Raw genomic sequence first — 57,671 nt, 5'->3', positions numbered from 1 at the left:
GGGCATGGCGCTGGCCCAGGACGGGTTGCTGGTCCGCAGCACCGAGCGGCTGCGGCAACTGGAACTCGTCGACACCGTGATCCTGCATCCGAGCGCCCTGCACGGCACGTGTCGCACCGTCCTCGACGTCCGTTCCACCGCGGCCTCGTGGGACCACGACCGGCTGTGGCACGCGGCGACCGCGGCGCTGCACGGCTCCGGCGGCGCGACGGCCGGCGTCGACGGGATGGTGGTCAACCTGCGGCCGACGCCCGGCGAGGAGCCGGCGGGCACCGGCTCGATGATCGCGTCCGTGGGCGCGGAGGACGTCGGCGTCGTACGGGTCGGGTGGGAGCTCGACCCGCTCGCCGAGGAGGTGCTGGACGCGGCGCGCCGGGCCGGCCTGAGCGTGGTGATGGTGGACGACCCTTCGCTCGGCGAGTTCGGCGCCCTGGCGGACACCGTCGTCGCCCCCGAACGGCCGCTGGCCGAGGTGGTGCGCGGGTTGCGGGACGACGGAAGGGTGGTGCTGACCGTCGCCAGAATCCGCCACGAGGACGCCGAGGGCCACCGCCTGCTGGCGGGACTGCTGGCCGGTGATCTCGCCCTGTCCGTCACCGACGGGCGCAGTGCCGTGGTCTGGGGCGCGGACGTTCTGGTGCTGAACGGGCTGGAGGGGGTGTGGCGTCTGCTGGCCGCCGCTCCCGCCGCGCGCGCCGTCGGTCGCCGCTCCAAGACCCTCGCCCAGTCGGGGGCGGCGCTGTCCGGGCTGCTGGTGGTCACCGGAGGTGCTCCCGCGCGCCGTGTGCTGCTGCCTGCCGGGATGGCGCTGAGTCCCGTCAACGCCGCTGCCGGCGCGGCCTTGTTCACGGGCTGGCGGGCCGCGTACGGTGCCGCCGGCCGCGAGGCGCCCCGCCCCGGGCCACGCGTGCCCTGGCACACCCTGCACCCCGTGGAGGCGCTGTCGCGGCTGGCCGCGCGGCCCCGGACCGCACCCACGGCGTTGTCCAGGGCCCGTACGCGCGCCGATGCCGTGGCCCGGTTGCCGGTCTTCACTCCGGCGCGCCTGGCGATGTCCCTGTTCACGGCCGTGCGCGCGGAGCTCGACGATCCCCTCACCCCTGTCCTCGCGGTCGGCGCGGCTGCTTCGGCGCTCCTGGGGTCCACCGTCGACGCGCTCCTGGTCACCGGTGCGTTGGGCATGAACGCACTCGTGGGCGGGGTGCAACGGCTGCGCGCCGAGCGGGCGTTGGCGGCGCTCGCGGTGGGCCAGCGGCAGACGGTCCGGCGTGTGACCGACCCCCGGAGCGGGGCGACGGCGACCGTGGACGCCGCCCGGCTGGAGCCGGGTGATCTGATCGAACTGGTCACGGGCGACGTGGTGCCGGCCGATGCCCGACTACTGGAGGCGGCCGAGCTGGAGGTGGACGAGTCCGCCCTGACCGGTGAGTCGCTGCCGACCCGCAAGCAGGTGGCCGCCACTCCGCGCGCAGCCGTGGCGGACCGCAGTTGCATGGTGCACGAGGGCACGACGGTGGTGGCCGGCCGGGGGCGTGCCGTCGTGGTGGGGACCGGCGCCCAGACGCAGGCGGGGCGTGCCGCGTCCCTGGCCTCGCGGGCGCCCTCCGCCGCGGGCGTCCAGGCACGACTCCAGGAACTGACCAAACGGGTGCTGCCGCTCACCCTCGCCGGCGGCGCGGCGGTCACCGCGCTGTCCCTGCTGCGGGGCAGGCCGGTGCGCGAGGCGGTCGGCGGCGGCGTCGCGGTAGCGGTGGCGGCGGTCCCGGAGGGTCTCCCGCTCGTGGCGACGGTCGCGCAACTGGCCGCGGCACGCAGGCTCAGCAGGCGCGGGGTGCTGGTGCGCACCCCGCGCACGCTGGAGGCGTTGGGCCGCATCGACACCATCTGCTTCGACAAGACCGGGACCCTGACCGAGAACAGGCTGCGCGTCGTGCGCCTGGTCACCACCCAAGGCGCCGCCTACACGACCGACGACCCGGAGCCCGCCGCGGTGTTGCTGACCGCTGCCCGGACCTGCGCGGACGCGGATGAGACGGGCGTTCACGCACACGCCACCGACGAGGCCGTACTCACCGCGGCGCCGGTCGACCGGAAGTGGGTCCAGAGCGACGCCCAGCCCTTCGAAGCCAGCCGCGGATATGCGGCCGCCGTCGGCCAATGCGCCGATGACGAACCGCAACTGGTCGTCAAGGGGGCACCCGAGGTCGTCCTGCCGTGCTGCCGGGACCTCCCCCCTGATACGGAGGAGAGAGCGCAGTCCCTGGCCGGTGAGGGCTTGCGGCTGCTCGCCGTCGCCCGGCGTCGGCTGCCTCCCGGCGAGGCGCCCGACGCGCTCGACAAGCCGCTCCAGGGGCTGGAGTTCCTGGGGTTCGTGGCACTGGCCGACACGCCACGGGCCAGTTCCGCTCCCCTGGTGGCCGGCCTGCGCCAGGCGGGACTGCGACCGGTGATGCTCACCGGTGACCATCCGCAGACCGCTCGCGCGGTGGCGGTGTCCCTGGGCTGGCCGGAGGACGTCGCCATGGTCACCGGCGATCAGCTCTCCGCCCTCGACCGGGCCGGCCGGGCCGAACTCCTGCGGGACTGCGGTGTGGTGGCCCGCGTCGCCCCGGAGCAGAAGCTCCAGGTCATCGAGGCGCTGCGGGCGGCGGGGCGGGTGGTGGCCATGGTCGGCGACGGCGCGAACGACGCCGCCGCCATCCGTGCCGCGGACGTCGGTGTCGGCATCGCGGCCCGGGGGTCGGCCGCGGCCCGGAACGCGGCGGACCTGGTCCTGACCGGTGACGAGCTGTCCGTCCTCGTCGACGCCGTCGCCGAGGGCCGGGCCCTGTGGCGCAGCGTGGGCGACGCCATCAGCATCCTGATCGGCGGCAACTTCGGCGAGGTCGGCTTCACCGTGCTCGGCACGCTGCTCGACGGTGTCTCCCCCCTGTCCGCACGGCAGTTGCTACTGGTCAACCTCCTCACCGACATGTTCCCGGCCATGGCGGTGGCCGTCACGCCGCAGAACGGGAAGCCGGGCGAGGAGACCCCCACGGCCAACACCCCGGTGGGCATCGCGGCCCTTGGGGCTCCGCTGACCCACCAGATCCGCCAGCGCGGCCTGGTCACCGGTCTCGGCGCGGCCACGGCGTGGCTGATCGGCCGGCTCACCCCGGGCTCGGCCCGGCGCACCGGCACCATGGCACTGTGCGGAGTGGTCGGCGCCCAGCTCACCCAGACCGTCAGGGACCGGCAGCACAGTCCCCTGGTGATGGCGACCGTCTTCGGCTCGGCCCTCGTCCTGGCCGGTGTCGTCCAGACACCCGTGGTCAGCCACTTCTTCGGATGCACGCCGCTGGGTCCGGTGGCCTGGACGGGGGTCGGCGCCGCGGTCGGCGTCGCCGCGCTGTCCCCGTGGGTACTGCCTCCCGTCGAACACCTCCTCAGCCGCGTGGCGGCCGCGCTGCGCCCGACCGTGCCCGTGCCGCGCTGACGGTCGACCGACCCACGCTTCCCCTGCCGTGCCGGAAGGCGACCGGTGCCGTTGTGGGGCGGCGCGGAGTCGGGCCGGTCGGGTGCGGCGTGGACGACCGTCAGCACGGCGCCGGTGTGCCTGACGCGTTCCGGCACCACTCGGAGTGCTGGTGCTGCACCCCGAAATCGCCTCCGTTCAGGCGCTGTTGAAGACCTCGGCGATCCGGAGTGCGCGGGACGGGCAGAGCGCGGCGGCCTCGCGCGCGGCGGATCGGGCCCCGGCGCCGGGGCGGGGCTCCAGCACCGTGACGATGCCGTCCTCGTCCTGGTCGAAGGTCCCGGGGGCGGTCAGCGCGCACACGCCGGCGCCGACGCAGACGGTCCGGTCGGCGGTTACCCGCGGCGCCGCTCCTTCCGTACCGCTCACCAGGTCACCGGGAGTTCGTTGACGCCCTGAATCGTGGTGCCCGGCCGCAGCGTCAACTGGTCCACCGGTACGGCCAGTCGCAGCGTGGGAACCCGATCGAGCAGCGCGGTCAGGATGACGTCGAGTTCCAGGCGGGCCAGGTTCTGGCCCAGGCACTGGTGGATGCCGAAACCGAACGCGAGGTGATGGCGAGCCGTGCGGTGCACGTCGAAGGTGTCCGGGTCCTCGAACACCGTACCGTCGCGGTTGGCAATGGAGTTGACGACGATCACCCCCTCGCCGGCCCGGATGAGCTGCCCGTCGATCGCGATGTCCGCCTTGGCCACACGGCCGCCTGCGATGTCGGCGATGGCGAGGTAGCGCAGCAGTTCCTCGACCGCGCCGGGGATGAGACCGGGATCGTCGCGCAGAGCGGCGTACTGCTCGGGGTGTTCCAGCAGGGTGATCACGCTGAGCGAGGTCATCGAGGCGGTGGTTTCGTGGCCGGCGACGAGCAGCAGCAGCGCCATGGAGATCAGCTCCGCGCGGTCGATCTCGCCGTTGGCCAACTGGTCGGCCACCAGGCTGCCGATGAGCCCCGGGCCGGGCTCGGCCTGGAACCTGGAGATCAGTCCGTCCAGGTAGCGTTCGAGATCGTCGCGCCCGCCGACCGCCTTCTCGGGATCCGTGGACTGCACCAGGCGCCTGCTCGCGTCCTGGAAGAAGTCGTGGTCGGCGTAGGGCACTCCGAGCACCCGGCAGATCACCATGGACGGCACCGGCAGGGCGAATCGGCTGACCAGATCGGCGGGCGGTCCGGCGGCGAGCATCTCGTCAAGGAAGCCGTGCACGATCTGCTCGATCTCCGGGCGCATGCCCTTGATCCGCTTCACCGTGAACTCGCTGATCGTCATCCGCCGCTTGGGGCCGTGCTCGGGCGCGTCCATCCCGATGAAGCCGGGTTGGCGGCCCCGGACCACCTGGAACCGCGGCGAGGTGGCGGGGAATCCGGCGTGACCGCGGTCGGAGGAGAGCCGGGGATCGGCAAGCAACCTGCGCGCCGTCTCGTGCTTGGTCACCACCCATGCCTGGCGGCCGTCGTAGAGGGTGACCCGCTGCAGCGGGCCGGCCGCATCCCGCAGCCTGGCGTAGCCGTCCGGTAATTGGTAGGGGCAGCTTCGGTCGTTCGGGAAGGCGGGGGTCTCCCCTGTCTGTGGCGTTGTGGCGATCTCCGTCATCGGTTCCCTCGATATCTGTTGATCTCTTGCCATCTCGTGTCGACGTTCCTCAACGGCGCCGTCTGTCCTGTTCAACGCTTGCACCACCGAAGAACACACGTAAAGAACGCATGGTTCTCTAAATTTGAGAATAGACTGACCCCATAGGGAACGCAACGACCTCTACAGGCCATCTTCGGGAGCCACGCTGTCACCTCACACCGAACCCGCCGACGACACCGCCGCCGACCACCGAAAAGGGCCCCGCCGCCGCGGTGAGGAGCTGGAGAACGCCATCCTGGCGGCGACGCTGGAAGAACTCGGCGAGACCGGCTACGCCGCACTGACGATGGAACGGGTGGCCACCCGCGCCCGCACCGGCAAGGCCGCCCTCTACCGGCGCTGGTCCAACCGCGCCGAACTGGTCATCGACGCCTGCAAGTTGTCCGGTGTCTCCGACATCGACCTCCCCGACACCGGCGCGTTGCGTACGGACGTCATCGCCCTGCTGCGGCAGATCGCGGCGAAGATGGCCAGCCCGCTCGGCGGCATCCTGCGGGGCCTGCTCACCGAGATGACGCGCGACCCGGACTTCGCCACCCTGATCCGGGAACGGTTCCACACCACCGGCCCGGCCACCCTCGGCGTCATCCTGCAGCGCGCCGTCGACCGCGGCGAGATCGAACCCTGGATCCTGGACTCCCGGCGGGCGACGGTCGCCACCGACCTGCTGCGCAACCAGTTCCTGCTGTTCGGCGCACCCGTCGACGACGAGGTCGTCACGGACATCGTCGACGACGTCTACCTGCCGCTGATCCTGCACCCGGCCCCACGGCGCGCGGGCGACACCCGCCCCACCGCTTCGCCGCACTCCGCGGGCTCCGCCGGTGCCACGCATTCCACGGGCGGCGAGGACTGAGGCGGCCGCCCGCAGTCGTCCCACCCGGCGCACGCCGCGATGCGCCGAGTTCACTTCGGCGTGCGCCTTCGGTCCCTCCGCGCGACCTGCCCCGTCCCGGACCACCGGACCACGGTAACGGCGACGGTCGCAGTCATCCTCTGACTGCTACGGGAAGGCGTAGCCGAGCACGGACTCCCTGGTGTGACCTTCGCAGTTGGCCGCGCTGGAGGCGAAGTGGTCTCCGTTCGAGGGGATGTGGCAGCGGTAGAGGGGTACGGAACCGCTCACCTGGTCGGTGTGGATGTAGCCGACGGGGCCCATGGGGAACTGGCCTTCGCAGCCGGGGTCGCGGGTGAGCAGCGTGTGTCCGCCCACCTTGCACTCGTAGAGCATGGTGGTGCCGGGGGCCTGGTGGCGCAGCAGCTTCCAGGTCTGCTCCTGGGTGAAGCCGGGAGGCAGCAACCGGGAGGAGACGACGTGTCCCCGGTCGGGGCGGTAGCCGCGACGCAGCAGGGTGTAGGGAAGGTTCTCGAAGCCGCAGGAGAGTTGGGGCGAGGGCAGGTCGTTGCGGTTGGCCAGTGCCCACGTCGACCAGGCGGGCTTGGTAGAGCCGTCCTGCCTCCTGAGGCCGAGCTTGAGTCCGCCCTCGGCGGGGTTGTCCTGCATCCGGTGGTAGATGTAGCTCTCGATGTCCGGCGTGCCGAGCACATTGCGGAAGGTGTCGCACACGGCTGCGGCCTGCTGGGACTCGCTGGACTGGTCCCCGGAGTTGATGCCGCTCTCGGTGAGCTGGATGGTCCAGGCGGAGGGGGTGTGCGGGAACTGCTGGCGTAGCCAGCCCACCACGACGCCGATGTTGCCGTAGGTGACCTTGGGGAAGTCGTCCGCGGAGAAGGCGGGCTTGAACAGGTCCGGGGCGTAGGGATGGTAGGCGACCCGCCACTGGCGTGATCCCGCCCGGGCGGCCAGTCCCTTGAGCACGGTCATGCCGGACAGCGTTGCGTCGTGGTCGGACGGCAGGTCATAGGCCGTACCGAAGTGGTGGTCCAGCGAGGTCAGGACCTTGGCCGTGGGTTGCTGCCCGGTGATGCGGTCGTAGGCGGCGTTGTAGTTGGCCGCGATCTGGTCGAGCCATTGCGTGGTGTCGCAGGGCTTGCCGCGGCCGCAGCCGACGTTGAACCAGGTGCTGGTGTTGACCTCGTTGTCGATCACGAAGTCGGCGATCCGGCCGTGCCCGTGAAGGCCGTCGTAACGCTGGGCCAGCATTCCGGCGAACCGGCCGAAGTCGGCGGGGTTGTCGGGTACGCAGAACAGCTCGTGGCCGGGTGCGGGATCGCAGGGTCGGCCCTGGCGTGCCCAACCGGGCGTGCCGAAGACGATGGCGGTGACCACCAGTCCCCGGTCGGTCCACTCCTTGATGGCCGCATCCACCTCCGGCCGGACGGTGAAGCAGCGCCCGTCGAAAGCCTGCTCACCGGTCGCGCACGGGGCCGCTTTGGCGCTCTGCTCCCAGTCCGCCCAGACGAGGTTCATGGACACGCCGCCGGTGTTGTTGCCGACGATCTCGTCCTTGTGGGACCAGAAGTCCGGCTGGATGCCCTTGATGCGGTAGTCGGACCGCGTCGGGTACGGCAGCGGAGCCGTCTCGGCGCCGGCGGTGGCCTGAAGGGCCTCAGGGAGGACGAGGGCGAATATGAGCAGCACGAGGGCGGCGAGATGCCGAGCTGGTCGGGCCATGACTCTCCTTCATGTACCTGGCTTCGTGGTCAACGTCGTCCCGTTGTCACCAAACTGGCATATCGAAACGGTCAACGCGCCCTCATCATCGTGCACTTGATGCGCGTGCTCCTGAGATTCCCGCCAACACCCGAGCCGAAGGCCACTCGTGGAGCATACGCAGCAGCCGCGGCGTGCGGTGCGGCCGTACGGCTGCCGGGCCCGGGTTAACAAACTACCGTTAGGGAACTCCGGAACTCCCGTAGAAGCCACGTCGGTTGGGCGATTCACGCGAACTTCTCCGGATTCGACCACGACCGACGAGCGGCGACTGTCAGTAACCGCCCACCCCGCCTGACGTTACAGCAAGAATTACGCAAAGGCCCCCAGGGCCAGGCAATTTGATGGCCCAGTAACCGCGCCGGCACTGCATGTGACTCGGTGAATTCCACAACTACTGCCCAGTATTCACAAGTGTTGACACAGCGTCATTGCGTCGACCAGTGAAGGTGTTGTAGTAATTCTCGTGTGCTTCTGAGCATGGCAGGCCAGAGAGGTTCCGCTGGCGTTCGCCTCCTTCTGCCGCGCACGCGGCAGCCGGTATGCGCAGCGGAATTGAGTGGTAACAGGGCACGCATGCGAAACGAGTTGGGACGGGGTTAAACCCGAGTCAGGCCCGAACCGAATTCGCCAAAGCGTGTGTCGGCCGGTCGCGCACGGAATGCGCCGAGTGACGACTCGGCGCGCTCCGGCGTCAACCGCCCTGCGCCTGCCGCAATACATTCCCCCACACTTCGAAAGAGTCCATACATGCGCCTTCCCCGCGCCTCAGCCCTGTGGAGAACGTTGACGGTGATCGCCTTAACAGCGATCACGGCAGGGTTCGTGCTCAGCGGTGGCAACGCCCGGGCCGGCTCCGTCACCGGCACCGTGAACGGCGGTCAGACCCATTACCGCAGCATCAACGAAAGGTCATCGCCCAGCCTTTCCGGCCACATCGTCGGCCATGCCGGAACGGGCAGCACAGTCTCGATGACCTGCCGAGTCCAGGGCGACTCAGTGGAGAACGACCCACGGTGGATCTGGTCGGAATCCGGGTCCTTCTACATAGCCAACGCGTTCATCAAGGGAAACACCGACAACCTGCCGGCCTGCTCGTCCTCGCACCCAAAATCCGGCGGGCGCACGGCCCTCACCATAGACATGCAGAAGCAGGTTCAGGACCAGTGGTGCTGGGACGCCAGCGGACTCACCATCGCCAAGTACTGGGGCTACAACCAGTACAACCAGTACGACTTCTGCCGGCTCGCGGCCCAGAACAGCAATCTCAGCTGCAACGACCAGCCTGCCACACTCGACGACATAGCCAACGGCCTGGGCAACATCGGTCTGAGCAACACCGGAAACGACCTCTCCCGAAGCGCCTCCTTCTCACAGGTCGGCGAGGAGATCGACGGCGGGCGCCCCTTTCCCGTGCGTATCGGATGGAACTCGGGCGGTGGCCACATGAACGTCATCTACGGCTATGACCCGTCATCGCAAATGATCGCGGTCGGTGACCCCTGGCCCTCCACACAGACCTATACGTGGTGGAACTACAACGACTACGTCAACAACTCGTCGTTCCAATGGACCCATTCACGCACCGGGATACACAAGTAAGGCGGGCGGCACATGCGCGGCAAGAAAACTTCTGCACAACGGCCTGCTGCTCGTCTCGCAAGCCTCTCCCTCGGCGCGGCGGCGGCCCTGCTCTCCACCACTTTCTGCGGCCAAGCCCAGGCGGCCGACGGGCCGAGTGCCGTTCCCGACTACCAGGGAGCACGCCAGGTGCTCCAGAGCACACAAGTACACGACACGGTCGCACGATTCCTCGGCGCGACGGCGAACGACGGCGCAGACGGCGGATCAGGCGCGGCGGCGCCGATGGCGACCGAACCGCGCGACGGCAAGCAGGCGTTCACCTTGAACGCCCCGGTCGCGCTCTACGAGCTCGCGCCCCAATTCGTCACCGGGAACGCGAAGCCGACTCCCGGCAACGCCGTACGCCTGTCGCATCTGGCCTCCCTGGCGAACGGCGCCAACGGACACAAGGCCACGGTCCTGCTCTCCTCCGGGGCCACGGGCGGCGGCAAGAGCTGGCATCTGGCAGGCGTGCGCGACGGCGACGGCGACGTCACCTACGCCCGACAGACCACGGGCCCCTCAACGGTCTTCGCCGAGCCTCAGATCCACGCCTGGTACCGGCTGAAGAACGACACCGTCGAACCGCTCAACCGAGAAGCAGCCTCGGGTCTGCGAGGCAAGCAGGCGGTGACGCTCACCGCGTACCAGAAACTGGTGCACGACCGCTATGCGGACAAGCTGCCGGGGTCCGCATACGACCGCAAGGGACTGGCCGGCGGGTACGGCCTGGCGTCTTCTGAGCCCCCGACTCCCCTGCTCCTCGGCGGCTCAGGCGCGGCAGCAGCCATGCTGGCCGGCGGCGCGATCGTAGTACTGCGCGCCAAACGCAGGCGATCACAGATGAGTTGAACAACCCACGCTGACAGGGTGTTTCGACGCCCGGAACCCGACTGAAACCAACCCCTGAGGACTCTGCTCCGGATTCCCATCATCTGGGTCCGGTGCCGGAGTCTCCCCTCCACCCGCGTCCGTTCCTCCCCTCCGGGCGCGGGTGGGCAGCGGGCGTGCGCCCGGGGCGGGTCAACTCGCCCCGGGCGCACGGCGTTCACTGCCCGAGGGCGACCTGGACGATCTTGATGACGACCAGGATCATCGCGATGAGCAGGTAGGTGCGCAGGGCGCCCATGCCGATTTTGCGGGTGGTGGACAGGGTGGGCTTGGTGAGGGTGTCCAGTGGTGGCATCCGCCAGGCGTCGCGGCCGGTGCGGTCGATGGGGTCTTCGTTGGTCGCGGTGCGGCGGCGGGTGAAGGAGTACCCGGCGGCCAGGACGCCCAGGACGCCGCAGGCGGCCATGATGTCGATGATCGTCTGGGAGCTGATGTCGGGGAAGAGGACGGAGGCGGTCAGGATGATGGACAAGGTGACCAGGACGCCGACCACCGCCGTGGTGAAGGCGTTGGTCTTCGGGCCGTTGACCCAGGGGCCCAGGACGGCCTTGTCGTTGCACAGCAGCAGCAGGAAGACGGAGGCGGACGGCAGCAGGACACCGGCCAGGGTCTGCACGCCCTGGGTGAGCAGACCGAGCGGGGAGCCGGGGATCAGCACGATCACGGCGGCCACGGCCACCACTCCGGCGTAGATGGCGTAGAAGCCCTTGGCGCCCTTGACGCCGCGGTGGAGGGAGTGCTTGATGCCGAAGACGTCGCCGATGGCGTAGGCGGTGGAGAGGGAGACGGCGAAGGCGCCGATGATGGAGGCGTCGAGGAGGGCGATGGCGAAGAGGATGCCGGCGAGTTTGCCGGCGTGGGCTTCGAGGCCGGTGGCGACGCCTGCCGCGTCGGTGAAGTTGCCGAAGCCCTTGGTTGCGGTGAAGGCGGTGGCGGTGAAGCCCATGATGGCGGCGGCGCCGATGACGACGATGGCGATGCCGATCCACAGGTCGGCCTTCTCGTAGCGCATGAAGCGGGGGGTGATGCGCTTGTCGATGACGTAGGACTGCTGGAAGAACAGCTGCCAGGGGGCGACGGTGGTGCCGACGATGCCGATGATCAGCAGCATGACGGTGGCCAGCTGACCCGATCCGCCGGGCATGGTGGGTACGACGAAGTCGTGGGCCATCTGCGAGGACTTGGGGTGGATCATGAAGTACAGCGGGATGAGCAGCAGTGACCCCGCGCACAGGAAGATGGCCACCCGCTCGAACCGGCGGAAGGAGCCGGTGAAGGCGGCGGAGACGATGACCACGGCGGCCAGGATCACCGAACCGGCCTTGGGCAGCCCCAGGTAGCCGGCCGCGAGGGTGATCCCGATGAACTCCGTGACCAGGGTGAGGGCGTTGAGCAGGAACAGGTCGATGACGGAGAACGCGCCCCAGAACTTCCCGAAGCGTTCGAGGATGAGGCGGGCGTGGCCGACGCCGGTGACGGCGCCGAGGCGCAGGACCATCTCCTGGTTCACGTACAGCACCGGCACCAACAGCAGAAGCGTCCACAACAGAATCGTGCCGTAGTTCTGGCCGGCCTGCCCGTACGTGGAAAACGCGCCCGCGTCGTTGTCACCGACCATCACGATCAGGCCGGGCCCGACTATCGCGAGCAGGGTCTTGAGCTTGGCGGACAGCCCTTGGCGGGGCGCGGTGTCGTCCAATTTGATGGTGCCCAGCGCGCCACGGATGTCGCCGACATGGGCGTCGTCGAGCACCGCCGTGCGCGATGCCGCAGCAGGGGCCGTGGTGGTCGGTTCGGCGGACGGTTCGGTGGTCAGTTCTGTGGTCATGACGGGCCTCCCGCCTCCCCCGGCAAGGGGAGGCGATCGGGGGCATGCGGCGGCCACTTGCCGCACCGGGGCGCGGCCCACCCGCCCGCAGCGGCACAGGGCCGCATGGGGCTGGGCGAGCGCGTGTGGGTGATGGTGCGTGAGAAGTGTCGCTACGGCATGCCGGAGACGGGCGAGGTCGATCGGATGCGGGGCCGACTGTGGCCCGGACTACTACAACCGCAGTCCATGTCTCTCGCCTCCCCCCGGCCGGGGCGCCACCATGGCGCCATACGACTCGGCAAAGAGCAGACCGGCCTCGTGACCGGTTCACCCCAACTCGTCAGAGCTTTGGCACTGCACGGCGTAATCCCCTTGCCGGGGAAGCCACTTGGGGTCACCCCTTGGGCCGGGGAGACCTGTCCTGACCCTGGGCGTCTCTCGACGTCGTGGGGTCAGTGGCCTGTGTCCGCGCAGACGCCTCACCGAACGAGGTGCCTTCTTCAAACCTCCAGGAGCATAGCCCACCAATTGCGCAACCGAGCAATCGAGCATCCGGTGGAGGACCTCATCGCCGGGTGACCGCCCGCAGAGGCCGTCGCACCCGGACCACGTCGACGCAACGCCTCCCCCCGACCCGGCTCGCACCCCCTCCACCAGCGCCAGACCAAACGCCCTACCAGCAGCAGGGCGGGAATCCCGGCCCCGCGGGCATGGGTAGTCTGCTCCGCGACACCCACACCACGGAATCGAACACGGGGGCACAGCAGTGGGTCATGCGCACAACGCCGCGGGCGGCACCGCCGTCGGGCACCGGTTGCACTGGCGAGGAGTGATCCGGACCAGGCGGGCCGTCATCACCACATCGCTCGCTCTCGGCGGGCTCGTCGTGTCGCTCAACTTCGGCGGACTCCTGGGGAGCCCGGACAGCCACCAGTCACTGGGCTCCCGGGTGATCGCCGGCATCAGCGCCGGAGTCTTCCTCGTAGGCGCGCTGATCGCCGTGCGCGGAGCCACGGACGATCTGGTGAAACTGCTGACCGGGCGGATCAGCGACAACCGCTCCGCCGCGTTGCGGGTGATCTGCCTGCTGTCCGGATACGCGCTGGTGATCCTGGGCGCACTCAGCCTGGTCCGGGTGCCGTGGGGCAAGCTGCTGCTGGGTGGTGCGCTGACCGGCGTGATCCTGGGCATCGCCGCCCAGCCGGTGCTCGGCAACATCTTCGCCGGACTGGTCCTGCTGGTCGCGCACCCGTTCACGATCGGCGAGCGGATCACCATCCAGTCAGGTCCGCTGGGCGGCCGGATCGAGGGCGAGGTAACAGACATGACCCTGCTGTTCGTCGAACTCCACACGGACGACGGCAAGACGCTCCTGCCCAACAACGCCGTCCTCGGGGCAGCCATCGGCCGCCCCGGCCGCGAGGCTCCCACGACTGGGAAGGCACTCCAGGAACGGTCCGCGGTCTAGCAGGTCCGCCGCGCGCCGCAGCCGTTTGTTGTATCCGCGCTGGTCATCACCGTCACGAACAGCGCGGTCGCGAGGGTGTCCGGATCGGCGTGCACCGAGCCTCCGGCTTCGAAGTCGGGCGGGCGCCGAAGCCTGGAGGAGGCGGTGAAGGACCGCGAAGCACTGGGGTACGGAGCCCACGTGCTGGTACGAGTCCAAGCGCTGGCGCGGCGCCCAGCGGCGGGGACGGATCACTCAGCGAGTTCGAACCTGTCGGCGATCCGCTCGATCAGCGGCAGGTGCTCCTCCCACGTCGCGCTTCCCATGCCGAGCACGAAGGCGGCGTTCCCCCGCACCGCGAAGTACTCACGCGTCCGGCGGCTGACCGTTGCGCCGCCGGTGCCGCTGGTGACGCCGGTGACGCCGGTGACGCCGGTGACGCCGGTGACGAAGTCCAGTGCCACTCCCGCTTGTCCGGCGAACCGGACCTCAGTGCGGGTGAAGTCTTCGTAGCCATGGGCTGCGAGCCTTTCCTGAGCCTTGTCGGCGACGCCGGCCGCGGTCAGGCCGTTGGCAGACAGCTTGAAGACGATGAGGTTCCGGCCTGGGCCGCCCGTGGCCCGCAGGATCTCCGGCCCGTTGGCCGGAACGGGAGGCAGCGCCTCCCAATCCTCCGGCACGTACAGAACCGCCCCATAGGGGACGATCTTGATTGCCTTCCAGGGGGCATTGCTGGCGTCGGACATGCGCGGTCCTTCCAGATCGGCGTTGCTCGGTTCGGCGTTGCTCCGTCGTCGGAGTTGATACCGGCAACCGGCGACGGTGCGAACCTCGCGTCCGGCGCCTGTCCCGGTATCCACATACCGGCAGACCGACACCGACCCAGGAGATCGCCGCGGTGAGCAGCCATCACGCCGAACCTGATGCCCTTCAGCGGGATGGCCTCGTCATGGAACACGGCCACCTCGTCGAACGGGAGGCCGCCCGCTACCGCACCTGGCACATCGACCGGGCAGACCTGCGGCAGGCCGGCGTCCTCGGGCTGCTGATCGCCGCGGCCCGTTTCGATCCCGAGCGCGCCGTGCCCTTCGCCGCGTATGCGCGCACCTGGGTACGCAAGGAGATCCAGCGCGCCATCTCCCAACAGGAATTTCCCGCTGTCCTGCCCGCTGACCTCGTCGGCCGTACCGTCGCCCTGCGCCGCGCCCTCGACGAGCACGCCGACAGTCTGAACCTGGCCGCCGCCGCCCTCGGGATCTCACCGGCCACCGTCACCGCACTCCACCGGCAACTCCGCGTCGTGGCCACCGAGGACGACGAAGAACCGCCCGCCCCCGGCTACACCCTCACCGATCCCGAACACGCGGCCGTCACCCAGGACTTCATCGGTGCGGCCCGCTCAGCCCTGGCCCGCATGGACCCGCGCCAGGCCGACGCACTGATCCTGCGATTCGGACTCGACAACCATCCCGCACGCTCGTACCGCCGGATCGGCGGCCACCTCGGAGTTTCCGACCACACCGCCCGCAGCCTCGTCGAACGAGCCCAGGCCGACCTGCGCCGCCTTCTCACCTGAGATCGCACACCCAGCTCCTCGATCGCCGGCGCCTCGACCCCTTGGACTCGTTCGTCCCCACTGCCACCACGTCTGCGGCGCCCCTCCCCCTGAGATCCGGCGGGGCCCGTCCTCACCGCACGGCATGCACCAGGTGGCCCCCGGCCGCGTTGCTGTCTTCAGGCCATCGCCCCATCTCCTGCCCGACCTCGGCGAACGACACCGACTCCACCCGCCAGCCGCGCTCCGTGAACAGGGGCTGTGGCGCGTCCGTGCCGTAGTGCCAGGGCGCGCCCTGCTCGGCGAGTGCGTCCAGTACGGGGCGGGCCGCCGGGTCGCGGAGCAGGGAACCGGCGACGAAGTCGGCCAGCAGGTGACTGCCCGGTGCCGAGCACGCGGTGATGCGGTCGAACAGTCGGAGTACGTCGGGCTCTTGGAGATACTGGGTGAGTCCCTCGACCAGCCAGCAGGCGGGTAGGTCGGGCCGGAAGCCCGCCTCCGCCAACGATCGCGGCCAGTCGCCCGCGAGGTCCACGCCGACGGCGACCCGGCGGCAGGCCGGTTGGGGCGCGTCCGCCAGCAATGTCTCCTTCAGGCGCAAGAGCTCCGGCCGGTCCACCTCGTAAAGGGTGGTGGCGGCGGGGAAGGCCAGCCGGTGGGCCCGGGTGTCCATGCCCGCCGCGAGGAGGACCAGTTGCCGGGGCCCGTCCTCACCACCGGTGACCCTGGTGAGCAGGTCGTCGAAGAACCGGGTGCGAATCGCGATGGCGGGCACATCGCCCAGTTGACCGGCCAGCTCGCGCCCGGTTTCCCCGGCCAGTACCGCGGCAAGCGGATCGGTGAACAGCCGGTCGGGCCGCTCGGATTCCCTGGCTCGCAGGGCGGCGGTCAGCCGGGCGGTGTTGGCTACCGGATCGAGAAAGGACATGGGCGCTCCTGGCACGCAGAACGACGGATACGGCGCCCAGCGTGCCGCCCGTGCTTCAGCGCTGGCCCGTCATCACCGACCCGCCGCCCAAACTCGACACCGAGTTACCGTTCGTTGGCGGAATCCGGCGTACACCACAACACCGGGACCGCACAGTGGCATTCCACCCGTGGCCCGCGTCGTCACCGACGACCGGCCGGCGACGGGCAGCAGCCGGCATGGCAATGCCCCGCCCTCGGGCGGGGCATTGCCCACACGCACATCGTTGGCGCATGTCAGAGACCGCGCGTATCAGAGAGCGTATCCAAGAACTCTCCAATCAACCGGAATGCCATGGTCCGTGAAGAGGCCGCTCAGAGGCATCTGGACGTGAGGTTGAATCGGAGTGTCATCGTCCGAGGCAGCCAAAGCCTGTACCGACATCTGGCCAAGAAACACAGTCGCAAGCGCGAGACCGGCGAGTGCACGACGCGTATTTGTCATGTCATGCCAACGAGCCGAAACCGACGACGTTACTAAACGGTGCCCGCTGTAGGCTGAACCGGCTAGGAGGTCTATCGGACACGGCGTACCCCGCAGGCGAGCCGACTGTCCCCGAATTCGGCAGCCTCCGCGGGCTTCCCCGCCTGGCGGATGCAACGGTCACACTCCGCTCCTCCCGTTCGACAGCCCGACCACGCCGCCCACCTTCGCGTCCGAATCCCGCCAGCGTGCCGGGAACAAGCCCACGATGCTGGGCTCATGACCGCATACATCTCACTTCCCATCCCTCCGACCGCCCTGAAGGAACTCCGCGACGCCGACGACTCCGGGCGGCCCCTGCAGCCCTACTCCGCACGTGAAGACGGCATCCCCCTGGACTGTGTGGGCAGTCCGCTGCGCTGTTGTCTGCGGGCCATCGAGCCCGGTGAGCGGGTCGCGCTCGTCTCGTACGCGCCGCTGCGGCGCTGGGCGGAGATGACCGGGGCGGAGCCCGGGGGGTATGACGAATCAGGGCCGGTGTTCATCCATGCCGAGGACTGTGACGGGCCCCTGGGCACCCAGGGCCATCCCTTCGCGCGGCCGGGGGCGCTGCGCACCATCCGTCGCTACGACGGCGAGGGGCACATCGTCGGGGGGCGTTTCTTCGAGATCCCCGAGGACGCCGAGGCCGGATTCGACCGGGCCTTCGAGGAAGCCTTCGCCGACCCAGAGGTGGCGCTGGTACACGTGCGGGCCTTGGAGTACGGCTGCTTCCTCTTCGAGGTACGGCGACCGTAGGCCCTGTCCGTGTCCCCGTTCCGCTCGATCCGCCGGACAGGCCGTAGCGGGCTGTCCGGCGGGCCCGCTCGCCTTGCCGTCCGGCGTCATCGCGTCAAGCCGGCAGCGGTGCATGGTGGTTGTGATGGCCTGTGCGACGGCTCGGGCGATTCGGTCGGTTCGTACCGGCTTGCCCGCGCGACACGGCGCGATACGGCAGGGCGCCGGTGGCCGGCGCTCGCCTCACGGCATCGTGCCGCACGGCCACGGCCGGCTGGCATCATCACCGCCATCTCATAGGGGAGTTGGACCCCGCCCTCTCATGGGGAGTTGGGCGTGACGCCGCCAGCCCCGGGGGCCTCTGCCTCCCCCCACCCCCCACCACCACGCACCACCACGCACCACCGGGGCGATCTGACAGGAACGACCGTGACGGGTCAGGCGGGCGATATGCGAGCGCAGGGGATGTGGGGCGGACCTCGTAGCCGTACGGGGAGGGGGCCTGTGCGTGTGGGAGGCTGGCCGAACCGGCCGTACGGAGGGAACCCGCCTCGCCTGGGCCGAAAGGGCCCTTGCGGGAATGGGGAGCGCGACCTGTCAGCGGCACCGGCGGGCGTTGAGCCGGGCGGCCTGGCGCGTCAGGTAGTCGCGCTCGGCGAGGTTGGGTGCCTTGTGGGCCGCCTCGGCGTACAGCCGGGCCGCCGTCGCCAGGTCACCGTCGCGCTCGTGGAGGTACGCCGCCACCGCGGCGTGGCGGGGCAGTGAGTCGTCGAGCGTGGCGAGCGCCGCCAGGCCGGCGCGTGGTCCGTCGGCCTCACCCACGGCGACTGCGCGGTTGAGCCGGACGACCGGGCTGTCGGTCAGGCGCGCGAGTTCGTCGTACCACTCGACGATCTGCACCCAGTCGGTCTCCTCGGCGGTGGGCGCGTCGGCGTGGAGTGCCGCGATGGCGGCCTGGGCCTGGAACTCGCCCAGCCGGTCACGGGCGAGGGCCGCCTGGAGGATCTCGACGCCCTCGGCGATCGACTTCGTGTCCCACCGGCCGCGGTCCTGCTCGGCGAGCGGTACCAGGCTGCCGTCGGGTGCGGTCCGGGTGGCGCGCCGGGCGTGGTGGAGCAGCATGAGGGCGAGCAGGCCCGCCACCTCGGGGTGGTCGATCGCGGCCGCGAGCTGTCGGGTGAGTCGGATGGCCTCGGCGGCGAGGTCGACGTCGCCGGAGTAGCCCTCGTTGAAGACCAGGTAGAGGACACGCAGCACGGTGGCGACGTCGCCGGGCTGGTCGAATCGCACGCCGGAGACGGTGCGCTTGGCACGGCTGATGCGCTGCGCCATGGTCGCCTCGGGGACCAGGTATGCCTGGGCGATCTGGCGGGTGGTCAGCCCGCCGACGGCGCGCAGCGTGAGCGCGACCGCGGACGACGGCGTCAGCGACGGGTGGGCGCACAGGAAGTAGAGCCGGAGCGTGTCGTCCACCGCGGGCGCGGGGCCGGGCGCCGGCTCCTCGTCCACGAGGTCCTCACGCCGGCGGCGGGCGGTGTCCGCCCGGGTCGCGTCGAGGAACCGGCGCCAGGCCACGGTGACCAGCCAGCCCTTCGGGTCCCGCGGCAGGTCGGCCGGCCAGACGCGGACCGCCTCGACCAGCGCGTCCTGCACGGCGTCCTCGGCCGCCGCGAAGTCGGCTCCGCGGCGGACGAGGATTCCGAGCACGCTCGGCGTGAGGCTCCGGAGCAGGGCCTCGTCCATCGGACCGGTCACTCCGTGATGGTGGGCGGCGCGGCCAGGAACGGGCGCAGCTCCAGCCACTCGTGAAGCGGCTTCCCGCCCGCCCCGGGAGCCGCCGACAGTTCCCCGGCCAGCTCGACGGCGCGCTCGTAGCTGTCGACGTCGACCACCATCCAGCCGGCGATGAGGTCCTTGGTCTCGGCGAACGGGCCGTCGGTGACCGGCGGGCGCCCCTCACCGTCGTACCGGACCCACGTCCCCTCAGGGGCGAGCGCCTGAGCGTCGACGAACTCGCCGGTCCCCTCAAGCCGGACCGCGAGGTCCTGCATGTACTTCACGTGCGCCGTGATCTCCTCCGGCGTCCACTGGTCCATCGGCACGTTGTTGGCCGGAGCCGGGGCGCCGCGGTAGTGCTTGAGCAGCAGGTACTTGGCCATCGTGTTTCTCCTCGGTGCTGGTGCGACCCATTGTGGTCGCCTTCACCACGGGGACGGAGCCGGTCACCGGTTCTCGACATCGCCGTCCGAAATTCTTCCGGGCCCTCGTCGACGAGCCTGGGTGAGCCGTCTCGTGGCGTCCGCGTCCGCGGCGTGCGCGGCACGAGGGCGGGACGGAACGAGCCCGCCCAAGATCAGCGGCGACCAAGCAACGGATAGGGAGAAGGTCCTTGAGCCGTTACGCACCTGCCCCCTACGGGCGTACGCCGAGCAGGACGCGACCCGCCGAACGAGCCGACCCGGGCTGATCCGCGAAGCACCGCCAAACCATGCCGGGCAGTTATCTGAAATTCAGGTCAGCCGATAGGGGTGGTCCAGTCAGTTCGCGACTGTCGTGGAATTCGGCGCGTCACCGAGTGGGCGCGTCTCATTTTGCTTTAACCTCCATTAACAGTATGAAGTCGATCAATTACCGATCGAATCCGCCCGAATATCGGAGATGACATGCGCAAGCTTCACAAGACTGCCGCCGTGGTCGCCGTTCTCGGCAGCGTCGGCCTCCTCGGCGCCGGCACCGCCTACGCCGATGGCGGGGCGGGCGGCTACGACCACCGCCCCCAGTCGAGCAACCAGAGCACCTACCAGCAGCAATCGAGCGGCGGACGCGACCACGGCAAGTCGGGCGGCCGCAAGGTCATCATCCGGCAGAGCACCGCATGCAGGACATTCGACGACAACGTCGACGTATTCGGCGAGCTCCGGTTCCGGGACCACCTGGGCTTCCCGCTCAGAGAAATCGAGAGGCCGGACGTGCAGGTCACCAGGCTCGGCTCGTCCCACGGGTGCAACAACATCATCCGCCTCTGAAGCAGTCGGCCCGACGGGGAATGTAGGGCGCACGGGGTTCGGTTCGTTGTGCCGACGGGGTGCATTACCGGTATTCGAGGACCTTCCGCGCAGCGATATTGCCGGGGTGGAAGCCACGGCACCCGTTGTGGAGTCTCGGCGACGTGACGTTGCGCAGCTCGCGGGTCAGCCTGGTGCCGAGGACGCCGCGAAGGGTCGGATCGCCGACATGGACGTTGTGCCCGAGTGGCTCACGCAACATGGTCCGTCCGACCCTCGCGACGTCGGTTACTGGTTCGGAAGGGCCTTTGCGGCCCGTGTCGCCTTCGCCGCGGGCAGCAGCCGCTCGCCGAGCAGTAACACGCAGGCCCCTGTGGTCAGCAGCCCGCCCATGAGGAAGGTGCCCGGTAGGCCGGCGAGCGGCAGGGCCAGTGCGCCCAGCGCGGCGCCCGCCGCGATACCGGCGTTGTAGGCACCGGAGTTGGCTGCGAGTGCGAGATCTGTGCGGCCCGGTGCGGAGCGCAGCATCTCGTTCTGGGTGGCCATGAACACCGGCCCGAGCGCACCGCCCATCAGCACCGGGAACACCACCGCCGCCACCGGATCGGTACCGGCCGCGGACAGTCCGAGCATGCCCACCGCCTGCGTGGCCACGGCAGTGTTCAGCGTGTGGTGCGGAACGCGGTCCAGCAGCGCCCCGGTGATGCTCACCCCGGCCAGGCACGCGACGCCGAAGGTCACGAGCAGGGCACCGACCGCGCTCGGGGAGAACCCACTCACGTCGCCCGGGAACTTCATGCCCGACGTCCTGCGCCTTGAGCTCATCGAACTCGGAGCCCGGTTCCGCGCCTACCAGCAGCGCCCCGAGCCCGACCTCGCCCTTCTCGCCACCCTCCACGAGCGCAAGGCCCGCGCGTTCGCCCTGTGGGCCGCCGTCACCGGTGACGGCGGCCTGCGCCACGAGTCGAAGCGCAGCGAGAAAGCCGCGCAGACCACCCGCGAGATGCACGCCAACCGCACCAGCCAGCCCATCGGCGACACGCCAAGCAGTGATGGGAGTCGTGCAGCCGCAGCTCACTGAACGAGCCCAACCGCAGGCGGCGATGCGTCGCCAGCCGGGCCCGGTCCGCCGTCTGCATCCGTGTCCGGCGGCCCGTTCCCATGTGCAGATCGTCCGGCTGCGCGACCGCCTCGCTCGCGAGCAGCCGTGCGCGACCCGGGTGCGCATCGGCGCCGCCGGCGGGATCGGCACCCCGGAGGCGGTGGTCGCCGCCCTCTCGCTCGGCGCCTGCTACGTGGTCACCGGGTCCATCAACCAGTCCGTCGCCGAGGCGGGGACCTCACCGGCCGTCAAACAACTGCTGTCCGGCGTGGGCCTGGCCGACTGCACCACCGCGCCGTCCGGGGACATGTTCGAGCAAGGTGTCACAGTGCAGGTGCTTTCCCCGGGGCACGATGTTCCCCGGACACGCAGGACGCCTGTACCGCCTCTACCGCAGGCACCCGAGCCTGGACGACCTGCCAGCCAACGAGCGCGACTACCTGGAGAAGCGGGTGCCGCGCCGGCCGGTGGAGGAGGTCTGGCGGGATACCGCCGACCATCTTCGAGCGCAGCACCCGCAGTGGCTGCGTCGTGCCGAGCAGGACGCCAAGTACCGCATGGCAATGGTCTTCCGCTGGTACTTGGGAATGGCGTCACGCTGGGCCAAGAACGGAGAGGAGACCCGCCGAGGCGATTGGCAGATCTGGTGCGGCCCAGCGATGGGAGCGTTCAACGCCTGGACCGAGGGCAGCGTGCTGGCTGACCCCGAGCACCGTCAGGTCGCCGCCGTCGCTGACCATCTGATGCGCGGAGCCGCCTTCCACAGCCGCATCACCCAGCTGCGGCTGGCCGGGGTACGGCTGCCCGCCGTGTGCAGTGCCTACCGCCTCCCGCCCGCGCTGCCGCAGCGTCAGCGCGCTCCCCACTGACAAACCCATCCTCCGTTCCCGCGACGCCAAGTTGTCGGTGGGGTCCGCGAGTTGGGGCAGGTGGAGGGAACGTTCAGCCCCGACCTGGACCACCTGGACCCCACAAGACGCTATCGACTTCCTGCGTGGGCCGCGCTCACGCGGCTACCACACCAGTGAGCGGCCGGTCACGTCGGCGCGGCTCAGACGGCGTGGGGAGGGCGGCGGCGCCGGGTGACCACCAAGATGGCCATGTCGTCATCGTGTTTGCCCTCGGTCCAGCGGCCAACATCCTTGGTCAGGGCATCCACCAGGGCATCGGGGTCCCTGAACCGCCTGCGCATACGCCCTGAGGAGACCGGATCATAGAAAGTCCCCCGCTTGTCCCGCGCCTCGGTGACACCGTCAGTCACCAGCAACAGCGAGGCCCCCAGGGGCAGCCGCACCACATCGACAGCAACCGAGCCGCCAGGAGCGATATCGCCCAGCCCCACCCCGAGGGGCAGCTGTGGGGCGGTCGGATCGAGCCGTACGACCTGTCCGTCGTGAACCAGATACGGGGGCGGATGCCCGCGGTTCACCAGGCTCAGCACCTCCCCGTCGGCGGAGACCTCGGCCAGCACAGCAGTGGTGAAACCCTCCGTGGAGATCACCGGGCCGCTTCGGGCCGCTGTCCTGGCCATCGCCTCGTCCATCCGCTCTCCCAACGTGGCCAAGTTGGGAGCGTACTCGGCCTCCTGACGGAACGCTCCGATCGCGACCGACACGGCGGCGACAGCCGCAATACCTTTGCCCCGCACATCCCCGATGATCATCCGCACCCCGAACGGCGTCTCCTGCACCGCGAAGAGATCACCGCCGATACGCGCCTCGGCCTGCGCCGCCGTATACCCGGCAGCCACGGCCAGCGGCCCCACCTCCCTCGGCGGGTCCGGAAGCGCCGCTCGCTGGACTGCCTCCGCGACATCCCTGGCCAGCGCCAGATCGCGCCCTTGCCGAACAATGAGCCGGTTGACCGCGAGAGCCAGCACGCCGATCACGCCCACCACGGCCAGATCGACGAACAACGGCGTCGCCGGACGTCCGCGTTCGATGTCCACCGCCACCGAGACCACGCACGTGACACACACGACGGCGAGCGCGGAGCGGAAGGAGAGCGTGGCGCCCGCGACGAGCGGTGCGGCGGCCAGCAGCGGGAGTCCCGTATACGGCTCGGGCGCGAAAAGGTCCAGCAGGACGCCAGCCACGAGGGCCAGCGCCGCGAGCATCCACGGCATCTTCGCCAGCGTGGGTTGCAGGACTTTCACAGTGCATCTCCTGCTGCCTGGCCTCGCTCGCACCCCGGAAGGAACGGAGCCCCCGCACGGTTCGGCTTACCGCACCCTGTTTGTACCTCCAATGGCTTCACATATACGCCTTGTGGGCCGGATGTGCTCGTTGCAGGCGCACCCCAACCCGTGACCAAGGGCGGTTCACCTGCACTTCGTCCCGTCATCTGCCGGTCATCGGACGTCACCGGGCCGAGCTTCGCGGCCAGAGCGGGGCGAGGCCGTGATCTTGAGATGACCGTGGCCACGGGGCCGCTTCGGCACATCCGCTCGACACGATCGGTGAATCGTCGGTCACGTGATGCATACCGACCGGTGATGAGCGGTCTCGCAGCACCATGGCCGTACGCGGTAACCACCTCTCCCGCGCGCCCTGGCATTCCCGTTTCAGGCACCCGTACGGCCTTCGCCGTCCCGGGCGGCCGGGCTGCGCACGGCGACAACGACGCCGGCGACTTTGCCACCTACGGCCAGGCCGGGCAGAACCACGGCGCTCAGCTGCCGTGGGCCCTGCTCCTGCTGATTCCGTCCTGTACGTAAACCAGGAGACGGTGCTGCGCCTCGGCGCGGCCACCGGGGTGGGGGGCGATCGCCGACCAGACGCTCACCGAGCTGGTCACCGACGCCCTCGAAGCCGCCGCCCGCACCCGGGGCGGGTTCCTTGGCGGGGCGATGTTCCACAGTGACAACGGGGCCCAGCCCCGAGCCAACTCTACGAATGGCTCGCTCATCCCGATCAACAAGGTAGGGATCACCGACCCCTTGGCATCAGTCATCTGGGCTTCCAAGCGTGCGCGCCGCACCCGCGGAGGGGACCCGCGTCCTGGTCGTCGAGGATGACAGCGCCATCGGACGACACCTGGACGCCGGCCTGCGCAGCCAGGTCTTCCGCACCCCCGCCGTGACCACACCGTCGCCGACCGCCTGCGCCGCGTGGACAACAAGCGCATGCAGCTGGCCCGCGACGCGATCGGCACCTTCTGCGCCGACCCCGACGAGGTCGAGGCTCGCGCCCTGCTCGCCTTCTGCACGGCCGTCGGCAGTCACTTCCTCGCCTCCGACCACCCCGGCCGCACCCGCGCCCCCGTCATCGCCCGAGCCGCCGACATCATCCTCGACGTCCCGCATGGCAACCCTGGCGCATGATCCCTTCCCAGGCCCCTGGCAGCCACCGAAAACGCCGGGGCGCTTATGATGCGCCGGCCGAGTGGAGGCGCTGAAGCGCGCTGCCGAACCCTCGCTGTTCGGCGGATGCCGAGAAGGATCAGCACTTGACTTCATCGAGACCGAGGTCGTCTCATTTGGCGAGTCTGCGGTAGCAGATGAGGGTGCAGGCGATGCTGGTGAAGGCGAGGAAGTGGCCGGCTTTGCGCTCGTAGCGACGGTGGAGTCGTCGGCAGCCGGCGAGCCAGGCCATAGTGCGTTCGATGGTCCAGCGGTGGCGGCCCAGTCGCTTGGAGGACTCGACCTCGAACAACACCGCCGCCGCACCCCTGGCGGAGTGGCCGTCCGGGTCCTGCGCCGCATCCTCGCGCTCACCGCCGCGGTCTGACACAACGACCGCACCGGCGAGCCCGTCATACATGCTCTGACCGCCTACGACCACTACCCCCATGGACTCGGCCATCGAACCGGGGATCGCCGCTAAGGGGGGCGCCTTCACCGCCCCACAACCAGCGCCCCTGCCGGTTGGGGTGGCCGTTGGGCTCGACTCTCCACGCTCGCAACGGGGCACACGGGACAGACACCGAGGGTGAAACTCTAGCCATGGGTTCATGTCATGATCACTGGTGGCCTCTTCCCTCTGACAGGACCCCACCCCATGCGAATCATCAGCGTCATCACCGCCGTACACGAAGGCAGCCACCACTTCATTAGTGACACCTACGAATCTCTGCGCGAACAAAAGCTCCCGGATGACTGGGAATGGGAGTGGTGCGTGCAGGAGGACGGGACCTCGGGCATCCCGGCCAACAGCCTGCCCAGCGACCCCAGGATCACCCACGGCACAGGACTCCGAGCACGCATAGCGGTAACGCGCACGCACGCCCTCGCCCGCGCGACCGGTGACCTGATACGGACGTTGGACGCGGACGACGTACTGCTGCCGGGCGCGCTGGAACGGGACATCGAGACCCTGGAACGTGTTCCGTGGTGCGTGTCCGCCTGCGTCGACCTCCACGAGGACGGGAGCACAGCGCCGGGTCCGTGCGATCCTCCGGGTGGCCCCGTGGAGCCCGCCCGCTTCTACCACGAGGTGCTTGAGCAACGTCTGTCCGTTCAGGCGACCACGTTCGCTGCACACCGTCGCCTGGTGATGGCGCTCGGCGGCTGGCAGGCACTGTCCGGAGCCGAGACGGTTGCTCTGCTCCTCGCCGCGGAAGCCGTGGCACCCGGTGAGTTCATCGCCGAGCCGAGCATCCTCTACCGCAAGCATCCCCACCAGACGACCGCATCGACTCGCTACTGGGAACCGACCGAAGCAGCCACCCGGATCGACGCGCTTGTGCAACGCGCCAGCGCCCTGCGGGACTCAGGCTGGAGGTGGCAGCAGACACTCGGACACCAGCGCGCGTCCCAGTTGGAGACGAGCGGTTAGGGGACTTGCCCCCTCACCAAGCAGCCCCCAGGGGAATAATGCTGATGCCGTCGGTGATGGGGTTTGCTGGAGGAGCGTGAACGCGCCGCTCGGCAGCGGGTGGAGGCCCCTCAGGTCGAGCCGCGGGAGGCGGAGGCCGTGTGGGAGCGGTTCGTTACCGCCCGTGAGACGGTCGGCGAGGTCCTGGCGGAATCCCGTGGAGACGAGGAGGTACCGCCGGTCGTGGTGGCTGACGAGCGGCCAGTGCGGGTCAGCGGACCGCCCGGGGATGTTCAGCGTGCCCGCTGACCGAGCCGGCGGCTCATGACCATGCTCATCGACCACCCGACACTGCCTCCGAGCTGTCGGTGCGGCCCTCGTAGTCGCGCGCCAAGCGGCGTGGGCGCATCAGTCACACGAACGTCCGCTCCACCAGCCACCTCTTGGGCAACACGGTGAACCGGCCGCGTCGTCGCTGCGTTTGACCACGGCCAGGGCGATGCGCAGGGCGTCGCGGGCGAGGTCGACCAGGCGTCCGGTGTAGCCGCCATCGGCCCACACCAGCGCGATGCGCCAGTGCCGCTCGCGCAGCCGAGCCGGCAGCGGCTCTCCGCCGAGTACGAGGGCGAGCGAGCCGGCGACGGACAGCGCGCCGACCCCATGCCCGCGCGCCTCGGGCCGGAACAGGCCCACCGCGGCCGGCCCCATCACGGCCCAGAACAGCGCCTGCGCAAGCGCGGTCAGCAGCCGCGCCGCAAGCAGCACCCAGTAGGAGGTGGCCAGCGCCGCGCCCAGACTGGACACGACGAGTGCGGCCAGCAGTCCCGTCAGCACATGGCGTCGGGGCAGGGCCCGCGTGAGGTGGGCCAGCGGCAGGGAGGCCCGTTTCCTCGTGCACACGATGCCTCGGATTCGGATACGGGCCCGTCACCGTGCGGCCGATCACCAGCAGACGTGCACGCGCGACGGGACGGCAACTGGATATCCCGTGACCGGCGATGGTGGCGGTCGCCGTACCCTCACCGAGTGGCGGACGGGCTTGGGTGGCCGGCGTGCTCGCCAGGATCGGCCCGGGTGGGATAGGCGCCTTGCGTCGCCTGGTTGTTGAGCACGTGTCGTGGGCGGCCGTCACGGCTGGTGGGTAACGCGGTCGAGGTGGCAGGGGCGGCCGTACGGTGGACCGACACCATGCATCGCCGGCGTCCTTGGCAACCGACAGGCCGGTCAACTGCCGTACGGTGCAGTGGAATTGACGGAGTTTACGGATACGGGCCTTGGGCGGGCGGGGAGCGGTCGAAGGGCCGGTGGGGGGACGCAGGGCAAGACGCCCTCGGCCGGCGGGGCGGGGCTGCCGGGGCTGCGGCGCCGCCGCATCGCGAGGGGAGGTGCGCCCCGCGGGCGCTCTCCTCCTTTCCGCCCGCGCTCCGGTGCGTCGAAGATCACGCATCCACGCGCCGGGCCGGGGCAGACTCGGCGGTATGAGCGCCACTTCCCCGGTCCCCCGCCCGCCCCGGATCATCGACGAGTCCGGTCTGCTGCACGCGCTCCCGATGGCCGCGGCCGTCGACGCGCTGCGCGCCGCGCTGCGCGACGGGCCGGACCCCGAAGCCGATCCGCCACGCACCATCGTGCCCGTCGAGCACGGCCAGTTGCTCCTGATGCCCGCACACCGCAGCCGCTACGCGGGCGTCAAGGTGGCCACCGTCGCCCCGGACAACCCGGCCGCCGGACTCCCCCGCGTCCAGGGCCAGTACCTGCTCTTCGATGCCGCGACCCTCACCCCGGTCGCACTGCTCGACGGGATCGCGCTGACCACCGTGCGCACCTCGGCCGTCTCGGCCCTCGCCGCCGACCTGCTCGCCGTCCCCGAGGCCGGGCGCCTGGTGGTGTTCGGCACCGGTCCGCAGGCTCGCGGCCACCTGGACGCGCTGCGCGCGGTGCGTCCGCTCACCCACGTGACCGTCGTGGGACGCACCCCCGCGCACGTCGAGCGGTTCGTCGAGGCGGCCCGCCGGGGCACCGGCCTCACCGTCGAGGCCGGTGCCCCGTCCGCGGTCGCCGGCGCCGATCTCGTGGCCTGCTGCACCACCGCCCGCACCCCGCTGTTCGACGGCTCCCTGCTCCCGCCGCACGCCACGGTGACCGCGGTCGGCTCCCACGAGCGCGGCAGCCGCGAGGTGGACGGCAGCACCGTCCTGGGCAGCACCGTCGTGGTCGAGTCCCGGGCCGCCGCGGCCCGCGAAGCCGGTGACCTCATCCCGGAACTGGAGAGCGGCCGGCTCACCCCGGAGGCACTGGTGACGCTCGCCGACCTGGCCGCCGGAGCCGCCTCTGCGGACCCGGACCGCCCTCGCCTCTTCAAGAGCGTCGGCATGGCCTGGGAGGACCTCGCGGTCGCCGGCGCGGCGTACGAAGCCACCTGACGGCGCGCGCAACGGCCGTTCCGGCGGCCCGGGTGCGATGCCGGGGTCGCCCTGCCGGTGGCGCGTGACCTCGGCGGATGCCCGCGGTGCCGATGGCCGATGTCCCGATGCCCGAGGGGGGGAGTGCGTGGCCGGGGAGGGACAGCGACGTGTCGGAGCAGGCGGCGCCCGGGACGGCTTCGGGGACCGGTCAGGGGCTGTCGCGGCTGATGACGGAGGGTGGGGGCGGCGGGGGGGCCGTCATGCGGTCCCTTGCCGTCCTGACGCTGCCAGGCACCGGCGGCACGCTGCCTCCCGGTAAAACGTCTCCCCCGTTCCCGTGGGGCCGGTCCGCCCGCGGTCCGGGCCGCCCGGCGCTCTCTCCCACCGTGAATCCGCAGGTCAGAGCGGGTGCGCCGGCTGTCGCCTCCCCTGTGTCGCACGCCGCGGCGCGTCCGTGTACGCCCCGTCCTGTGTGACGCCCCGGTTGACGCGACCGGCCTCCGAGGCGCACTCTTTTTACATAGGTGCTCGATACAACAGACTCTGGTGGAGCGGGTCGGGCGACCACTCATCGGCGGCGCCCGCCCCTCCCGGCCCCGGCTGCCGCGGCGTCTCGCGCCGGCCCGCTGCATCGGCGGCCCCAGGGTTCGGAGCAGGAGGACATGGCATGTGCGGCATCACCGGCTGGATTTCCTTCGACCGCGACCTGCGCTCCGAGCAGGCGACCGTGGACGCGATGACCGAGACGATGGCCTGCCGCGGTCCCGACGACCGCGGCACCTGGGTACAGGGGCCCGCCGCACTCGGCCACCGGCGCCTGGCCATCATCGATCTGCCCGGCGGGCGTCAGCCGATGACCGCCGAGCGCCCCGACGGCAGCCAGGTCGTCATCGTCTACTCCGGTGAGACCTACAACTTCGGCGAGCTGCGCGGCGAACTGGCGGGCAGGGGCCACCGCTTCACCACCGACTCCGACACCGAAGTGGTGCTGCACGGCTATCTGGAGTGGGGCGAAGCGGTCGCCGAACACCTCAACGGGATGTTCGCGTTCGCCGTCTGGGACGAGCAGCGCCGGCGGCTGGTGATGATCCGCGACCGGATGGGCATCAAGCCGTTCTACTACTACCCCACGGCCGACGGCGTGCTGTTCGGCTCCGAGCCCAAGGCCATCCTCGCCAACCCGCTCGCCGAGCGGCGGGTCGGGCTGGACGGCCTGCGCGAACTGTTCGCCTTCGTCAAGACGCCCGGGCACGCCGTGTGGGACGGGATGCACGAGGTCGAGCCGGGCACCGTGGTCACCGTCGACGCCGACGGGCTGCGCCGGCACGTCTACTGGTCGCTGCGGACCCGGGCGCACCAGGACGACCGCGAGACCTCGGTCGGGCACGTCCGTACGCTGCTCGACGACATCGTCCGACGCCAGCTGGTCTCCGACGTGCCGCGCTGCACCCTGCTGTCGGGTGGGCTGGACTCCTCCGCGATGACCGCACTGGCGGCACGTCAACTGGCCGACGTGGGCGAGACGGTGCGGAGCTTCGCCGTCGACTTCGTCGGCCAGACGGAGAACTTCGTCGCCGACGACCTGCGCGCCACACCGGACACGCCTTATGTGCACGACGTGGCCCGGCTCGCCGGGACCCGGCACCAGGACATCGTGCTGGACTCCGCCGCCCTGGCCGACCTCGACGTCCGCGCGAAGGTGCTGCGCGCCCGCGACCTCCCGATGGGTTTCGGCGACATGGACGCCTCCCTCTACCTGCTGTTCAAGGCCATCCGGGAGCACTCGACGGTGGCGCTGTCCGGCGAGTCGGCCGACGAGGTCTTCGGCGGGTACAAGCAGTTCTTCGACGAGGAGGCCCGCACGGCCGACACCTTCCCCTGGCTCGTCCGCTTCGCCCAGCACTTCGGCGACGACGGGAACATCCTCACCTCCGACGTCACCGGCGCCCTCGACCTCGGCACCTACATCCAGGACGGCTACGACCGCGCCGTCAAGGACGTCGAACGGCTCGACGGAGAGAGCGACTTCGAGTTCCGGATGCGGAAGATCTGCTACCTGCACCTGACGCGCTTCGTCCGGATCCTCCTGGACCGCAAGGACCGGGCGAGCATGGCCGTCGGGCTGGAGGTGCGGGTCCCGTTCTGCGACCACCGCCTGGTCGAGTACGTCTACAACACCCCGTGGTCCCTGAAGTCCTTCGACGGACGGGAGAAGAGCCTGCTGCGCGAGGCCACCGCCGACGTGCTGCCGCGATCGGTGTACGACAGGGTGAAGAGCCCGTACCCTCCACGCAGGACCCGCAGTACGCGGTCGCGCTCCAGCAGCATGCCAAGGACCTGCTGGCGCGCCCCTCGCACCAGGTCTTCGACCTCGTCGACCGCGACTGGCTCAAGCGCGCGGCGGACCACGAGGCGCCGCAGATCACCCAGGCGTCACGGCGCGGCCTCGAACGGACCCTGGACCTGGCCCTGTGGTTGGAGATGTATTCCCCCGCCATTACGCTCTCCTGATCCACGACGGCCCTGAGCAGGGATCCGGCGCGGAATCGGTACGGTACGGAGGCGATGGGTGAGCGATGACGATCGGTGACGACGCGGCGCTGCAACTGGTGATCTCGCTGCACCGGCTCACCCGGAGCCTGCGCAGATCCGCCACCGCGGGCGGCGTCCAGCTGACCCACATCGCCGTACTGGCGCTGCTGACCCAGCGCGGACCGTCCCGGATCGGGGAGATCGCGCAGTGGGTGCCCTGCTCCCAGCCGACCGTCACCGCCGCGGTCCTCGGCCTGGAGTCGGCGGGCCTGGTACGCCGGGAGGCCGACCCGAAGGACCGGCGCGCCAGCCGGGTCCTGCTCACCGAGCAGGGCACGGCGGCGCTGGCGGACGTCGCCCGCGGTGAGGCACAGGTGCTCGCGCGGCGCCTCACCGCGCTCCGGCCGGACGAGATCCGCCGGCTCATCGAGGTCGAGCCGCTGCTGCGCCGACTCGCGGAGGCCGGGGACTGAGCAGGCCCACGTCGAGACACCGACCGACGACGTCACCGCACCGGCGGTGACAGCCTGTGGAGCGCGGGCCGGATGGGCCGACGACAAGCCGCGGACCGACCCCGGCGTGCCAGGGACCGCGGCAGGACGTCCCGTCAGTCGTCCGGGTCCTCTCCCCCCGGCTCACTACCGGGGGCGGCATCGATGACCGGTACCGGTTCCAGGCCGACCTTCTCGGCGATCCGGGTCAGCAGCACGTCCTGTGCGGCAAGGTGGCTTTGCAGGTGGGCCACCTCGTGCAGGGTCGCGCTCGCATCGTGGAAGGTCGCTTCGGAGCGCCGGTCCGAGGCGGCGGCCTGCACGTTCTGGCCGACCATGATGACGGACAACAGGACCAGTTGCAGGAACGTCTGCGCCACCCAGGCCACGATGGCCGACGCCCCGGCCCTGATCGCGTCCGGCAGGCTGATCAGGTCGAACAGCGCGAACGCGTAGGCACACCACATGCTGCCGACGGCCCGCGTGATCACGATCGCGATCCTGGTGTTGAACCGGGTGAGCGCATTGTCCTGGGGAAGCTGATCGCTGACCTTCACCGGGCCGTGGGCGTGCCGTGAAGCGATGTGCGGGTGCGGCACGTGCTGGTAGAGCGTCATGGCCTGCCATCCTTCGAGGGGCGGTGCCCCGGTCGGTGTTCCGGCCACGACGGGGGCGGCGGCCGAAGCGGGCCGTAGGAGCAGGCGGCCGGCCGACGCCGGCCCCGGAACGCCGAGTCGGCGGACTGCGGCGCCCCCTCGGTTGCGCCCCTGCTCCGCCCGCACTGCGCTCTCTACCCACAACACCCGCTACCAGAGCCCGAGTTCCGTCAGGATTGGGCAAGGTCGGAGGTTGGGCCCTGTGTGAGGATGCCATGGCGCATTTGTCAAGGCTGTCGTCAAAGTCGCGTCAAGCAGTTGCGTTCTCACGCAAGTATGCCGGTAGGCTCTGAGTGTTCGAAGAATGTGAGGCACCTCGTTCGGTGAGGCGTCTTCACGGACACAGGCCACTGACCCCACGACGTCGAGAGACGCCCAGGTTCAGGACAGGTCTCCCCGGCCTAAGGGGTGACCCCAAGTGGCTTCCCCGGTACGGGGATTACGCCGTGGAGTGCCAAAGCTCTGACGAGTTGGGGTGAACCGGTCGGATGACCGGTGCGCTCTTTGCCGCGTCCGTTCGGCGCCCGCGTGCGCCCCGGCCGGGAGGAGGCGAGAGACATGGACGGCCATTGCAGTAGTCCGGGCCACAGTCGGCCCCGTATCCGCATGTCTTCTCCGACCTCCGGTACGCGGTAACCACCTCTCCTGCGCTTCCCCCACCCTGCCCAGGCACCCGTACGGCCACCGGCCGTCCCGGGTCGCCGTGCTGCGCGCTCGAAGGGGGCGACACGGCGTACCCCGACCTCCCTCACCGGGAGAGCCGGGAGGTTTCCATGGCCGACCAGGACCGACACGGCCGGAAGCAGTTCAACGGCCCCGCACCAGGCGGCCCGACCATGGCCACCCCACAACCACACCCCACGACGGAGAGGAGGCGCCGCCATGGCCTTTCCGAACGCCCTGCTGCGTGCCAGCGTCCAACGACTCATCGACCGCACCCCGCCATCCGCCACCGACCCCACCGTCCTGGCGACCGTCCACACCCGCTGCGACCCGGACGCGGAACCTCACGTCAGGGCCTGGCTCACCCAGGCCCTCCAATCCCATGAAGTGGAGGCCGGCGAGACCCGCGTGCTGACCGCCGAGCCGGACGCCGTACTCCTGGAGGCGCACTTCACGACCACCGGACCCGTCACGGCGCCACTGGGCCAACTGATCGCCCTTGTCTGGCTGCACCCCGCCGTCCACGAACTGCACTGGCACCTGGACACCGCCGTCCCCCACCGGGCCGACACCATCCCCGTCCCCGCGGCCCTCGGCGCCTGCCCGGCGCTCGCACCGACAACTGCGGCAGCCAACCACCCACCAGCCACATCCTGTTGACCCACCAGCTCGGAGGTGCCCGCATGAAACTCCGGCTTCGCCGGCGCACCCGACGCACGACGGCCGTGGTGCGCCCGGTGCCGACGCACTGCGCGCTCCAGGCCGTGTGCGACCGCCGCGTCGAGAAAGAGGTACGGGCCCTGTGTTTTCTCGCGTTCGCGCACACCGGAACGCGGCTGCACAGCCTGCACACCGTCGAACCGAACGGCAGCGTCCATGTGCTCCTGCGACTGACGCTCACCCCGGACAGCCCCGCCGCCGCTGCCCTGGAACGGCTGGTCGTCCAGCTGACACGCGAACCCCGGGTGCGTGAGCTGCGCTGGCACCTGCACACCGACAGGACCCCACCGACCACACCCTGACCGGGCGATCCGGAACCGGCGAAGGACCGACGAGCCCAGGCAACCCGCCTGCACGAGAACGGACTTCGCCCCGCCCCGCCCACCGGACGGTCCGGAAGTCCGTCTGGTGGGGGCCTTCCGGCGGCGACCCGGACGCGGTCCACGCCGTCCGGGAGCGCTGGTACGGCAACTGGCCCGACGAAGTCCGGGACCGGAAGGGCCTGTTCGCCCCGCCCGAGCCCGCCCCCGACGACGCGCCGGCCCTCGACCGGATCGCCGCGTACTTCGGCCGCACGGTCTGACCCACATGCACTCCGCCTTTGTTCCGACGGACTTCACGTAGGTCCAGGACCTCCGCCGCCGCCCGATCGTCCGCAGGGGCCGCCCGAACAGTCGCCTCAACGGCCGTTTCCGGCGGCGCCCGACGGGACGACGCTGTAGGGACGCGGCTGAGAGGCGACCGCAGAGGGGGCGACCGCGCCGTGCGCCGTCGCCCCCGCCCCGAGTTCCGTCCCTCTCCCCCGAAGGGGACGGCCTGGTCTGCCCGTTTGTGGTTGGGTGAACGGGCAGACCTTCTCAAGGCCGCCCCGGCCCTCTTCCCACCCCGTACAGACGAAGAGGGCCGGGGCGGCCGCCACCAGGTGGCCGGACAGAGGAGCCGATCAGGTTGATCCGAACCGTTCGCAGAGAACTCCGGGTACGCAGTGCGGTTGCGGCGTTAGCGGCCGCGGCGTTACTCGCGGGGTGTGCCGGCGCCGGCGGTACCGGTGGTTCGTCCGGGGAGCACGTCATCAACGTGCTGATGGTGAACAACCCGCAGATGCTGGAGGTGCAGAAGCTCACCGCCGAGCATTTCACCGAACAGACCGGCATCAAGGTGAATTTCACCGTGCTGCCGGAGAACGACGTCCGGGAGAAGATCAGCCAGGACTTCTCCAGTCCGGCCGGGATGTACGACGTCGCCACCATCAGCAACTACGAGGTGCCGTTCTACGCCAAGAACCAATGGCTGCTGCCGCTGAACGGGCGCGCGGCGAAGGACACGGCGTTCGATCAGGCGGACATTCTCGCGCCCATGAGGGATTCGCTGACCGCGGACGACGGCAAGCTCTACGCCGAACCGTTCTACGGGGAGTCGTCCTTCCTGATGTACCGCAAGGACGTCTTCGCCGCCAAAGGGCTGACCATGCCTGCGCATCCCACCTGGCAGCAGGTCGCTGACCTGGCGGCCAGGGCCGACGGCGCGCAGCCCGGTATGAGGGGCATCTGCCTGCGGGGCCAGCCGGGTTGGGGCGAGCTGATCGCTCCGCTCACCACCGTCGTCAACACCTTCGGTGGAACGTGGTTCACCAAGGACTGGGAGGCGCAACTCAGCTCCTCCGCCTTCGCATCCGCCACCGGCTTCTACGTCGACCTCGTCCGGAAGCACGGCGAGTCCCGCGCCGCCGAGTCCGGGTACGCCGAGTGCCTCAACGACTTCACCCACGGCGGGACCGCCATGTGGTACGACTCCACGGCGGCGGCCGGCTCCCTGGAGGCGGCGGACTCCCCGCTGAAGGGCAGGATCGGCTACGCGCCCGCCCCGGTCGAGAAGACCACCGGCGAGACCACTGGCAGGTCCACCGGGTCGGGCTGGCTCTACACCTGGGCCTGGGGCGTGCGGAAGACATCCGCACGGCCCGACGACGCCTGGCAGTTCCTCTCCTGGACCTCGGGCAAGCAGTACCAGCAGCTGGTCGGGCGGAACAGCGGATGGGCCAACGTGCCGGCCGGCACCCGCGCCTCCACCTATGCCAACCCCGAATACCGCGCCGCGGCCTCCGCGTTCGCCGATGTCGCCCGCAAGGCGATCACCAGCACCGATCCCCGGAACCCCGGCAGCCAGCCACGGCCGACGATCGGCATCCAGTTCGTCGGCATCCCGGAGTTCGCCGATCTCGGCACCAAGGTCTCCTACGAGATCAGCAACGCCATCGCCGGAGCCGAGACCGTCGACCAGGCCCTGCACCGCTCACAGGAGCTGGCCGAGAAGGTCGCCCAGCCGTACCGGAGACGCTGAGCGCTCCGGGGACCCCACCGCCCCAACAGCCCGCGGCGGACCGGGCACGGGCCGGCGACACCGGCCCGCAACGGCCTGCTCACCGGGACCGCGTGGCATCGCCGCCGGTTGCCGCGGTGAGCTTCAGCAGGTCGTGAACGGCCGCCGCGAGGCACGCGATACGCCAGACGCCGTCCTCGGGGTCGGATGCGGCGGTGCTGGTCGCGCCGACGGTGATCCGCACGATCACGCATTCCAGGTGCTCCCGTGCCTCCCGGTGCTCCTGGGGTTCCCGCCGTTCGCCGTACGGCGGGGTGGGCGGCTCCGGGTCGTGGGCCCTGGTGATGAGTTGGCGGGCGATGCCGACGAGTTGGGCTAGGTAGTGGTCCAGCGTGGTCGGATGCGGAACGAGGCGGGCCTTCCACCACGACTGGGCCACCCGGACGACCTCGCGCACGCGGGTGTCCCTCATGTCCACCGGCCCACTGGCATACGGCAGTTGGGCGAACGCACGAGCCCGGACGACCATCTCTGTCCCCGCGTGGGGGTGCCCCGGTCGCACGATGGGCCGCTGACCCGGGTAGCAGGTCAGGGTTCCGTCGTCGATGAGGAGTCGGATCGCGGCGGCGATCGGGGGGTCGGCGGAGACCAGATTGCGGGCGAGTGCCTGCCTCATCGGCAGCGCCGTCCCCGGGGCGTACGCGCCCGCGGCGACCAACTCCCGTAGCCAGTCCGCGATCTGCCGCGGGCGATCGGTGCCGCCGGGGCCGGTGACGCGGGCGCGGCCGGCGGCACTCAGCTCGACGACGTTCCTCTCGGCCAGGTCGAGGAGAGCGAGTTTCACGCTGTCGACGGGGAGCTGCCGGTCTGCCGCGATCCTGGCCGGGCTGAGCGGCGCACCGGTCAGGTAGTGGCCGTCCTCGATGGCCTCGGCGATCCGTGCCGCGACGTCCGCGACCGGAACACAGGGCGGCTCGGTATCGCGCAAGGTGCGCAGCAGGTCACGGGCGTTCCCGGCCAGTTCCACGAGGCCGAGGAACGAGGGGCACCCCGCCGGCTGGGCGGGCCGGGCGGCGGACTCGATGAGTCCGTCCCACCGCGCCTGATCTGCCGTCGAGCCCGATGCCGCCCGGCGGCGTTGCCTGGCCAGCGGCAGCCACCGCTCCGTGATGTGCCATGTCTTCTCGTAGCCCCTGGCAACCGCGGCGGGCGAGACGCCGGTTCGGGGGCCGTCGACTCTGCCGAGACGCATGAGGTCGCTGGTGAGAGCACGGCGCGCGGTGTCCGGTGCGGGCGGACGTTCACCGCCGCCGGATTTCTGCTCGCGGCTTGACTTCGTCATGGAGACTCCTGGGAGGTTCACCGCACGGCGTCGCCGTGGTGCGCGGTGTGTCAGATGCTCACGTCCGGCACTCCTGTACGCAGCCCCCATGGGGGCGGCTCTTCGGGCAGCCGCGTTGCGCGAAAGTACTCCCGCCCGCGGGCTGCCAAAGAGACGGGCGCTCTCCTAAAGTCCTGGAATCGCGGAGTGCGGCAATCTCCACGATGTGTCGACACACTTCCCGACCAGGACCCGACGAAGGTTCGGCGCACACCGGCCGGGACCGGTCTTCGCCGACGGAGAAAAGATGAGATTGCAGCTCACGCAGATGGTGCCGGTCATGCTCGTCTTCGGGACCTTCTTCCTCGTAATGATCGTCTTCGGCATCGCGGTGTACGAGGAGACCCAGACCTTCACCGACTTCGCCCTCGGCGGCCGTCGGCTCAACGCCTTCATCGCCGCGCTGTCCGCCGAAGCCAGCGACATGTCCGGCTGGCTGTTCCTCGGCCTGCCCGGTGCCGTGTACGCGGCGGGGATCGGTGCCACGTGGATCGCGGTCGGACTGGTCATCGGTACGTACCTCAACTGGCGGCTGGTCGCGCCCCGTTTGCGCATCTACACCCAGTTGGCGAGCAACTCCGTGACGCTCTCCGCGTACCTGGAAGAACGCTTCGAGGACGACAGCAGGGTGTTGCGCACCGTCTCGGCGGCGGTCACCGTCGTGTTCTTCACCGTCTACGTGGCGAGCGGCTTCGTCGCGGGCGGCATGCTGGTCGGTCAACTCTTCGGCACGGGCTTCGAGTTCGGCCTCACCGTCTTCGCCGTGGTGATGGTCACCTATTCCGTGCTGGGCGGCTTCCGCGCCGTGAGCACCTCGCACTCGGTACAAGGCGCCCTGATGGTCCTCGGGGCATTCGCCCTCCCCGCGATCGGGATCTGGCAGCTCGGGGGCCTCGGCCCGCTGCGCCAGGCGCTCGTCGCCAAGACCCCGTCACTGCTCGACATGGGCACCCAGGCAGGCTTTGCCGGCGGCCAGTGGGGCGCCGGCAAACCCCTCGGCGTCATCGCGGTGGTCTCCATGCTCGCGTGGGGGCTCGGCTACTTCGGGCAGCCCCACATCCTGGCCCGCTTCATGGGCATCAGCAGCACCCACGACATCCCCTTGGCCCGGCGTATCGGTGTGAGCTGGGTGATCGTCGCCCTGGCCGGTGCCAGTCTCGCCGGACTCGTCGCGATCGCGCAGCTCCACCGCCCGCTCGCCAACCCGGAGTTGGCCTACGTCGCCCTGTCCGCGCAGCTGTCCAACCCATGGGTCACCGGCGTTCTGCTGGTGGCCGTACTCGCCGCGATCAAGTCCACCGCGGACAGCCAACTGCTGGTGTCGGCGACGTCCCTGTCCGAGGACTTCTTCCGTGCGTTCCTCAACCGGCGGGTCTCGGACACGGCGCTCGTGTGGGTGGCCCGCGGGACGGTGATCGGGGTCGCACTGGTCGCCTATGCGATCGCGCTCAGCGGCGGCGGCGTACTGGACATCGTGGCCTACGCCTGGGCCGGCTTCGGTTCCGCCTTCGGCCCGGTGCTCCTGCTGTCGCTCTACTGGCCGCGGATGACGAAGGCCGGGGCCATGGCCGGCATCGTGACGGGTGCGCTCACCGTGGCGCTCTGGAAGTACATCGACCCGCTGCTCGGCCCGTTCCGGACCGGTGTCTACGCGATGGTGCCGGGGGTACTGGCCGCCACGGCCGCCGCGTGCCTCTTCGGCGCCTTCGTCGGCCGCCCTCCGCGACGTACCTGGGGCGGCATGCGGCGGAAGGGCGGCAGGCCGGAGGGGAGCATCTTCCGTACCTCTACGGCGGGTTGGCTGCCGGGGGCGCAAGGAACCCACAGGCGGCACTGAGAGGTCGGCGGGGGACGCGCCGCGGACGCGCCGCTGCCCGGCGGACGGGACTGCACGCCTGCGGGCGGTGCCCCGTCCCGTACGACGGTGTATCGGGGCTACGGCATTCGGGGGTGTGTGGGGCGCCCCGGGCGGCAAGGCAACCGCGCCGTGATCGTCGAATCCTCGGCGCCGGACGCGGGTCCCGCGTGACCGGCGCCACCAGCAGGCGGCTCGCCCCGTGGCGCGGGAGCGCTCGGCAGGGAGCCGTCCCGTGCCTCCTGCCCTGTGGAGGTCGGGGAAGAGGCACGGGACGGCCTTCCGGTCCGCCCGCTTGCGGGCGGACCAACCGCCCCCGGGGGTGTGGGACGGCGCTTGGGGGCGCTCCCGGCACCTCAGGTGGCGAGCCGCGCGGAGGTACCGGGAGCGCCAGGAGGCCCGATCACACCCTCGACGGCCGCTCTCAGTGCCCGTACATCGGTGATCAGCCGGCCCTCGACGGGACGGATCCGCCAGTGCAGCCCGGGGCCCGCCGCTCGGTGCAGCGGTGGCACCACCAGGTACTGGGTCGTGCCGAGCGGGCGGGTGTGTGCGACATCCCAACCAGCGGATGCGCCCGCGGCGATGAACCAGTAGAGGGCGGACTCACGGGGATCCTCGACCACGGCGGCGCTGCGCCCGCCGAGGACGGCCAGGCAGCGCACACCCACGCCGCGGGGTACGCGGACGGCGTCCCAGTCGACGCCGGCCGCGAGTAACGAGCAGTCCACCGCGGTCGGCAGGGCGGGTGGCGGGGAGGTCACAAGACGCACAGCGGATCGTCCTCTCACCGACGCGGCCTCGCTGGACCGGTGTCTGGTAGGGCTTGTTCGACAGCGTCGGCGCCCGGTCACCACTTCTCCGCGGTCACCGGACCGCGCCGAGCGGGCGTCTCGCTACATCTTCGGCGCCGGGCGGTGCCTCCGCAGCGGTCGGCGGAACGGTCCAAGGGGTGGCCCGGCCGCCCGAAAGTGCGCCCGCCCGCCGGCTGTCGGCGCCCGGTCCCGCGCCTAGAGTCGACGTCCGAGCGCCGTAGCACCGCAGCATCCGGCGCCGGTCGCCCGATGCCACGCCGGCACCGGGCCGACGCCGGAAAAAAATCTTGGAGTTCTGCCGTCATAGGGCGGCGCTTCGCGCCACTAATAGGCGTGGATACCAACTGTCATGCGCTCCAGCCTCCAGAGATGAGTGCCGCCGCACCTGAGCCCGCCGCGGACGGACCCGGATACCACCTCGTCGGCGAGGGAGCCGATCACCGCTCCGACGGACCTGAACCGACCGACGTCCCCACGGTCGACGTCGGGCTCTGGCTGCTCGGGATCGCCCTGCGTCTGATCCAGGGGGCCGAGGCGGCCGATGCCCGCGAACCGGATGCCCATGAACCCGATGCCGATGAACCTGACGCCGATGCCCGTCCCGCGGCGGCCCGGCGCCTGCTGTCCGTGCTCGACGCCGACGGCCGGCCGACGGCCCTCGAATCCGGCGCCCGACCGCGCCAGCACCGTGGGAGCACACCGACCGCCCTCGCCTCCCCCACCGGCAGGCGACGGCCGCAGACAAGGGCCGCCACGCACCGTGCGGAACGCGCACCCCGCGTGGCGATCTGGTGCTTCGGCGGATTCCGGATGGCAATCGGGGATCGGATCGTCGACTGGATGAAGATCCGTCCCCGCGCTCGTGCCGCGATGCGGCTGCTCGCCATGCGGGCAGGCCGGCCGGTGCACAAGGAGGCGCTGATCGAGGCACTGTGGCCGGATGCCCCACTCGCTTCGGCGACGGCGAACCTGCAGGTGGCCATCTCCAGCCTGCGGGGTCTGCTGGAACCGGACCGGGAACGCCGTAAGCCGCAGCTGGTGGTCCGCACCGGCGACGCCTACCTGCTCAATCTGCCTGCCGACGCCTACCTCGACACCCTCGCGTTCCAGACCGCGCTCACCCGGAGCAGGCGGGCGAGCGCGGTCGGGGACACCGACTCGGCCGTGGCGGACCTCCGGGACGCGCTCGCCTCCTACAGCGGTGAGCTGCTTCCCGAGGACGGCCCCGCCGAGTGGCTCCAGCACGACCGGGAGATGTACCGGCGGCAGGCGGCCAACGCGGCCGCGGAGCTGGCCGCCGCGGAACTCGCCGCCGGCAACCCTCGGGATGCGGTGGTCGCAGCCGAGAAGTGCCTGGTCATCGATGCCTTCCACGACACGGGGTGGCAGCTGCTGGTGAGGGCCTACCGGCGTCTCGGCGCGCCCGCCGCCGCCGAGCGGGCCCGCCGCCGGTACGCCGCGATGCTCGCGTCGCTCGGCATCGACACCGACGGCCCCGGCCTTGCCAACGGCTACTGACCGGGCGGCACGCCGTGGCGTCCTGTCACCTATGTCCTGACGATCCTGACACCGTCGATCTCCGGCCCGCACCGGCTGCCGGGATCGGTGGTGCTGGTGAACCGCAGCGTGGTCCGGCCACCCTGCGCGGTGAACCGCACGGTCTCGATCCGCCATCCCATGTCCGATGCCGAACGCCCCGTGGTGTCGAAGGAGAAGTCCCGGGCCACCGCGTCGACTTGGACTCGGAGTGTCTTGACGGCCGGGGCGCAGGTGACGTTGCCCGCGAGGGAGAAGCTGACCGTGTACGGGCGGCCGGCCGTGGTGGTGAAGGTCTGGGCGATCGCCCCGTTGATGGCGCCGGGCGGATCGCCGTTCAGGTCGATCGACTGCTGGCCCTCCGCCGCCCGCAGGGCATCCGAGCGGACCAGGTTCACGGAGTTCTGGACGACCTGCCACGGCCCGATGGCCTGACCCGCGCGGTACACGACCACCGGGGACCCGGCGGCCGGCGACTCGAAGCCTCCGTCGGCCAGCGGCGAAGCGGGCGTCGGCTCGGGCGAGTTGGTGGGAAATGTCGGGGGCACGGGGGGTGCCGGAGGCACCGGAGGTGCCGCGGGGGCGGTCGCTCCGTCGTCTCCGGTACCGAAGGTGCCTTCAGGGGTCTTCTTCACCGGGCCGGGCGTCGGCCGGACCGGCCGGCTGCCCGACGGGGACCCCGTCGGCGGGGCCGGTGCCGGACCGGACGGCATCGGCCGTCCCGACGAGGGGGCGGGCGTAGGCGTCGCGACGGGCGCCCTGCCCTGCGTACGGGGACGCGCAGGGTCCTCGGGCGCCAGGGTCAGCGCGGCGGCCAGGGTCACGACGGTGAGGCCGGCGACCACCGCGAGGGTGACGACGACGGCGCCGGGGGCCGAGCTCCCCGCGCCTCCGCCGCGTGGTAGCAGCCCTGGTTCGCCACCGTCGTCGACGTGCTGCCCGCTGTCCGCCCGTTGCCCGTCCGGACTCTCCGGTCCGTCCGCCTGCTCCTGTGCCGGTCCGCTCTCCGCTCCCTCCGCCGTCCCGTCCGGTGACGCCTCGACCAGCGAGGCGAAGTACCCGGCGAACACCGGTCCCAGGAGCAAGGGAGCCACAAAGGCGCGCAGTCGGCCGGAGACCTCGCGCAGCTCCAGCAGCAGCCGGGGACAGCGGTCGCACTCATCGAGGTGCTCCTCGACCCGGCGCCGCTCCCGCGGCCCCAGGGAGCCGCGCAGATAGGCGGCCAGTTTCCCGGCGCACCTGCGGCACTCCCGTGCCATCTCCTGCTCGGAGAGATGCGCCTGCAGATACTCCTTGCGCAGCCCTTCGCGGGCGCGGCAGGCCAGTGCGGCAACCGCGTTGGCGGACAACCCCAGGCGGGGCGCCACCTGCGCGGGGCTCTCCCCCTCCACTTCGGTGTGCCACAGCACGGTCTGCCACCGCTCGGGCAGCGCGGCAAACGCGCGCCCGACCAGCGACGCCTCCAGCTCGGCCAGCACCGGATCCTCGAAGGGGAGCAACGGCGCGTAGACCTCCACCTCCGGCGTGGGCGTGGCGCGCCGCTCCCGCACCACGTCGCCGGCGGCGAGACGGCGGACCACGGTCAGCACGTACGGGCGAAAGGCCCGCTGCGGGCCGCCGCCGGCCCGGATGGCGCCGAGCACCTGGGCGAACCCCTCGGAGGCGAGGTCCTCCGCATCCGCCGGACTGGACGCATAGCAACCGGCCAGACGGCAGGCCGACGCGAAGTGCCGCTCGTAGAGCACCACGAAAGACGCGTCGTCCCCGCCCCGGGCGCGCACGACGAGTTCGGCGTCGGACCGTTCCGTCGATGCGCCCTGCCCCTTCTCCGGCTCCCCAAGGCCTCCGGTCCCCTGCCTCGGAACCCTTGTCATCGCCGTTCACCCCTCAACCGCGCCACCTTCGTTCCCGCCGGCGCACGCACCGGCCTCAGCCGCGTTCATCGACACCAGGGGCAGAAACCTTAGTCACCGAGCGCAGCGCTGTTCCCCGGACCGGAGTTTTTTCCTCCGTCGGGCGAACCTTCCTGCCCTAAAGGGCAGTTGACGGGAATTCAATGGTCCCGGGATGCCCCGGGATGCACGGCCGACATCCGCGCGGCGGTCATCGGATCAGGCATCGGCTCAGGCATCAGATCAGGCATCAGATCAGGCCGTGCCGGATCGCGTAGGCGACGGCATGGCAGCGGTTGCGGAGTTGGAAGCGGATCTGGATGTCGTGCAGGACCTGCTTCACCGTACGTGGCGAGTACGCGAGCCTGGTGGCGACCTCGGCGGTGTCGAACCCGTCGGCGACCAGCCGCAGCACCTCCGACTCCCGCTCCGTGAGGTTGTTGAAGGTCAGCCCGCGGGGCCCCAGCACCTGCCGCTGTGCGCGGCCGACCTGGCCGAGCAGCCGGCCCAGCAGGTCCGGTGGTAGGGCTCCCTCCCCCGCGGCAGCCGAGCGGACCACCGTGACCAGCCGCTCGGGGGTGGCCTCGCCACGCCGGACCACCCCGACCACCCCCACCTCCGCCGCGGTCACCAGCTCGGACTCGTCGATCTCCGTGGGGACCAGCACCAGCCTCGCCTTGCTCGCCTGGCCGACCGACCGCAGGACCTTCAGGCTGTGTTCGCTCACCCCGGCCGTGACGACAAGGGCCACCTTCGCCTCGTCCAGGTCCGTGTCGGCAACCACCTGCACCTCTGGTCTCGGTCTGAGTGCGCCGACCACCCCGACCTGCGAGATCGGGTCATCCGCGCGGACACACACCGGAATCCGGTCCATCCATGCTCCTCAACGCGCACCTCGACGCCGGCATTGGTGCGGCGCCCCGTGAGACAAGGATCCGGAACCCGCTGAGCCACCACTCAACGTGGACTTAACACGCGGTCGCCGCTGCCGGGGCACCCGAACGTCGGGGTGGAGCCGCCCAAAGAGCCGCCCTGGTAAGCCTGTTCGGCCACGATCGACACGGCCGACTCTGGGGTGAGCGAGCTGGCCCTGCCACCCGGCAGCGGCCGTCCGCACCGAAGTTCAGGCACATCGCTGCACAGCGATCATCCGAGAGGACCCCATGCGTACCCTGCTCATCCCGGCCACCGCCGTCACGGCCGTCGCTCTTCTCGCCGGTACCGGCACCGCGATGGCGGCCCCGGCACACAGCCGCACCCAGGCGAGCCGCCCGGCCGCGTCGCCGGCCGCCGTCAGCCACTTCGACGACGGCAGCTTCGAATACCCGTCGGTCAAGCCGAAGACCTTCGACGAATACGCGGCCGGGCAGTCCATCGGCCCGTGGAAGGTCACCAGTGGGACGGTCGACCTGATCGGCGCCGGCTACTGGGACGCGGCGGAAGGAGACCAGTCCCTCGACCTCAACGGCAACGACCCGGGGGCCGTGGCCCAGACCTTCGCCACCACTCCCGGTACCACGTACACGGTCAGCTACTCACTCGCCGGCAACCCCCAACTCGACCACCGCCCGGCCATGAAGACAGGCAAGGTCCTCATCGACGGACAGAACGTCCAGGACTTCTCCTTCGACGTCACCGGCAAGTCCGAGACGAACATGGGCTACGTGCGGCGGCAGGTGACCTTCGTCGCGCGCGGCACCTCCACGACCCTGGGCTTCGCCAGCACCACTCCCCACAGCCCCACCGGACCGGTCATCGACGACGTCACGGTTGAGCACTGCAAGCCCTCCTGCTGTAACTGACGCTGAACCGGGCACCGGGCCTCGCAAGGCCCGGTGCCCCGCCTCCGCCGTCACCGTTCGGCGTCGCCCCACTCCGGGACGACCACGTCGTCGCCGACCGACAGCTTCCCCGGCCGCACCACGGAGAACTTCGCGCCGAACACCACGCCCCCACTCGCCGCTCGCCGGTAGCCCGCGAGCGTCCGCAGCGGCTCCCGCCGCTGCCGCGCCCCGGTCTCCTGGTCGACGAGGGTGACCGCGCAGCGCACCGCGAGCTTGGCGTAGCCCAGTTCGGCCCCGCCGATGCTGATACGGCGTGCGCGGTCCTCCGCGTGCGGTACGGCCGCCCAGTCGCCGCGGTCACTGTCATGGCCTTGGCCGGGGCCGGTGTCGACGACGATGTTCGGGCGGAAGCGGTTCATCGGCACGGGCGGTGCGCCGTGCTCGGCCAGCCGCCGGTCGAGGAGGGTGAGGGAGGACCGGGTCAGCAGGTGTACGGCGCTGCTGTCGGCGTAGCCGGAGGGGCCGGGTGTCAGACCGTCGGCGATCCGGTCGTGCTCGGGCGGCACCCGGACCAGGCGGCTGGGGGCGCCGAGGACCCCTGAGAACCAGGCGGCGGCGTCATCGCCCTGGTCGATGCCCTGGAAGGTGGCGCCGAACAGGTCGACGTCGCGACGCGGCGCGGACGTGGTGACGTCGAGGTGCACCGTGCCGTAACGGCCCGGTGAGTCGGCCGAGTCGAGGGTGAGCCGGCTGCCGTCGGCACTGACGGCGGGCCGGACCAGAGCGAGACGGGGATGGCGGCGCTGGGTGCGGTAGACCCCCTCCTCGCTGACGACCATGAAGCTGCGGTCGTGCGTGAGGCCCGCCGGTGTGAGGAACGCGTCACTCATGGACGTGCCCGCGCATCCCTTGACCGGGTAGCAGATCAGCTCTACGACGTCGGCCATGTGCCGCCTCCTTCAGTCGACGACCGGATGACAACGTCAGTCCTGTCGGGTGAGAACGTCGGTCCTGTCGGGGTGGTGTGATCAGCCCTGGAGTGATCCCACCACCGTGAACGCACCGGCCGCAGGGCCCGGTGCCAGGCCCGGGTCGGCGGCGAGCCGACGCACGGTGGGCAGGCGTTCGTCCACGGTCGGTTGGCCCGTGGACGAACAGGACCGCGGGGTGTGCGCGGCCCTCCCCCTGTGCCGTGAGCCGTCCGCGCAGCGGCTCACCACAACTTGTCGATCTCCCCGGGATACAGCTCGATGCGGCTTTCGTGGAACGATGCCTCGGCCTCCCGGGCGGCGGACGAGAAGAAGTCGGCCATGGTGACCTTCTCGAAGCCGGCCTGATCGCTGGGAAAGGGATCGTGCGGTGTCCCGCCGATCAGCACCGCCCCGGGAAGAATCCGCCAGCCCGCACTCTCATAGAACGCCTGGAGCGGGCCGTCGCAGGTGAACAGCCCCAGGTCCAGCTTCCGCGCGAGCATCGTCTCCCGGGCCGCTGCCACCAGGCGCCGGCCATGCCCGCGGCCACGGGTCTCCCGCCGTGTCACCACCGTGCTCAGTCCGCCGGCGGCGAAGCGTGCACCCGCGTGGACGATGTCCTTGGACAGGATGTCCAAGGCGGCCAGCACCGTCCCGTCGTCGACGAGCAGCATCGACAGCGGCCGGAGTGCAGAGTCGTGGGCGGGAGCGTCGGGAGGAGCAACCGCCCCGGGTGCGGACGGCCACGCCTGCTCCTGTATCTCCCGCACCTGCAACCGCAGTTCGGACGGAGTGGCTGCTTCAGGGAACGAAAGGATGCGCACGCGGCGATTCTCGTCGTCCACCGCGCAAACGCAAGCGAATACCCGACGCTCGGCCCTGCCCCGGCCCGGACACCAGCCCGGGCGGGCAACAGCGCTGCCGCCGGCGCCCGCCGCACGGCGGCCGTCATCACGATCCGGCCGACGGTGCCGTTGCCGCTGTGGCGGATGTGGTCGCGTCGCTCAGGCCGATCCGCTGGTGGGCCCGGCGCAGCCACCCGGGCGCGTACCAGCCGTGATCGCCGAGCAGGGCGAGGCAGGCCGGTGTCAGCGCGCCGCGAATCAGCGTCGCGTCCAGCAGCACGGCCAGACCGCTGCCGAGGCCGAACATCTGCATGAAGCTGACCGAACTCGTGGTGAAGGCCAGGAGGCTCACCGCGAGGAGCGCGGCGGCGGCCGAGATGATGCCTCCACTGCGGGCCAGCCCTTGCGGGACCGCCTGCCCGGTAGCGAGGCCCTGGTCCCGCAGTTCCTTGATCCGGCTGATCACGAAGACCTCGTAGTCCATGGAGAGGCCGAAGACGATGCAGAACATCAGCAGCGTCATCGCCGTGTCCATCGGCCTGTCGGTGAACCCGAGGAGCGACGAGAGGTGGCCTTCCTGGAAGATCCACACCATGGCTCCGAGGATGGCGCCGAGCCCCAGTGCGTTGAGTGCCAGCGCGCGCAGCGGCTGCACCACGCTGCCGGTGAAGAGGAAGAGCAGGACGAAGGTGGTGACGGCGATCATCGTCACGGCGAACGGCAGCCGGGCCTCGATGGCCGCCTTGGTGTCCACGAGTTGGGCGGTGGTCCCGCCGACCAGGACGGTCGATCCGTCCGGCGGCGAAAGGGCGCGGATGCGCTCGACCAGGCGCTGTGCACGGCCACTTGACGGGTCGAGGCCGGTGCGCACGATGAGGTGTTGGAGTCCGGGAACGGCCAGGCGGGGGTCGGCGGGTGGGACGGCGTTCGGGGCGCCCGCGGTGAACGTACCGGTGCCGGTCTCGACCGCGGCGACCGACGGCAGGGCCGCGAGGTCCCTGGCGTAGGGGGCTACCGGGGCGCTGCCCTCGACCACCACCTCTACCGGGTTGCCCGTGCCGCTGGGGAAGTCGTGGCGCAGGGCAGTGGCAACCTGCCTGGTGCCCGAACTCTTCGGCAGGACCTGCTCGTCGGGGGTGCCGAACCCGGCCCGCAGCAGCGGCGTGGCGGCCACCAGCAGCAGGACGACGGCGGGCAGCGCGAAGCGCAACGGCCGGCGCACCGCCGCTTCCCCGATCCGGCCCCACAGCCGGGATCCCGCTTCCGCGCGTCGGGGGTCGTCCCGTGTCGTCTTCGTGCGGGCGATGCGGCTGCCGGCGACCGTGAGCAGCGCCGGGGTGAGCAGGACCGCCGAGGTCGCGGCGACGGCGATCACACCGATCCCCGCATAGGCGAAGGACCGCAGGAAGTAGAGCGGGAAGATCAGGAGCGTGGTGAGCGCCGCCGCGACGGTGGCCGCGGAGAACAGGATGGTACGGCCCGCGGTGGCGACGGTCAGGGCAACCGCCTCCCGCAATTCGCCGTGCCGTAAGGAGAGTTCGCGGAACCGGCTGACCATCAGCAGCCCGTAGTCGATGGCGAGGCCCAGACCGAGGGCCGTGGTCAGGTTGATGGCGAAGACCGAGACGTCGGTGAGGCGGGCGATCAGCGCCAGCTCGGCCAGGGTGCCGAGGATCGCCACCACTCCGATGGCCAGCGGTATCAGGGCGGAAACCAGTCCGCGGAAGACCAGGATCAGCAGAACCGCGGTGACCGGAACCGCGATCGCCTCGGCCGCGCGCAGGTCCTCGGCCACCCGGCCGGTCACATCGTGGTTGGTTCCCGCCGGCCCGCCGGCCAGGACGGTGAGCTCGCGGTCGTCCGCGCCGCCCTGGGCGTGTTCGGCGATCAGCTGGTCGGCTCGGGTACTCACCTGCTGTGGGTCTCCGGCCAACCGGACCAGGATCAGTGCGGCACGGCCGTCACGGGACCTCAAGGCGGGGGCGGGGGTGCGCCAGTAGGAGGTGAGTCCGCTGACCCCCTCAGCCCTGGCGACCTGCTCCGTGAGGGCCCGCCCCGCCGCCTTCGCGGCGAGGGTGTCGACCGTGCCGCGGCGGGGACGGACCAGCAGTACGAGGTTGTCGGTGCCGCCGAACCTCGCTTCCAGGCGCCGTGTGACCGTGGCCGAAGGGGCGTTAGGGTCGTCGAATCCGCCGGCCTTGAGTTCACCGAACGCACCGAACCCGGCAGCCCCCGCGGCCAGCGTGAGGATTCCGGCCACGGCCAGGACGGCCCGTGCGTGACGGGAGAGGAAATGGCCGAGTCGTCGCAGCATATTGCGGACGCCTTCCGAGGAGGAGGTCGCCGGAACCCCGACGACGTTTGCGCTGTGAGGAAATTCCGTCGGCCACCCGCCCGTTGCGGGAACGCCGACGCGCGTGCCCGGGGCCTGTCCGACGGGTCAGGGCCGGGCCCGTCGGACAGTCCCTAACCTTCGCTCGCGACGGCGGCCAGTACCTGGCGCAGTGAATCAGGTATATGGGTCGGCCGTGTGTCGTTGTTCGGGCCGCGCATGCACACCACGCGCTGGCGTCCGCGTGCGACGAGCCGTTCGCCCTCCGAGCCGAGCCTGACGTAGTCGAAGGCAAAACCTATCTGCGTCTGGGTCACCTCCTCCAGGCGCATGCGGATCGACAGTTCGTCGAACGCGGTGATCTCGGCGAAGAACTCGCAGTCGCATCTGAGGGTGAAGAGCTTGAGGTCCCCCCGAATGTCGTCGAGTACGTCCCTCGCCCTGTCGCGGAGGAACATCTCACGGCAACGCCCCTGCCATCTGAGGTAGTTGACGTAGTAGACGTTCCCGACGAGGTTGGTCTCCTCGAATCCCACCAGGTGGCGGTACTCGTAGTAGGGCTGCAAGGTCAGTCGTCCCTTTCGGTGAGTATCGTGAAGACCACCGGTTCGGCACACCCCCGCAGCGTGGCCGGAAAGCTGGCGATCCTCGCCCTCCCGGCATGCAGCTCGACCCAGCGGTCCTTGCCTGTCCTTGTCTCGGCCGTCAGTTGAGGGCGGGCGTATCCAACCTTCCGCAGGCACTCCATCGCACCCCAGACGCGGGTGGCGGCGAGCGAGAGAGCCTCGCCGCGCTCCCCGGCCAGCAGTCGGGCCAGCGTGAGCCCGGCGGCGCCGATCAGTCCGCTCCACTGCTCGGCCGGCCGTTCCACGGCGGTCTCCACATCGCATCCGACCGGTGCCGTACCCACCACGGCGAACGTCGTCCCGGCACCGTGCGAGGAGGAGACCGCCAACTCCCCGTCGATTTCCGGCCTGCCGTCCGGGCGGTACCGCACGATCGTCTCCCGGCCCAGGGCGCAACTCACCGCCCTGGCCGTCTGCCGCCGGCGGGCGGCCAGCCCGTCGGCCGGTTCGTCGCCGTCCGGCCACACGACACAGCGGGGTACCCGGTCCAGTACCGTCTCGGCGTGTCGTTCCAGATAGGGGCCGAGCAGTGTCGGCTCCCAGGGGCCCGTGCCGTCCTTCTTGCGGACCGCCTGCAGGCGCAGCCCCTCCCAGTGCTCTACGAGCCGTCCTGCCGGATCACGTACGTCGAGGTCGAACACGTGCGTGTCGCCGTCCCGTTGGCGTTCTTCCGCATGCAGCGTGACGGTGTCGGCATCGCGCACGGTGTTCGGGTCGGCCGGCCGGAGCCGTTCGACGGCGACGGGGAGGAGGGTCGCCTCCGGCACGCAGCACTGGCCCGCGTGTATGAGGGCGTCCCGGGTGCCTGGATCCCCGAGGATCAGGTCCCTGGGCAGGAAGCCCGCGAACCAGTCGGCGACCGGCACGTTGGAGATCTCGGCGGTGCAGTGCTGTGCGGTGAGCCGCCGGTAGCCGAGCAGCCGCTGGAACCGGGGTCCCTGGAAGAGCACCGGACCGTAGAGCTTCCGCTCGGGGTCGAGCGGCAGTCGCAGCGCCGGGTCCGCGTCCGGACCTCGTCGGTCCCCCGCCGGTGCCGCCCCGGGGTACCGCAGGGTGGCGCGGAAGTGGTCGGCTTGGAAGCCGGTCTCACTGCTGCGGACGACCGCCTGGACGACCGTGTCGTCCTCGGCGAGTGCCGCGATCCTGATCGTCGTCGTGCCGTCGGCGGGGACGACGATGGGCCGTGGGAACTCGACATCCTCCAGAACGGGTGGTTCCGGGCGCCCGGTGAGTGCCGAGACGACCTGCGTCATGGCTTCCAGGCCGAACACCGCGGGGAAGAGCAGATCGCCGTCGAGCAGGTGGTCCGCCAGGTAGAGGTCACCGCCGGGGGACAGCTCCGCGTCGGTGACCAGCTCGATCCCCGGGTAGTGCACCTGGACTCGGTCGACAAACCGCAGGAGGGGAAGGTCGCGGTGTTCCACCGTCAGCGTCGGCAGTGCACCGGCACGCCCCATGACGACGAGCGCGGTAGGGGCGTGCGGGTCCGCGATCGCCTGCTTGAGTACGGCGATGCCCTCGTCGATCGGAATCGGCTCGATTCCCTCGCGCATGAGGGATTCGAGGACACCCAGGCGCGCGCCCATGCCGGTGCCCGACCACACCGACCACTCCAGGGCGATGCAGCGGCAGTCCGGCTGACTGTCCTGGATTCTGCGGGTCAGGTCGGTGAGCCAGTCGTTCGCGGTGGCGTAGTCCGCCTGGCCGCGCAGGCCGGCGCGGCCGATGATGCTGCCGAACGTGATCAGCAGCCGCAGTGCTCCGGGATCGGTGGCGGCGAGAACCGATTCAAGACCGGCTGTCTTCGGCGCGAGTGTGCGTCGGAAGGCCGACTCGTCGAGATGCGCCAACGAGTTGGGCGCGTTGCGGCCGGCACCGTGCAGTACCGCTGTCACCGGTCCCAGCAACAGCTGTATCTCGTTGACGGCTTCCTTGACCTCGTCTGCCGAGGTGACGTCCGCCTGGACGTAACGGAAGGACACCCCTGCGGCGGCCATGCGTGCCAGGTTCCCGGCGAGCTCCGGGTCCGTTTCCGGTGCCGAACGCCCCAGCAGCCCGACCGAGGCGCCGGTGTCGCGAGCGAGGGCGAGCGCACACTCCGCCGTGATGCCCTTGCCGCCGCCGGTGACCAGGAGTACGTCGCCCGGCACCAGCGACTCCGCAGCGGCCCGATCGGCGGCAAGTGCCCAAGGGCGCAGTACCGGCACCGTGCGCAGACCGGCCTCGTCGTAGCGGACCTCGCTGAATCCCACGGTCGCCGCGACATCGCCGACGAGCTTCGGCACCACCTGCCGCACCCGGTCGGCCGGCATGTCCCGCGGCAGCGGATGGGTGACGACGGTGGTGACGATGTCCGGCGCTTCCAGGTGCAGCGTCTTGGCCAGGCCCGCGGCACCGCGTCGGTCCCCGACGGTGACGAAGCGCGTCGGCCGGTCGGCGGCCAGCGCCGCACGCGCCGCGGCCAACATCACGGCCACGTGCCCCTCGTCGCAGTCCTGCGGCAGGCAGAGCACCACACCGCCTCCGCATCCTGCCCGGTTCAGCGCCTCGTGCAGCTCGCGGGCGACCGGATGCCCGTCGGGCGCGAACAACCGCCACGCACCGGACCCCACCGGCGCGGCGGCCTGTCCGGCCTCCGCCGGCACGAAGTCCACGCAGAACGCGCGCACCCACGGCCCGACGCCCTGGGCCACCCGCCGCCCCGGCTCGTCCTCCCGCGAGCTGCCGCCCAGCTCATCGAGCATTGCCGCGAGTTCGGCGAGGGTGGAGGTGGCGAAGGCCGACGTGGCCACCGGGGCGGGCAGTCCGAGTTGCTGGGATGCCTGGTTCACGATCTGGCCGACGGTGATGGAGCTCAGATGCAGTTCGTCCAGCAGGTTGCTGTCCCGGGTGACGGCGACGAGGGGCAACTCGGCCCGGTCGGCCGCGAGCTGCCTCAGCACCTCAAGGCTGTCTGCGGCCGGGCCGTTCGATCCGGTTGACGCCCCTTCCCCCTCCCCGTCGCCGACGGGACTCTCCGCCGACCCCACAGTGGACGCCGGCTCGGCATCCGTCTCCTCCGTGCCGAACACGCCGTCCGGAGCGGATTCGCACGGGCTGGTGAAAAAGGTGAACTCCTTGTCCAGCGAAAGGGGTCTGGTGAAGCGGTCGCCGAACAAGGCCTCGTACCTCACCGGTGCGCCCAGGACGTACGCCGCCCCGATGGCGTGCAGGAGGCCGGAGAGCGACGGGCTGTCCGTCTCCAACGACAGCACGGGGACGGTCGGGGCGATCTCGCCGACCAGTCCCCGCAGTACCCGGCCCGGACCGACCTCAAGGAACAGGTCGACGTCGGAGGCGAGCGCGGCCACCGCCTCGCTGAACCGCACGGGATTCACCACCTGGCGGACCAGCAGTCGCCGGACGTCGGCGTCGGGGGCCAGTGGCTCCCCGGTGACCGTTGACACCATCCTGCGGCGCAGCGGTGTGAACGCGACCTCCGCGAGGTGGGTTCCGAACGCCGTGGCCGCCGTGGCCACGGCCTGGGAATGGAACGCGTGCGACACGGCGATCCGGGTGGCACTGTGCCCCTGGAGCGCCGCGCGTTCGCACACCCGCTGGACGGCGTCGGCCGGACCGGAAACCACCGACTGCGTGGGACTGTTGTAGCCGGCGATCACCACCGGCTCACCGGCCAGCAGCGCTTCGACCGGTTCCGGGGCGGCCGCGATGCTCGCCATGGCTCCGTCGCCGTCGCTCGCCTCGGCCATGATGCGGCCCCGTACCGCGGCGAGGTCGAGCAGGGCGCCCTCGTTCATCGCACCGGCCCAGTGCAGTGCCGTGAGTTCGCCCAGGCTGTGGCCGACGGCCCCGACCGCCTCGATCCCGAGCGCGTCGAGGACCCGGAGGCCGGCCGCACACGAGGTGACGATGCGGGGCTGGGCAACCGCCGTCGCCACCGGATCGTCCGCGGTGGGAGGCTGGTTCGCGCGGTAGAACTCGTCGACGTCCGCGAAGCGGCGACGTAGCGCTCCGTCGTTGCCGCGACGCCCGGCGCCCTGCCCCGGGAAGAGGAAGGCGGTCCGCGGCGGGGAGGTGGCGTCGCCGATGAAGACGCCGCCGTCGTCGTCGATCACCGAACTCCTGCCGCTTTCCAGCAGGGTGAGCAGCCTGCGGAAGCGCTCGGCTGCCTGTTCGGGCGAGTCGGCGACAACCGCCGCCCGCAGCGGCCCGCCTGTCAGTTCGTTACGCAGGGTGGCGGCAAGGTCCGACAGTTCGGCGAAGGACAGCCGCGCACTGAACCCGGCGAGTTTCCTGGCCCGTTCCCTCAACTTGGTCGTGCTGTCGGCATCGAGCAGGAGCAACTCGCAGTCCTGGCGGGAGCGTTCCAGCCTTCGGGTGACCGTGCCGAGCTTCGCCTTGCGCAGGCCGTCGGCGTGTTCGACGACGACGTGGGCGTTGATGCCGCCGAAGCCCATCGAGGAGACGCCGGCTCTTATGGGAGCGTGTGGCGGCCAGGGCTCGGCGGTGGCCGGCACCCGTACCGCAGGCCGCTCACCGGTGAGTTCGGGGTGGGGCTGGACGTGACTGGTGGCCGGGGGGATGACCTGATGGCGCACCGCCAGGACGGCCTTGATCAGACCCGCCGCGCCTGCCGCCGACTTGGTGTGCCCGAAGTTGCCCTTCACGGTGCTGATCGCCACGGGCGGCGCCGCGGGGTCGGCCGCGCGGCGTGCCTCGGAGAAGGCCCGCAGCTCGGTGGCATCGCCCACGGCGGTCCCGGTGCCGTGGCCCTCAAGGTAGGAGACGGAGTCGATACCGAACCCGGCTCTCGCGTAGGCGCGATCCAACGCCAGCCGGTGGCCGCTCGCCTCGGGGCGCGTGATGCCCCCCTTGCCGTCCGACGAACTGCCCCAGCCGGCGATGGTGGCGTAGCGGAAGCGCTTCTGGGCCAGTGCGTCGGTGTCGCGCATCAGCACGAGCATGCCGCAGCCCTCGCCGGGCCAGAAGCCGTTGGAGTTCCGGTCGTAGACCCGCATCTCTCCGGTGGCGAGGGCACCGGTCTTGGCGAAGCCGATGACCTCGAACGGGTCGATGCTCAGGTCGACTCCGCCGGCGATGGCGACGTCCAGCCGGCCGCCGGCCAGCGCATCGCACGCCACGGACACCGACAGCAGGGAGGAGGAACAGGCGCCGTCGACGGTGAATCCGCCACCGTTCACGTCGTAGTGGTTGCAGATCCGGCCCGCGATGGTGTTGGCCAACCCTCCGGCGAGGGTGTCCTCGCCCACCGGCGGAAAAGGGCTCTTGTAACGCTCTTCGAGCTCCGTCAGAAAGGACGCGATCAGGTTGCCGTCCCAACCCCGCTCCCGCAGGGCGGCACCGACGCAGCGACGTACGTAGGGCCAACGCAGCCGCATCAGATTCGCCCTGGAGAACTCCCCTCCCAAGGTGTTGCCGATCACGACTCCCGTGGTCGTCCGGGGAAGGCCGCTTCCGCCGGCGAATCCCGCGTCCTCAAGGGCGCGGTCCGCGGTGTCCAGTGCCAGCCAGTGCGTCATGTCGGTGGAGCGGTAGGTGCTGCCGGGGACGCGGTGTTTCACCCGGTCGAAGGTGAAACCCTCGATGACCGCGGCCTTCGGAGAGTAGAACCGGTCGGGAGCCTTCGGGTCGGGTGAATGGTAGTCGGCGAGGCGCATGCGCTCGTCGGGCAGACGGCGGAAGGCCCTGCGGCCGGCCAGGACGTTCTGCCACAGCTCATCAGGGGAGTCGGCGTCCGGGTAGCGGCATGCGATGCCGACGACGGCGATTCGCGGGTGGTTCATGCTGGGGACCACCTCCGTTCCAGTCGGGTAGCTCTTGCTGCGTGCGTGGTGAAAGGTGGTGAACGGGCCCGGGCGATCGGCGGGTGTGCGCCAGGTGCCGCGGCCCGAAACGGGGCGGCTGGTGCCTCCCGTCAGGGCCGCCGCTGGTCAGGACTGGCATGGGGGTTGGTTGTGCGGACAGCGTGGAAAGCAGCGCCTGGTCCACGGTCATCACCTTCTCCGACGGTGCCTGAATCGTCGGTCTGTTGGGAGCCGTTGATAACGGCTGACGGTGCAGCCAGACGGGCGGCTTCGCAGGGACGATCGGGCAGGCGCCCGGACGACGGCACTCCCGTTCCGCACCGGCATCGCCGCCCTGCCCTCGAACCCTCCGCGGACTGCGCTCCAACTACCCTCACAGCAACGGCTGTTCACCACGGAAAAGCCCCCGCCCAGGTGTTGGGCGGGGGCTTGCGCAGGGGACTGATCCCCTTCTCACTGAAGGCAGTTGGCCAGGCGGTGGGTACAGCGTCGGTGTCGGCGTCGGCCGTGAACGGGGCGGCTCACTCGCGGAGGTCGACCGTACGCACCTCCACACCGAGGTCCGCGATGCTCCGCACCTCGTCGGCGGGAGCCGCGGCGTCGGTGACCAGCAGGTCGTAGCCGCTCACATCGCCGTACGCGTAGGTCGCGGTGCGGCCGAACTTGCTGTGATCCGCGGCGAGGACGATACGCTCGGCCGTCCGCACATACGCCTCCTTGTTGTCGGCGTACTCGCGGATGGGGTGGAACAGGCGCCCCTCGCTGATGGAGGTGGCGGTGAGGAAGGCGATGTCGGCCCGTACGCGTTCCAGCTGCCGGAGTGTCTCCGGTCCCGCGCAGGATTCGAAGTCCGGGTAGTAGCGGTCGCCCAGCAGCGTCACCTGTACGTCCGAACCGTTCAGCAGGTACGCGACGCGCAGCGAGTTGGTGATCAACCGCAGCCCCTCCACCTCGCGGAGGCGGCGGACGAGCGGGAAGAGGGTGGAGCCGCAGTCGACCAGCACCGTGCTGCCCGGGGTGACCTGGTCGGCGAGCGCCTCGGCCATGGCCTCCTTGATCGCCACGTTGGAGTGCTCGCGGAAGCGCAGTGCGCTCTCCACGGTGACGGTGGGGAAGGCCGACGCCACCCCGCGCCGTTTGCGCAGCAGCTGCCGTTCCTGGAGGTTGTCCAGGTCCCGGTGCATGGTCATCAGGCTCACCCCGAGGCGCTCGGCGAGGTCGCTGATCCGGACCTCGCCCTCGTCCGTCACCTGGCGCAGAACCAGCTGACGGCGCTCCTCCACCTCGGCCTCCGAACCCCGGCTGGGTCGCATCCCGTACCCCCTCGCTTCTACTGTGCGGCCCCCGCCGCACCCACAATCATCACACACTCTCTGAGAAGTTATTGAAATTATCCGAGATGCGATTCAAGATGCTGACCAACAGGCCGCCTGCTACCCGAGGGCGGGACGCCCCTCACAGCCGCGGCCGCCCGGAGGTCCTCACCCACCCCACCCCGATCAGCGCGCGATCGGTAGCGCGCATGGCCTTCCCCCTCCCCCGTGCAGCCCCCGTAGGGGACGACAGCAAGGAGAAAAGGATGCGAATCCGACGAGCAGGGCGACGTGCCGCGGCCGCGGCCGCGTCGATCGCCGCTGTGCTGCTGTCGGCCACAGCGTGCGCGGGAGCCGGCGCGATGAGCGGCGGCTCCGCCTCGGGCACCACCATCACCGTGGCGATCGTCGCCAACCCGCAGATGCAGGACGTGGAGACCCTGACCTCGTCCTTCGAGCGCTCCCACCCGGGCGTCCACGTCCACTACGTCACCCTCCCGGAGAACCAGGCGCGCCAGAAGATCACCGAGTCGGTGGCCACCGGCAGCCACGAGTTCGACGTGGTGATGATCAGCAACTACGAGACGCCGATGTGGGCGC

At 70.6% G+C, this 57,671-nt stretch carries 43 protein-coding genes, 5 pseudogenes and 2 riboswitches (2 of these 50 running past the window's edge); of the genes and pseudogenes, 24 read left to right on the top strand and 24 right to left on the bottom strand.

The window, feature by feature from the left end:
- Nucleotides 1-3,475, top strand: the 3' portion of a protein-coding gene (locus tag GR130_RS17380; protein ID WP_159505585.1) for a cation-translocating P-type ATPase. The gene continues 1,067 nt to the left of window position 1, outside the view; only the last 3,475 of its 4,542 coding nucleotides appear in the window; the start codon falls outside the window, past its left edge; its stop codon occupies nucleotides 3,473-3,475.
- 177 nt (nucleotides 3,476-3,652) lie between these two features.
- Here GR130_RS17380 and GR130_RS17375 read toward each other — a convergent pair whose 3' ends face one another.
- Together GR130_RS17375 and GR130_RS17370 are read right to left on the bottom strand one after the other, a co-directional pair.
- Complete coding sequence (locus GR130_RS17375) at nucleotides 3,653-3,883, bottom strand: ferredoxin (RefSeq protein ID WP_159505584.1); 231 nt, start codon at nucleotides 3,881-3,883, stop codon at nucleotides 3,653-3,655.
- On the bottom strand, nucleotides 3,880-5,100 hold the full coding sequence (locus tag GR130_RS17370; protein ID WP_159505583.1) for a cytochrome P450: 1,221 nt from the start codon (nucleotides 5,098-5,100) through the stop codon (nucleotides 3,880-3,882). The genes GR130_RS17375 and GR130_RS17370 overlap by 4 nt, the downstream gene beginning before the upstream one ends.
- 187 nt (nucleotides 5,101-5,287) lie before the next feature.
- Here GR130_RS17370 and GR130_RS17365 point away from each other — a divergent pair, with 187 nt between their 5' ends.
- Nucleotides 5,288-5,998: a TetR/AcrR family transcriptional regulator gene (locus GR130_RS17365; RefSeq protein ID WP_201305185.1), complete on the top strand. Its 711-nt coding sequence runs from the start codon at nucleotides 5,288-5,290 to the stop codon at nucleotides 5,996-5,998.
- A gap of 147 nt (nucleotides 5,999-6,145) precedes the next feature.
- Here the strand turns inward: GR130_RS17365 and GR130_RS17360 are convergent, their stop codons facing one another.
- Nucleotides 6,146-7,717 carry a DUF5722 domain-containing protein gene (locus GR130_RS17360; protein WP_159505582.1) on the bottom strand — a complete coding sequence of 524 codons (1,572 nt, stop codon included), beginning with the start codon at nucleotides 7,715-7,717 and terminating at the stop codon, nucleotides 6,146-6,148.
- A gap of 831 nt (nucleotides 7,718-8,548) precedes the next feature.
- On the opposite strand from GR130_RS17360, the gene GR130_RS17355 reads away from it, so the two are divergent.
- Together GR130_RS17355 and GR130_RS17350 are read left to right on the top strand one after the other, a co-directional pair.
- Nucleotides 8,549-9,358 (top strand): papain-like cysteine protease family protein, encoded by an 810-nt coding sequence (locus tag GR130_RS17355; RefSeq protein ID WP_236573980.1) that lies wholly within the window; start codon nucleotides 8,549-8,551, stop codon nucleotides 9,356-9,358.
- A gap of 168 nt (nucleotides 9,359-9,526) precedes the next feature.
- Nucleotides 9,527-10,231: a hypothetical protein gene (locus tag GR130_RS17350; RefSeq protein ID WP_236573078.1), complete on the top strand. Its 705-nt coding sequence runs from the start codon at nucleotides 9,527-9,529 to the stop codon at nucleotides 10,229-10,231.
- Nucleotides 10,232-10,427: 196 nt separating this feature from the next.
- Here GR130_RS17350 and GR130_RS17345 read toward each other — a convergent pair whose 3' ends face one another.
- Entirely contained in the window at nucleotides 10,428-12,098 is a 1,671-nt protein-coding gene (locus tag GR130_RS17345; RefSeq protein ID WP_159505580.1) for an NRAMP family divalent metal transporter, read from the bottom strand.
- 306 nt (nucleotides 12,099-12,404) lie between these two features.
- A riboswitch (M-box (ykoK) riboswitch) is annotated at nucleotides 12,405-12,578 on the bottom strand.
- Nucleotides 12,579-12,909: 331 nt separating this feature from the next.
- Here GR130_RS17345 and GR130_RS17340 point away from each other — a divergent pair.
- A complete protein-coding gene (locus tag GR130_RS17340; protein WP_159505579.1) occupies nucleotides 12,910-13,548 on the top strand; it encodes a mechanosensitive ion channel family protein in 639 nt (212 codons plus the stop codon).
- A gap of 230 nt (nucleotides 13,549-13,778) precedes the next feature.
- Here the strand turns inward: GR130_RS17340 and GR130_RS17335 are convergent, their stop codons facing one another.
- Nucleotides 13,779-14,273, bottom strand: coding sequence for a hypothetical protein (locus GR130_RS17335; RefSeq protein WP_159505578.1), 495 nt, complete (start codon nucleotides 14,271-14,273; stop codon nucleotides 13,779-13,781).
- A 152-nt stretch (nucleotides 14,274-14,425) separates the two neighbouring features.
- Between GR130_RS17335 and GR130_RS17330 the strand changes: the two genes are divergently transcribed.
- Nucleotides 14,426-15,103, top strand: a complete 678-nt coding sequence (locus GR130_RS17330; protein WP_159505577.1) for a sigma-70 family RNA polymerase sigma factor — start codon at nucleotides 14,426-14,428, stop codon at nucleotides 15,101-15,103.
- Nucleotides 15,104-15,215: 112 nt separating this feature from the next.
- On the opposite strand, the gene GR130_RS17325 is transcribed toward GR130_RS17330, so the two are convergent.
- A complete protein-coding gene (locus GR130_RS17325) occupies nucleotides 15,216-16,010 on the bottom strand; it encodes an SAM-dependent methyltransferase (protein WP_159505576.1) in 795 nt (264 codons plus the stop codon).
- A 741-nt stretch (nucleotides 16,011-16,751) separates the two neighbouring features.
- Here GR130_RS17325 and GR130_RS17320 point away from each other — a divergent pair.
- On the top strand, nucleotides 16,752-17,270 hold the full coding sequence (locus GR130_RS17320) for a DUF1203 domain-containing protein (protein ID WP_159505575.1): 519 nt from the start codon (nucleotides 16,752-16,754) through the stop codon (nucleotides 17,268-17,270).
- A gap of 576 nt (nucleotides 17,271-17,846) precedes the next feature.
- On the opposite strand, the gene GR130_RS17315 is transcribed toward GR130_RS17320, so the two are convergent.
- A complete protein-coding gene (locus GR130_RS17315) occupies nucleotides 17,847-18,992 on the bottom strand; it encodes an RNA polymerase sigma factor (RefSeq protein WP_159510039.1) in 1,146 nt (381 codons plus the stop codon).
- Between the two features lie 8 nt (nucleotides 18,993-19,000).
- Nucleotides 19,001-19,408 (bottom strand): YciI family protein, encoded by a 408-nt coding sequence (locus GR130_RS17310; protein WP_159505574.1) that lies wholly within the window; start codon nucleotides 19,406-19,408, stop codon nucleotides 19,001-19,003.
- A 504-nt stretch (nucleotides 19,409-19,912) separates the two neighbouring features.
- Between GR130_RS17310 and GR130_RS17305 the strand changes: the two genes are divergently transcribed.
- A complete protein-coding gene (locus GR130_RS17305) occupies nucleotides 19,913-20,275 on the top strand; it encodes a hypothetical protein (RefSeq protein WP_159505573.1) in 363 nt (120 codons plus the stop codon).
- 64 nt (nucleotides 20,276-20,339) lie between these two features.
- On the opposite strand, the gene GR130_RS17300 is transcribed toward GR130_RS17305, so the two are convergent.
- The gene (locus GR130_RS17300; RefSeq protein ID WP_159505572.1) at nucleotides 20,340-20,516 is read right to left on the bottom strand and encodes a hypothetical protein; all 177 of its coding nucleotides are present in this window, start codon (nucleotides 20,514-20,516) and stop codon (nucleotides 20,340-20,342) included.
- Nucleotides 20,517-20,542: 26 nt separating this feature from the next.
- Nucleotides 20,543-21,052, bottom strand: a complete 510-nt coding sequence (locus GR130_RS17295; protein WP_443043617.1) for an MFS transporter — start codon at nucleotides 21,050-21,052, stop codon at nucleotides 20,543-20,545.
- Between GR130_RS17295 and GR130_RS17290 the strand changes: the two genes are divergently transcribed.
- Together GR130_RS17290 and GR130_RS17285 are read left to right on the top strand one after the other, a co-directional pair.
- Nucleotides 21,051-21,335: a hypothetical protein gene (locus tag GR130_RS17290; protein WP_443043616.1), complete on the top strand. Its 285-nt coding sequence runs from the start codon at nucleotides 21,051-21,053 to the stop codon at nucleotides 21,333-21,335. The genes GR130_RS17295 and GR130_RS17290 overlap by 2 nt on opposite strands.
- A gap of 374 nt (nucleotides 21,336-21,709) precedes the next feature.
- Entirely contained in the window at nucleotides 21,710-22,225 is a 516-nt protein-coding gene (locus GR130_RS17285) for a hypothetical protein (RefSeq protein WP_159505570.1), read from the top strand.
- A 182-nt stretch (nucleotides 22,226-22,407) separates the two neighbouring features.
- On the opposite strand, the gene GR130_RS17280 is transcribed toward GR130_RS17285, so the two are convergent.
- Nucleotides 22,408-23,490: a PP2C family protein-serine/threonine phosphatase gene (locus GR130_RS17280; RefSeq protein WP_159510038.1), complete on the bottom strand. Its 1,083-nt coding sequence runs from the start codon at nucleotides 23,488-23,490 to the stop codon at nucleotides 22,408-22,410.
- Between the two features lie 474 nt (nucleotides 23,491-23,964).
- Between GR130_RS17280 and GR130_RS39830 the strand changes: the two are divergent.
- Both GR130_RS39830 and GR130_RS17275 read left to right on the top strand, forming a co-directional pair.
- A pseudogene (locus GR130_RS39830) lies at nucleotides 23,965-24,125 on the top strand (divalent metal cation transporter); the annotation flags it as partial.
- 340 nt (nucleotides 24,126-24,465) lie between these two features.
- Nucleotides 24,466-24,678, top strand: coding sequence for a hypothetical protein (locus tag GR130_RS17275; protein ID WP_443043615.1), 213 nt, complete (start codon nucleotides 24,466-24,468; stop codon nucleotides 24,676-24,678).
- 151 nt (nucleotides 24,679-24,829) lie between these two features.
- On the opposite strand, the pseudogene GR130_RS17270 reads toward GR130_RS17275, so the two are convergent.
- Nucleotides 24,830-25,000, bottom strand: a pseudogene (locus GR130_RS17270) (transposase); the annotation flags it as partial.
- Here GR130_RS17270 and GR130_RS40540 point away from each other — a divergent pair.
- Nucleotides 24,989-25,084: pseudogene (locus GR130_RS40540) on the top strand (IS982 family transposase); the annotation flags it as partial. The pseudogenes GR130_RS17270 and GR130_RS40540 sit on opposite strands and share 12 nt — an antisense overlap.
- Nucleotides 25,085-25,354: 270 nt before the next feature.
- A complete protein-coding gene (locus tag GR130_RS17265; protein WP_159505569.1) occupies nucleotides 25,355-26,131 on the top strand; it encodes a glycosyltransferase in 777 nt (258 codons plus the stop codon).
- Nucleotides 26,132-26,718: 587 nt separating this feature from the next.
- Here the strand turns inward: GR130_RS17265 and GR130_RS17260 are convergent.
- Nucleotides 26,719-26,998: pseudogene (locus tag GR130_RS17260) on the bottom strand (MFS transporter); the annotation flags it as partial.
- Between the two features lie 590 nt (nucleotides 26,999-27,588).
- Here GR130_RS17260 and GR130_RS17255 point away from each other — a divergent pair.
- From GR130_RS17255 to GR130_RS17245, 3 genes and pseudogenes are all read left to right on the top strand, one after another.
- On the top strand, nucleotides 27,589-28,533 hold the full coding sequence (locus GR130_RS17255; protein ID WP_159505568.1) for an ornithine cyclodeaminase family protein: 945 nt from the start codon (nucleotides 27,589-27,591) through the stop codon (nucleotides 28,531-28,533).
- A gap of 649 nt (nucleotides 28,534-29,182) precedes the next feature.
- A pseudogene (asnB, locus tag GR130_RS17250) lies at nucleotides 29,183-31,026 on the top strand (asparagine synthase (glutamine-hydrolyzing)).
- A 65-nt stretch (nucleotides 31,027-31,091) separates the two neighbouring features.
- A complete protein-coding gene (locus GR130_RS17245) occupies nucleotides 31,092-31,520 on the top strand; it encodes a MarR family winged helix-turn-helix transcriptional regulator (protein WP_159505567.1) in 429 nt (142 codons plus the stop codon).
- A gap of 134 nt (nucleotides 31,521-31,654) precedes the next feature.
- On the opposite strand, the gene GR130_RS17240 is transcribed toward GR130_RS17245, so the two are convergent.
- On the bottom strand, nucleotides 31,655-32,155 hold the full coding sequence (locus GR130_RS17240) for a DUF1003 domain-containing protein (RefSeq protein ID WP_201304916.1): 501 nt from the start codon (nucleotides 32,153-32,155) through the stop codon (nucleotides 31,655-31,657).
- 347 nt (nucleotides 32,156-32,502) lie between these two features.
- A riboswitch (M-box (ykoK) riboswitch) is annotated at nucleotides 32,503-32,676 on the top strand.
- Nucleotides 32,677-33,076: 400 nt separating this feature from the next.
- Here GR130_RS17240 and GR130_RS17235 point away from each other — a divergent pair.
- From GR130_RS17235 to GR130_RS17225, 3 genes are all read left to right on the top strand, one after another.
- Nucleotides 33,077-33,517, top strand: coding sequence for a hypothetical protein (locus tag GR130_RS17235; RefSeq protein ID WP_159505566.1), 441 nt, complete (start codon nucleotides 33,077-33,079; stop codon nucleotides 33,515-33,517).
- Nucleotides 33,518-33,540: 23 nt separating this feature from the next.
- Nucleotides 33,541-33,879 carry a hypothetical protein gene (locus GR130_RS17230; RefSeq protein WP_159505565.1) on the top strand — a complete coding sequence of 113 codons (339 nt, stop codon included), beginning with the start codon at nucleotides 33,541-33,543 and terminating at the stop codon, nucleotides 33,877-33,879.
- Nucleotides 33,880-34,525: 646 nt separating this feature from the next.
- Entirely contained in the window at nucleotides 34,526-35,917 is a 1,392-nt protein-coding gene (locus tag GR130_RS17225) for an ABC transporter substrate-binding protein (protein WP_443043614.1), read from the top strand.
- A gap of 79 nt (nucleotides 35,918-35,996) precedes the next feature.
- Here GR130_RS17225 and GR130_RS17220 read toward each other — a convergent pair whose 3' ends face one another.
- Nucleotides 35,997-37,238, bottom strand: a complete 1,242-nt coding sequence (locus GR130_RS17220) for a GntR family transcriptional regulator (RefSeq protein ID WP_201304915.1) — start codon at nucleotides 37,236-37,238, stop codon at nucleotides 35,997-35,999.
- Nucleotides 37,239-37,524: 286 nt separating this feature from the next.
- Between GR130_RS17220 and putP the strand changes: the two genes are divergently transcribed.
- On the top strand, nucleotides 37,525-39,114 hold the full coding sequence (gene putP, locus GR130_RS17215) for a sodium/proline symporter PutP (RefSeq protein ID WP_159505563.1): 1,590 nt from the start codon (nucleotides 37,525-37,527) through the stop codon (nucleotides 39,112-39,114).
- A 374-nt stretch (nucleotides 39,115-39,488) separates the two neighbouring features.
- Here the strand turns inward: putP and GR130_RS17210 are convergent, their stop codons facing one another.
- On the bottom strand, nucleotides 39,489-39,905 hold the full coding sequence (locus GR130_RS17210; RefSeq protein WP_236573077.1) for a hypothetical protein: 417 nt from the start codon (nucleotides 39,903-39,905) through the stop codon (nucleotides 39,489-39,491).
- 411 nt (nucleotides 39,906-40,316) lie between these two features.
- Here GR130_RS17210 and GR130_RS17205 point away from each other — a divergent pair, with 411 nt between their 5' ends.
- The gene (locus tag GR130_RS17205) at nucleotides 40,317-41,465 is read left to right on the top strand and encodes an AfsR/SARP family transcriptional regulator (RefSeq protein ID WP_159505562.1); all 1,149 of its coding nucleotides are present in this window, start codon (nucleotides 40,317-40,319) and stop codon (nucleotides 41,463-41,465) included.
- 29 nt (nucleotides 41,466-41,494) lie between these two features.
- Here GR130_RS17205 and GR130_RS17200 read toward each other — a convergent pair whose 3' ends face one another.
- Together GR130_RS17200 and GR130_RS17195 are read right to left on the bottom strand one after the other, a co-directional pair.
- Nucleotides 41,495-43,357, bottom strand: coding sequence for a choice-of-anchor C family protein (locus tag GR130_RS17200; protein WP_159505561.1), 1,863 nt, complete (start codon nucleotides 43,355-43,357; stop codon nucleotides 41,495-41,497).
- Between the two features lie 268 nt (nucleotides 43,358-43,625).
- Nucleotides 43,626-44,249 carry a helix-turn-helix transcriptional regulator gene (locus GR130_RS17195; protein ID WP_159505560.1) on the bottom strand — a complete coding sequence of 208 codons (624 nt, stop codon included), beginning with the start codon at nucleotides 44,247-44,249 and terminating at the stop codon, nucleotides 43,626-43,628.
- Nucleotides 44,250-44,538: 289 nt separating this feature from the next.
- On the opposite strand from GR130_RS17195, the gene GR130_RS17190 reads away from it, so the two are divergent.
- On the top strand, nucleotides 44,539-45,177 hold the full coding sequence (locus GR130_RS17190) for a choice-of-anchor C family protein (RefSeq protein WP_159505559.1): 639 nt from the start codon (nucleotides 44,539-44,541) through the stop codon (nucleotides 45,175-45,177).
- Between the two features lie 50 nt (nucleotides 45,178-45,227).
- Here GR130_RS17190 and GR130_RS17185 read toward each other — a convergent pair whose 3' ends face one another.
- From GR130_RS17185 to GR130_RS17160, 6 genes are all read right to left on the bottom strand, one after another.
- Entirely contained in the window at nucleotides 45,228-46,106 is an 879-nt protein-coding gene (locus tag GR130_RS17185) for an MOSC domain-containing protein (RefSeq protein WP_159505558.1), read from the bottom strand.
- Nucleotides 46,107-46,372: 266 nt separating this feature from the next.
- On the bottom strand, nucleotides 46,373-46,954 hold the full coding sequence (locus tag GR130_RS17180; protein WP_159505557.1) for a GNAT family N-acetyltransferase: 582 nt from the start codon (nucleotides 46,952-46,954) through the stop codon (nucleotides 46,373-46,375).
- Between the two features lie 127 nt (nucleotides 46,955-47,081).
- On the bottom strand, nucleotides 47,082-49,289 hold the full coding sequence (locus tag GR130_RS17175) for an MMPL family transporter (protein ID WP_159505556.1): 2,208 nt from the start codon (nucleotides 49,287-49,289) through the stop codon (nucleotides 47,082-47,084).
- Nucleotides 49,290-49,441: 152 nt separating this feature from the next.
- Nucleotides 49,442-49,873 carry an acyl-CoA thioesterase gene (locus tag GR130_RS17170; RefSeq protein WP_159505555.1) on the bottom strand — a complete coding sequence of 144 codons (432 nt, stop codon included), beginning with the start codon at nucleotides 49,871-49,873 and terminating at the stop codon, nucleotides 49,442-49,444.
- Between the two features lie 2 nt (nucleotides 49,874-49,875).
- Nucleotides 49,876-55,737 (bottom strand): type I polyketide synthase, encoded by a 5,862-nt coding sequence (locus tag GR130_RS17165; RefSeq protein ID WP_159505554.1) that lies wholly within the window; start codon nucleotides 55,735-55,737, stop codon nucleotides 49,876-49,878.
- Nucleotides 55,738-56,279: 542 nt separating this feature from the next.
- Complete coding sequence (locus tag GR130_RS17160; protein ID WP_159505553.1) at nucleotides 56,280-57,071, bottom strand: DeoR/GlpR family DNA-binding transcription regulator; 792 nt, start codon at nucleotides 57,069-57,071, stop codon at nucleotides 56,280-56,282.
- Nucleotides 57,072-57,337: 266 nt separating this feature from the next.
- Here GR130_RS17160 and GR130_RS17155 point away from each other — a divergent pair, with 266 nt between their 5' ends.
- Nucleotides 57,338-57,671, top strand: the 5' portion of a protein-coding gene (locus tag GR130_RS17155; protein ID WP_159505552.1) for an ABC transporter substrate-binding protein. It continues 1,037 nt past the right edge of the window; 334 of the gene's 1,371 nt are visible here — the first part of the coding sequence; the start codon lies at nucleotides 57,338-57,340; its stop codon lies off the right edge, out of view.

Source organism: Streptomyces sp. GS7 (assembly GCF_009834125.1).
Lineage (GTDB): Bacteria > Actinomycetota > Actinomycetes > Streptomycetales > Streptomycetaceae > Streptomyces.
The sequence above is the reverse complement of the archived record's forward strand: the minus strand, read 5'-3'. Positions and strand labels throughout refer to the sequence as shown.

Excerpts from the sequence above, each read along its gene's own strand:
- GR130_RS17295 (WP_443043617.1), bottom strand. The coding sequence starts at position 21,052 with ATGAAGTTCCCGGGCGACGTGAGTGGGTTCTCCCCGAGCGCGGTCGGT.
- GR130_RS17205 (WP_159505562.1), top strand. The coding sequence starts at position 40,317 with ATGAGTGCCGCCGCACCTGAGCCCGCCGCGGACGGACCCGGATACCAC.
- GR130_RS17285 (WP_159505570.1), top strand. The coding sequence starts at position 21,710 with ATGTTCCCCGGACACGCAGGACGCCTGTACCGCCTCTACCGCAGGCAC.
- GR130_RS17240 (WP_201304916.1), bottom strand. The coding sequence starts at position 32,155 with ATGACGCTCTACCAGCACGTGCCGCACCCGCACATCGCTTCACGGCAC.
- GR130_RS17265 (WP_159505569.1), top strand. The coding sequence starts at position 25,355 with ATGCGAATCATCAGCGTCATCACCGCCGTACACGAAGGCAGCCACCAC.
- GR130_RS17345 (WP_159505580.1), bottom strand. The coding sequence starts at position 12,098 with ATGACCACAGAACTGACCACCGAACCGTCCGCCGAACCGACCACCACG.
- GR130_RS17230 (WP_159505565.1), top strand. The coding sequence starts at position 33,541 with ATGAAACTCCGGCTTCGCCGGCGCACCCGACGCACGACGGCCGTGGTG.
- GR130_RS17175 (WP_159505556.1), bottom strand. The coding sequence starts at position 49,289 with ATGCTGCGACGACTCGGCCATTTCCTCTCCCGTCACGCACGGGCCGTC.
- GR130_RS17190 (WP_159505559.1), top strand. The coding sequence starts at position 44,539 with ATGCGTACCCTGCTCATCCCGGCCACCGCCGTCACGGCCGTCGCTCTT.
- GR130_RS17185 (WP_159505558.1), bottom strand. The coding sequence starts at position 46,106 with ATGGCCGACGTCGTAGAGCTGATCTGCTACCCGGTCAAGGGATGCGCG.
- GR130_RS17195 (WP_159505560.1), bottom strand. The coding sequence starts at position 44,249 with ATGGACCGGATTCCGGTGTGTGTCCGCGCGGATGACCCGATCTCGCAG.
- GR130_RS17235 (WP_159505566.1), top strand. The coding sequence starts at position 33,077 with ATGGCCTTTCCGAACGCCCTGCTGCGTGCCAGCGTCCAACGACTCATC.
- GR130_RS17245 (WP_159505567.1), top strand. The coding sequence starts at position 31,092 with ATGACGATCGGTGACGACGCGGCGCTGCAACTGGTGATCTCGCTGCAC.
- GR130_RS17360 (WP_159505582.1), bottom strand. The coding sequence starts at position 7,717 with ATGGCCCGACCAGCTCGGCATCTCGCCGCCCTCGTGCTGCTCATATTC.
- GR130_RS17255 (WP_159505568.1), top strand. The coding sequence starts at position 27,589 with ATGAGCGCCACTTCCCCGGTCCCCCGCCCGCCCCGGATCATCGACGAG.
- GR130_RS17325 (WP_159505576.1), bottom strand. The coding sequence starts at position 16,010 with ATGTCCTTTCTCGATCCGGTAGCCAACACCGCCCGGCTGACCGCCGCC.
- GR130_RS17200 (WP_159505561.1), bottom strand. The coding sequence starts at position 43,357 with ATGACAAGGGTTCCGAGGCAGGGGACCGGAGGCCTTGGGGAGCCGGAG.
- GR130_RS17310 (WP_159505574.1), bottom strand. The coding sequence starts at position 19,408 with ATGGCCAAGTACCTGCTGCTCAAGCACTACCGCGGCGCCCCGGCTCCG.
- GR130_RS17335 (WP_159505578.1), bottom strand. The coding sequence starts at position 14,273 with ATGTCCGACGCCAGCAATGCCCCCTGGAAGGCAATCAAGATCGTCCCC.
- GR130_RS17160 (WP_159505553.1), bottom strand. The coding sequence starts at position 57,071 with ATGCGACCCAGCCGGGGTTCGGAGGCCGAGGTGGAGGAGCGCCGTCAG.
- GR130_RS17315 (WP_159510039.1), bottom strand. The coding sequence starts at position 18,992 with ATGGACGAGGCCCTGCTCCGGAGCCTCACGCCGAGCGTGCTCGGAATC.
- GR130_RS17320 (WP_159505575.1), top strand. The coding sequence starts at position 16,752 with ATGACCGCATACATCTCACTTCCCATCCCTCCGACCGCCCTGAAGGAA.
- GR130_RS17290 (WP_443043616.1), top strand. The coding sequence starts at position 21,051 with ATGCCCGACGTCCTGCGCCTTGAGCTCATCGAACTCGGAGCCCGGTTC.
- GR130_RS17220 (WP_201304915.1), bottom strand. The coding sequence starts at position 37,238 with ATGACGAAGTCAAGCCGCGAGCAGAAATCCGGCGGCGGTGAACGTCCG.
- GR130_RS17305 (WP_159505573.1), top strand. The coding sequence starts at position 19,913 with ATGCGCAAGCTTCACAAGACTGCCGCCGTGGTCGCCGTTCTCGGCAGC.
- GR130_RS17300 (WP_159505572.1), bottom strand. The coding sequence starts at position 20,516 with ATGTTGCGTGAGCCACTCGGGCACAACGTCCATGTCGGCGATCCGACC.
- GR130_RS17370 (WP_159505583.1), bottom strand. The coding sequence starts at position 5,100 with ATGACGGAGATCGCCACAACGCCACAGACAGGGGAGACCCCCGCCTTC.
- putP (WP_159505563.1), top strand. The coding sequence starts at position 37,525 with ATGAGATTGCAGCTCACGCAGATGGTGCCGGTCATGCTCGTCTTCGGG.
- GR130_RS17165 (WP_159505554.1), bottom strand. The coding sequence starts at position 55,737 with ATGAACCACCCGCGAATCGCCGTCGTCGGCATCGCATGCCGCTACCCG.